This is a genomic window from Gordonia sp. UCD-TK1, from assembly GCF_001691435.1.
Lineage (GTDB): Bacteria > Actinomycetota > Actinomycetes > Mycobacteriales > Mycobacteriaceae > Gordonia > Gordonia hongkongensis.
Map to the genome: position 1 here is coordinate 1 of NZ_LZMP01000016.1, position 56779 is coordinate 56779.

General features: G+C 66.5%; 53 protein-coding genes, 1 tRNA gene and 3 pseudogenes (1 of these 57 cut by a window edge). 32 read left to right on the forward strand and 25 right to left on the reverse strand.

What is annotated here, in order from left to right:
* Nucleotides 1–152: 152 nt before the first annotated feature.
* From A9310_RS10870 to A9310_RS10890, 5 genes and pseudogenes are all read right to left on the reverse strand, one after another.
* A complete protein-coding gene (locus A9310_RS10870; protein WP_065630633.1) occupies nt 153–587 on the reverse strand; it encodes a hypothetical protein in 435 nt (144 codons plus the stop codon).
* Nucleotides 584–1765, reverse strand: coding sequence for a globin domain-containing protein (locus tag A9310_RS10875; RefSeq protein WP_058253036.1), 1182 nt, complete (start codon nt 1763–1765; stop codon nt 584–586). Before A9310_RS10875 ends, A9310_RS10870 begins: the two co-directional genes overlap by 4 nt.
* A gap of 120 nt (nt 1766–1885) precedes the next feature.
* Entirely contained in the window at nt 1886–2380 is a 495-nt protein-coding gene (locus A9310_RS10880) for an Rrf2 family transcriptional regulator (RefSeq protein WP_058253035.1), read from the reverse strand.
* 57 nt (nt 2381–2437) lie between these two features.
* Nucleotides 2438–2692: a DUF2510 domain-containing protein gene (locus tag A9310_RS10885; RefSeq protein ID WP_065630634.1), complete on the reverse strand. Its 255-nt coding sequence runs from the start codon at nt 2690–2692 to the stop codon at nt 2438–2440.
* An 80-nt stretch (nt 2693–2772) separates the two neighbouring features.
* Nucleotides 2773–3526: pseudogene (locus A9310_RS10890) on the reverse strand (DUF72 domain-containing protein).
* A 132-nt stretch (nt 3527–3658) separates the two neighbouring features.
* Between A9310_RS10890 and wrbA the strand changes: the two are divergent.
* From wrbA to A9310_RS10910, 4 genes are all read left to right on the forward strand, one after another.
* Nucleotides 3659–4258, forward strand: a complete 600-nt coding sequence (gene wrbA / locus A9310_RS10895) for an NAD(P)H:quinone oxidoreductase (RefSeq protein WP_058253059.1) — start codon at nt 3659–3661, stop codon at nt 4256–4258.
* Between the two features lie 289 nt (nt 4259–4547).
* Nucleotides 4548–5042 carry an FBP domain-containing protein gene (locus A9310_RS10900; RefSeq protein ID WP_065630688.1) on the forward strand — a complete coding sequence of 165 codons (495 nt, stop codon included), beginning with the start codon at nt 4548–4550 and terminating at the stop codon, nt 5040–5042.
* A 449-nt stretch (nt 5043–5491) separates the two neighbouring features.
* Nucleotides 5492–5920: a nitroreductase family deazaflavin-dependent oxidoreductase gene (locus A9310_RS10905; protein ID WP_065630635.1), complete on the forward strand. Its 429-nt coding sequence runs from the start codon at nt 5492–5494 to the stop codon at nt 5918–5920.
* A 79-nt stretch (nt 5921–5999) separates the two neighbouring features.
* The gene (locus tag A9310_RS10910; RefSeq protein ID WP_065630636.1) at nt 6000–6548 is read left to right on the forward strand and encodes a dihydrofolate reductase family protein; all 549 of its coding nucleotides are present in this window, start codon (nt 6000–6002) and stop codon (nt 6546–6548) included.
* Nucleotides 6549–6554: 6 nt separating this feature from the next.
* Here A9310_RS10910 and A9310_RS10915 read toward each other — a convergent pair whose 3' ends face one another.
* On the reverse strand, nt 6555–6989 hold the full coding sequence (locus tag A9310_RS10915; RefSeq protein WP_065630637.1) for a DUF309 domain-containing protein: 435 nt from the start codon (nt 6987–6989) through the stop codon (nt 6555–6557).
* Between the two features lie 935 nt (nt 6990–7924).
* On the opposite strand from A9310_RS10915, the gene A9310_RS10920 reads away from it, so the two are divergent.
* Nucleotides 7925–8356 (forward strand): DUF6325 family protein, encoded by a 432-nt coding sequence (locus tag A9310_RS10920; protein WP_083207346.1) that lies wholly within the window; start codon nt 7925–7927, stop codon nt 8354–8356.
* Here the strand turns inward: A9310_RS10920 and A9310_RS26320 are convergent.
* Nucleotides 8281–8520 carry a helix-turn-helix transcriptional regulator gene (locus A9310_RS26320; RefSeq protein WP_083207351.1) on the reverse strand — a complete coding sequence of 80 codons (240 nt, stop codon included), beginning with the start codon at nt 8518–8520 and terminating at the stop codon, nt 8281–8283. The two genes, A9310_RS10920 and A9310_RS26320, sit on opposite strands and share 76 nt — an antisense overlap.
* Before the next feature lie 38 nt (nt 8521–8558).
* Nucleotides 8559–8693 carry a hypothetical protein gene (locus A9310_RS26465; protein WP_302621814.1) on the reverse strand — a complete coding sequence of 45 codons (135 nt, stop codon included), beginning with the start codon at nt 8691–8693 and terminating at the stop codon, nt 8559–8561.
* 138 nt (nt 8694–8831) lie between these two features.
* Between A9310_RS26465 and A9310_RS10925 the strand changes: the two are divergent.
* The 3 genes and pseudogenes from A9310_RS10925 to A9310_RS10935 all read left to right on the forward strand — a co-directional run.
* Nucleotides 8832–9239: pseudogene (locus A9310_RS10925) on the forward strand (DUF1214 domain-containing protein); the annotation flags it as partial.
* A 389-nt stretch (nt 9240–9628) separates the two neighbouring features.
* Complete coding sequence (locus A9310_RS25595; protein ID WP_139104592.1) at nt 9629–10462, forward strand: hypothetical protein; 834 nt, start codon at nt 9629–9631, stop codon at nt 10460–10462.
* Between the two features lie 227 nt (nt 10463–10689).
* Nucleotides 10690–11412: a restriction endonuclease gene (locus A9310_RS10935; protein WP_175401121.1), complete on the forward strand. Its 723-nt coding sequence runs from the start codon at nt 10690–10692 to the stop codon at nt 11410–11412.
* Between the two features lie 139 nt (nt 11413–11551).
* Here A9310_RS10935 and A9310_RS10940 read toward each other — a convergent pair whose 3' ends face one another.
* From A9310_RS10940 to A9310_RS10970, 7 genes are all read right to left on the reverse strand, one after another.
* Nucleotides 11552–11815 (reverse strand): hypothetical protein, encoded by a 264-nt coding sequence (locus A9310_RS10940; RefSeq protein WP_065630642.1) that lies wholly within the window; start codon nt 11813–11815, stop codon nt 11552–11554.
* Nucleotides 11816–12229: 414 nt separating this feature from the next.
* Nucleotides 12230–12655, reverse strand: a complete 426-nt coding sequence (locus A9310_RS10945) for a hypothetical protein (RefSeq protein ID WP_139104594.1) — start codon at nt 12653–12655, stop codon at nt 12230–12232.
* A 40-nt stretch (nt 12656–12695) separates the two neighbouring features.
* Complete coding sequence (locus tag A9310_RS10950) at nt 12696–15815, reverse strand: type I restriction endonuclease subunit R (protein WP_065630644.1); 3120 nt, start codon at nt 15813–15815, stop codon at nt 12696–12698.
* A 2-nt stretch (nt 15816–15817) separates the two neighbouring features.
* Complete coding sequence (locus tag A9310_RS10955; RefSeq protein WP_065630645.1) at nt 15818–16768, reverse strand: GIY-YIG nuclease family protein; 951 nt, start codon at nt 16766–16768, stop codon at nt 15818–15820.
* A 2-nt stretch (nt 16769–16770) separates the two neighbouring features.
* A complete protein-coding gene (locus A9310_RS10960; protein ID WP_139104595.1) occupies nt 16771–18084 on the reverse strand; it encodes a restriction endonuclease subunit S in 1314 nt (437 codons plus the stop codon).
* Nucleotides 18081–20054 carry a class I SAM-dependent DNA methyltransferase gene (locus tag A9310_RS10965; RefSeq protein ID WP_065630647.1) on the reverse strand — a complete coding sequence of 658 codons (1974 nt, stop codon included), beginning with the start codon at nt 20052–20054 and terminating at the stop codon, nt 18081–18083. The genes A9310_RS10960 and A9310_RS10965 overlap by 4 nt, the downstream gene beginning before the upstream one ends.
* A gap of 155 nt (nt 20055–20209) precedes the next feature.
* Nucleotides 20210–20295 (reverse strand) — tRNA-Leu (locus A9310_RS10970).
* Between the two features lie 277 nt (nt 20296–20572).
* Here A9310_RS10970 and A9310_RS10975 point away from each other — a divergent pair.
* The 7 genes from A9310_RS10975 (at nt 20573) to pknB (ending at nt 30419) form a co-directional block, all read left to right on the forward strand.
* On the forward strand, nt 20573–21892 hold the full coding sequence (locus tag A9310_RS10975; protein WP_065630648.1) for a DUF3662 and FHA domain-containing protein: 1320 nt from the start codon (nt 20573–20575) through the stop codon (nt 21890–21892).
* Nucleotides 21893–22114: 222 nt separating this feature from the next.
* A complete protein-coding gene (locus tag A9310_RS10980) occupies nt 22115–22579 on the forward strand; it encodes an FHA domain-containing protein (RefSeq protein WP_058253019.1) in 465 nt (154 codons plus the stop codon).
* Complete coding sequence (locus A9310_RS10985) at nt 22576–24090, forward strand: PP2C family serine/threonine-protein phosphatase (protein ID WP_065630649.1); 1515 nt, start codon at nt 22576–22578, stop codon at nt 24088–24090. The genes A9310_RS10980 and A9310_RS10985 overlap by 4 nt, the downstream gene beginning before the upstream one ends.
* Complete coding sequence (locus A9310_RS10990; protein ID WP_065630650.1) at nt 24087–25520, forward strand: FtsW/RodA/SpoVE family cell cycle protein; 1434 nt, start codon at nt 24087–24089, stop codon at nt 25518–25520. The genes A9310_RS10985 and A9310_RS10990 overlap by 4 nt, the downstream gene beginning before the upstream one ends.
* Entirely contained in the window at nt 25517–27016 is a 1500-nt protein-coding gene (locus A9310_RS10995) for a penicillin-binding protein 2 (protein ID WP_065630651.1), read from the forward strand. Before A9310_RS10990 ends, A9310_RS10995 begins: the two co-directional genes overlap by 4 nt.
* Nucleotides 27013–28380 carry a protein kinase gene (locus A9310_RS11000; RefSeq protein WP_065630652.1) on the forward strand — a complete coding sequence of 456 codons (1368 nt, stop codon included), beginning with the start codon at nt 27013–27015 and terminating at the stop codon, nt 28378–28380. Before A9310_RS10995 ends, A9310_RS11000 begins: the two co-directional genes overlap by 4 nt.
* Nucleotides 28381–28472: 92 nt before the next feature.
* Nucleotides 28473–30419 carry a Stk1 family PASTA domain-containing Ser/Thr kinase gene (pknB, locus tag A9310_RS11005; RefSeq protein WP_065630653.1) on the forward strand — a complete coding sequence of 649 codons (1947 nt, stop codon included), beginning with the start codon at nt 28473–28475 and terminating at the stop codon, nt 30417–30419.
* Nucleotides 30420–30617: 198 nt separating this feature from the next.
* Here the strand turns inward: pknB and A9310_RS11010 are convergent, their stop codons facing one another.
* Nucleotides 30618–31277 (reverse strand): aminodeoxychorismate/anthranilate synthase component II, encoded by a 660-nt coding sequence (locus A9310_RS11010; RefSeq protein WP_065630654.1) that lies wholly within the window; start codon nt 31275–31277, stop codon nt 30618–30620.
* A gap of 149 nt (nt 31278–31426) precedes the next feature.
* Between A9310_RS11010 and crgA the strand changes: the two genes are divergently transcribed.
* Nucleotides 31427–31717, forward strand: coding sequence for a cell division protein CrgA (gene crgA / locus A9310_RS11015; RefSeq protein WP_010843022.1), 291 nt, complete (start codon nt 31427–31429; stop codon nt 31715–31717).
* A 115-nt stretch (nt 31718–31832) separates the two neighbouring features.
* Nucleotides 31833–32336 carry a PH domain-containing protein gene (locus tag A9310_RS11020; RefSeq protein WP_065630655.1) on the forward strand — a complete coding sequence of 168 codons (504 nt, stop codon included), beginning with the start codon at nt 31833–31835 and terminating at the stop codon, nt 32334–32336.
* Nucleotides 32337–32349: 13 nt separating this feature from the next.
* Here the strand turns inward: A9310_RS11020 and A9310_RS11025 are convergent, their stop codons facing one another.
* Both A9310_RS11025 and A9310_RS11030 read right to left on the reverse strand, forming a co-directional pair.
* On the reverse strand, nt 32350–33063 hold the full coding sequence (locus A9310_RS11025; protein ID WP_058253057.1) for a rhomboid family intramembrane serine protease: 714 nt from the start codon (nt 33061–33063) through the stop codon (nt 32350–32352).
* A 209-nt stretch (nt 33064–33272) separates the two neighbouring features.
* Complete coding sequence (locus A9310_RS11030) at nt 33273–33794, reverse strand: peptidylprolyl isomerase (protein ID WP_058253011.1); 522 nt, start codon at nt 33792–33794, stop codon at nt 33273–33275.
* A 110-nt stretch (nt 33795–33904) separates the two neighbouring features.
* On the opposite strand from A9310_RS11030, the gene A9310_RS25890 reads away from it, so the two are divergent.
* From A9310_RS25890 to A9310_RS25165, 3 genes are all read left to right on the forward strand, one after another.
* On the forward strand, nt 33905–34084 hold the full coding sequence (locus A9310_RS25890) for a hypothetical protein (RefSeq protein ID WP_171011560.1): 180 nt from the start codon (nt 33905–33907) through the stop codon (nt 34082–34084).
* A gap of 920 nt (nt 34085–35004) precedes the next feature.
* Nucleotides 35005–35250, forward strand: a complete 246-nt coding sequence (locus tag A9310_RS11040; RefSeq protein ID WP_058253056.1) for a DUF4190 domain-containing protein — start codon at nt 35005–35007, stop codon at nt 35248–35250.
* A 360-nt stretch (nt 35251–35610) separates the two neighbouring features.
* Nucleotides 35611–35814, forward strand: a complete 204-nt coding sequence (locus tag A9310_RS25165) for a transposase (RefSeq protein WP_083207349.1) — start codon at nt 35611–35613, stop codon at nt 35812–35814.
* A gap of 416 nt (nt 35815–36230) precedes the next feature.
* Here the strand turns inward: A9310_RS25165 and A9310_RS11045 are convergent.
* The 4 genes and pseudogenes from A9310_RS11045 to A9310_RS11060 form a co-directional block, all read right to left on the reverse strand.
* Nucleotides 36231–37619: pseudogene (locus A9310_RS11045) on the reverse strand (IS1380 family transposase).
* Nucleotides 37620–37780: 161 nt separating this feature from the next.
* Nucleotides 37781–38686, reverse strand: coding sequence for a glycoside hydrolase family 16 protein (locus tag A9310_RS11050; RefSeq protein ID WP_065630689.1), 906 nt, complete (start codon nt 38684–38686; stop codon nt 37781–37783).
* Nucleotides 38687–38745: 59 nt separating this feature from the next.
* Nucleotides 38746–39324: a nitroreductase family protein gene (locus A9310_RS11055; protein ID WP_065630656.1), complete on the reverse strand. Its 579-nt coding sequence runs from the start codon at nt 39322–39324 to the stop codon at nt 38746–38748.
* Nucleotides 39325–39364: 40 nt separating this feature from the next.
* The gene (locus A9310_RS11060; protein ID WP_065630690.1) at nt 39365–40981 is read right to left on the reverse strand and encodes an MFS transporter; all 1617 of its coding nucleotides are present in this window, start codon (nt 40979–40981) and stop codon (nt 39365–39367) included.
* A 121-nt stretch (nt 40982–41102) separates the two neighbouring features.
* On the opposite strand from A9310_RS11060, the gene A9310_RS11065 reads away from it, so the two are divergent.
* A complete protein-coding gene (locus A9310_RS11065) occupies nt 41103–41765 on the forward strand; it encodes a TetR/AcrR family transcriptional regulator (RefSeq protein ID WP_065630657.1) in 663 nt (220 codons plus the stop codon).
* Between the two features lie 275 nt (nt 41766–42040).
* Here A9310_RS11065 and A9310_RS11070 read toward each other — a convergent pair whose 3' ends face one another.
* Complete coding sequence (locus tag A9310_RS11070) at nt 42041–43264, reverse strand: mannosyltransferase family protein (RefSeq protein WP_254661237.1); 1224 nt, start codon at nt 43262–43264, stop codon at nt 42041–42043.
* Nucleotides 43265–43490: 226 nt separating this feature from the next.
* On the opposite strand from A9310_RS11070, the gene A9310_RS11075 reads away from it, so the two are divergent.
* Both A9310_RS11075 and A9310_RS11080 read left to right on the forward strand, forming a co-directional pair.
* Nucleotides 43491–44756 carry an aspartate kinase gene (locus A9310_RS11075; RefSeq protein ID WP_065630659.1) on the forward strand — a complete coding sequence of 422 codons (1266 nt, stop codon included), beginning with the start codon at nt 43491–43493 and terminating at the stop codon, nt 44754–44756.
* A 2-nt stretch (nt 44757–44758) separates the two neighbouring features.
* Nucleotides 44759–45784, forward strand: coding sequence for an aspartate-semialdehyde dehydrogenase (locus A9310_RS11080; protein WP_065630660.1), 1026 nt, complete (start codon nt 44759–44761; stop codon nt 45782–45784).
* On the opposite strand, the gene A9310_RS11085 is transcribed toward A9310_RS11080, so the two are convergent.
* Nucleotides 45781–46500, reverse strand: a complete 720-nt coding sequence (locus A9310_RS11085) for a FadR/GntR family transcriptional regulator (RefSeq protein WP_065630661.1) — start codon at nt 46498–46500, stop codon at nt 45781–45783. The genes A9310_RS11080 and A9310_RS11085 overlap by 4 nt on opposite strands.
* A gap of 125 nt (nt 46501–46625) precedes the next feature.
* Between A9310_RS11085 and A9310_RS11090 the strand changes: the two genes are divergently transcribed.
* The 7 genes from A9310_RS11090 to A9310_RS11120 all read left to right on the forward strand — a co-directional run bounded on the left by A9310_RS11090 (nt 46626) and on the right by A9310_RS11120 (nt 53281).
* Nucleotides 46626–47144, forward strand: a complete 519-nt coding sequence (locus A9310_RS11090) for a gluconokinase (protein ID WP_065630691.1) — start codon at nt 46626–46628, stop codon at nt 47142–47144.
* Complete coding sequence (locus tag A9310_RS11095) at nt 47144–48538, forward strand: GntP family permease (RefSeq protein ID WP_065630662.1); 1395 nt, start codon at nt 47144–47146, stop codon at nt 48536–48538. The genes A9310_RS11090 and A9310_RS11095 overlap by 1 nt, the downstream gene beginning before the upstream one ends.
* A 31-nt stretch (nt 48539–48569) precedes the next feature.
* Nucleotides 48570–49991 carry a hypothetical protein gene (locus tag A9310_RS11100; RefSeq protein ID WP_254661234.1) on the forward strand — a complete coding sequence of 474 codons (1422 nt, stop codon included), beginning with the start codon at nt 48570–48572 and terminating at the stop codon, nt 49989–49991.
* Nucleotides 49992–50118: 127 nt separating this feature from the next.
* The gene (locus tag A9310_RS11105; protein WP_065630663.1) at nt 50119–51381 is read left to right on the forward strand and encodes a lipase family protein; all 1263 of its coding nucleotides are present in this window, start codon (nt 50119–50121) and stop codon (nt 51379–51381) included.
* Between the two features lie 63 nt (nt 51382–51444).
* On the forward strand, nt 51445–52134 hold the full coding sequence (locus A9310_RS11110; RefSeq protein ID WP_065630664.1) for a hypothetical protein: 690 nt from the start codon (nt 51445–51447) through the stop codon (nt 52132–52134).
* A 129-nt stretch (nt 52135–52263) separates the two neighbouring features.
* Nucleotides 52264–52695, forward strand: coding sequence for an organic hydroperoxide resistance protein (locus A9310_RS11115; RefSeq protein ID WP_065630665.1), 432 nt, complete (start codon nt 52264–52266; stop codon nt 52693–52695).
* 112 nt (nt 52696–52807) lie between these two features.
* Nucleotides 52808–53281 (forward strand): Dps family protein, encoded by a 474-nt coding sequence (locus tag A9310_RS11120; protein WP_065630666.1) that lies wholly within the window; start codon nt 52808–52810, stop codon nt 53279–53281.
* Nucleotides 53282–53358: 77 nt separating this feature from the next.
* On the opposite strand, the gene A9310_RS11125 is transcribed toward A9310_RS11120, so the two are convergent.
* A complete protein-coding gene (locus A9310_RS11125; RefSeq protein ID WP_254661235.1) occupies nt 53359–53898 on the reverse strand; it encodes a hypothetical protein in 540 nt (179 codons plus the stop codon).
* Between the two features lie 263 nt (nt 53899–54161).
* Here A9310_RS11125 and A9310_RS11130 point away from each other — a divergent pair, with 263 nt between their 5' ends.
* Nucleotides 54162–55538, forward strand: a complete 1377-nt coding sequence (locus A9310_RS11130) for a DUF2252 domain-containing protein (protein ID WP_065630694.1) — start codon at nt 54162–54164, stop codon at nt 55536–55538.
* A 21-nt stretch (nt 55539–55559) separates the two neighbouring features.
* Nucleotides 55560–56779, forward strand: partial view of a dipeptidase gene (locus A9310_RS11135; protein ID WP_065630667.1) — the 5' portion only. The gene runs 145 nt beyond the window's last position; the window shows 1220 of its 1365 coding nt (coding positions 1–1220); the start codon lies at nt 55560–55562; its stop codon lies off the right edge, out of view.

The following is a 56779-nucleotide window of genomic DNA, read 5'->3' on the forward strand; positions in this document are numbered from 1 at the left end:
GCAGGGGGTGGGTCGCTTGCGCTCCTCGCACCTCAGGGAGCAGGGGGTGGTCGCTTGCGCTCCTCGCACCTCAGGGAGCAGGGGGTGGGTCGCTTGCGCTCCTCGCACCTCAGGGATCAATGGTCATGTCGTTCTTCCGGATTGGGGAGGGATCAGCCAGCACCGATCAGCACGGCGGTACCAAGCCAGACGAGCGCGACGACCTTCAGGACCTCGAAGCCGACGTAGACGAGGTGGGCGTGACTTCGAGGTCCGTCGTGTCCGGCGAGCACTGCGTCGGACCGCTTGGTCAGTGCCGGTCGGACGGCCACCAACTGAACGGCGAGCGCGGCAATCGCCACACCGGCGGTGATCGGCACGGCAGCGCCGGACCACGAGCCCCACACAACCGCGATCAGAATGCCGACCGCCCAGACGATCTCAGCCGCATTCAGCGCCCGGAACACCAACCGGCCGATGCCGAGACCGATGGGCAGAGTCACCCCGGGGGCACGGAACTTGAGCGGCGCCTCGATGAACGAGATGGCGAACACCATTCCGAGCCACAAGAAGGTCAGCGCGGTCACCACCGCGCCCGCGGTGCTCATCGGGCGCCGGTCCGGAGCAGTTCCGGTCCGAATGTCTCGTAGTGAATCCGGCTCTCGTCGACGTCGCGACCGACGAAGGCCTCACGCATCGACGACAGGAATCCGGTGGGACCGCAGAGCATGATGTGAGCATCCCTCTCGACGTCGAGGTTGTCGAGGGTCATCTGTCCGATGCGGATCGCGTCCGAGACGACGTGCGGCGAGGCGCTCTCGTACCACTGGATCAGCCGGCCCGACGGGAGCGAGTCGACCAGCGCAGCCAGCATGCCGCGGTGCGGCTGACGATCCCGCGAACGGTCGGCGTGGAGGACGGTCACCGGCCGGGTGTCGCGCTTCTCCGACAGGGCGGTGAGCAGCCCGATCACAGGTGTGCAGCCGATCCCGGCCGAAGCGAGCAGGAGCGGAGCGTCGTCGTCGGGCAGCACCAGGTCACCGAAGGGCGTGCTGACATCGAGGAGGTCACCTTCGAAGACGTGCTCGTGCAAATGCGCCGACACCTCGCCGGCGAGTTTGACACTGAACCGCCATCGCGACTCCGCCGGCGAGCCCGTGAGGCTGTACTGGCGGATCTGCCGGGCGCCGTCGGCCAGGGGGACCTGCAGGGATATGTATTGTCCAGGTCGGAATCTCGGCAGATCACCGTCGACTGCATCGACGGTCAGCGCGATCGTGTCGGGAGAGACCTGCACGCGGTCGGTGACCCGGACCTCACGCCAGACCTGCCCGGGACCGACGTCGGCGGCGGCATACAGTTCGGCTTCCGATGCGATGAGCAGGTCGGCCATGTCCCAGTACAGCTGATCCCAGGCATCCGCGACGTCGGGAGTGACCGCAGCGCCGAGCACTTCGACGATCGCAGCGAAAAGATGCTCGTGCACAACGGCATACTGATCGGCTGTGACCCCGAGTGAGGCATGCTTGTGTGCGATGCGGTCGAGGATGAAACGCTGGCGACGGACGTCGGGCTCGAGCTGGAGACGAGCGAACGCGGCTATCGAACCGGCAAGGGCCTGCGGCTGATCACCCGACTTCTGGTGCGTGCGGTTGAAGAGATTGTCGAGCAGATCGGGATGCGCGGCGAACAGTCCGCGATAGAAGCGCGGGGTGATCTCCGCAAGCGACCCTTCGACGGCGGGAAGCGTGGCGGCGATCGTCGCGCGTTGGGTGTCAGACAGCATGAGAACTCCTTTGTTCATCTGCTCATCGGGTTGGTGCGCAGGAAGAATGTGTGACGGGTCGAGCGCCGCCCCCGCTGGTTGAGCTTGTCGAAACCACCACCGCAGCACGCGGTTACAGCGTCAGGTCGCTGTGGGTGCGGCAGCTTCGGATACCGGTCCGTCCCGCGGCGGCCGGGACGACAGCGACAGCAACACCGCGGTCGTCGGCTCGCGGGCGAGATCGGCGACCGTCTCGGAGTCGAGACTCTCATAGAATGCGGCGACCGCTCGGGCGAGGGACCCCCGGAGCCGGCAGGCGTGGCGCAACGGGCAGGGTTGTGCGCCTTCGCATTCCACGACCTCGCCGTCACCTTCGAGCGAACGGGCGAGCCACCCGACGCGGGCATCGCGGCCGAGTTCGGTGATCGTCAGCCCGCCGGTTCGACCGCGCCGAGCGTGTACGACGCCGAGTTCCGACAGCCTTCCGACGACCTTGGCGACGTGTGTGTATGGGACGGCGAGTTCGCGGGCGAGATCCTTGGTGGTAAGAGCTGTTGCAACAGAGTCATGTTGACCCGAGACGGCCAGCCGCATCACGACCCGGAGGCCGATGTCGGTGAAGCGCGTCAGTTGCATGTCGTAAGTAGAACACAAATTGGCACCTGAGATGCCAATTAAATGAGGTGACGCCGGTCACGCGTGGTGAGCCGGCCGGCTACTAGTCTGCGCCGACGCGGGCCGCGTGTGAGCGGTCCAGGCGTGGCCGTCGTGGTACCGGTCCACGTCCGGATACTGCGGGTCCGGGTACCAGCCACCCATCCCATTCCGTCCGGCGTCGACAGCCGAGTTCTTCGACTTACGGGACACCAGTACGACGATGCCGACGATCCCGGCACCGAGAACCGCCAGCAGCACGAGCAGGACGGCGAGCATCAGGATGATCGACATGCACGTACCGTACCGAGACCGGCGGGCGGCGCCACCGGGCCGACGCTCCGATTCCGTCGAATGACGGACCGCCAATGGGGTCAGTCTCCGACGGTCTTCACCGTCGTGCCCATGCGTCGCGCGCGGCGGATCATGATGGCGGCGTTGTCGATCGCGGCGCATCCCGGGTCGTTGTTGAAGTAGACGTAGACGTCACACGAATCGTCGAAGGACTCCGACAGACGGCGTAACCAACTGTCGATCGCCCGGGTTCCCTAGCTCATCGGTCGTCGRGACGTCCCGTCGTGAAGGCGCAGGTATCCGAAATCGGCTGTGCGCCAAAGAGGGTTGAGGATTCGGTTCTTCCGGTCGGCCCAGCACAGCGCCGCGTTGTGCCGCTCGAGGACCGTCCTTGTCTCGTCGCACCACCAGGACTCGCGCCGGGGTTCGACGGCGACCTGCACCGACGTCGGAAACCTCGCGAGCGTCTCGTCGAGGGCGTCGGGGATGGCGCGGAGAGTGGGCGGCAACTCCGAGGAGCACCGGTCCCAGCCGGCCGTCGAGCCCGGCCGACCGATCGAGGAACCGCTGGACCGGTTCGGCCGGCTCGTTGAGCCGTTTGATGTGCCCCAGATAGCGACTCATCTTCGCGGCCATCCGGAAGTCGGCGGGGACCGTCTCGGCCCAGCGCTCGAACGCCTTCCGCTCGGGCAACCGGTAGAAGGTGTTGTTGACCTCGGCGGTCGGGAACCGCTGCGCGTAGTAGTCCAACCACAACCGTTGCGGGAGCTTCTCGGGATAGAAGGCACCGCGCCAGTCCCGGTACTGCCAGCCGGAGGTACCGATGAACAGCATCGCGCAACTATCCGTTCGGGACGGGGCTACGAATCCCGTCCACGACGAGTACCCGGTATGCGCGTGGGTGTCGACTCACGGCTCGTGGGTACCCGTCGGTGGCACATGCCAATCACCGAGACGGGAGTACACATGACCAAGCTGGCGATCATCTACTACTCGGCCACCGGACACGGCACTGCGATGGCACAGGTGCTGTCGGATGCCGCTGAATCCGCCGGTGCCGAGGTCCGAGTCCGCCACATTGCCGAAACCCGGGACCCGCAGACGTTCGCCGAGAACCCGGCCTGGTCGGCCAACTACGAGGCCACCAAGGACCTACCCGCCGCGACCGGCGACGACATCGTCTGGGCAGACGGCGTCATCTTCGGGAGCCCGACGCGGTTCGGCAGCACGGCTTCGCCGTTCCAGACATACATCGACTCTCTCGGGGGACTGTGGGCCGAGGGCAAGCTCGCCGACAAGGCCTACGCCGCCTACACCTCCAGCAACACCGCCCACGGCGGGCAAGAGACTACCCTCACCGCTCTCTACACATCGCTGATGCACTTCGGCGGCATCCTCGTCCCGCCCGGGTACACGGACGGACTGAAGTTCGCCGACGGCAACCCGTACGGCGTCTCCCATGTCACGGGTCCGGAGAACAAGAACGAGCTCGACGACGCGACGAAGGCCGCGCTCGAACACATGGCGCAGCGGGTGGTGCGGATCGCGGGCCTCCTCGCTGCCTGATAGTCGTCGCTCACGAGATCCGTTCCCGCTCAGCCGTTTGGTTCGGGCGGGGACGGATCTTGTGAGCGCGCGGTCGCCGTAATCGAGTTGACAGCGAAGGTTCGGCGGTTCACCATCGGTCCTCGTGTCTGTCAGTGTGTCGCCCTCCGGGCGTGAGGAGGTCGTCGGCGTCGTGCGCGCCGACGGTTGATTAACCCGCTCCGATCGGCGCGCGTCCCCGCAGTTGTGGACCGCGCCGGTCGAATCGTGCACTCTTTTTCCTCCTCCGTCACCTGAGGTGTATCCACTCATGCATTCCTTGACCGAAACCCAGATCCGTTCGTCGTTCGTCAACGCCTCGCTGCGCGAACGCAAGAGCGTGACCCTTCCACCCGACTTCGACGACTTCGACTGGGAGCGAATCGATTTCGTCGGCTGGCGCGACCCGAAACTACCGATGGTCGGATACGTGGTCATCCCGACCGACGACGACGTCGTGGGCATCATGCTCCGTCTCGGTGGCCGCCAGCCGCGAACCCGGCCCCTGTGCTCGTTCTGCGAGGACGTGCACCTGCCCAACGAGGTCGCCTTCTTCAGTGCGAAACTCGCCGGCGCCGCGGGACGCAAGGGCAACACGGTCGGGACGTTGATCTGCTCGAACTTCGAGTGTTCGGCGAACGTCCGCGCCAAGCCGTCGGCCATCTTCTCCACAGACGACCCCGAAACCGTTCGGCAACAACGCATTCAGGCATTGCGGAGCCACCTCTCCGGCTTCGCAGCGCGGGTGGCGAGCGGCGACAGCTGACGCGCGCCACTGCTCCCCGAGCTGAGAGCCGCCGAAGTTTACGGAGCCGTGTCATCCCGCCCCTGAGCAGCGAGCTTGCGAGCGTATCCCCCGCGCCCTGAGGAGCGAGCTTGCGAGCGGACCCCCGCACCCTGAGGAGCGAGCTTGCGAGCGGACCCCCGCACCCTGAGGAGCGAGCTTGCGAGCGGACCCCCGCACCCTGAGGAGCGAGCTTGCGAGCGTCACGAAGGGTCTTGGTGAGATGCGTGGCAGACCCTTCGTGACGCGCCCTCCGCAAGCTCCGGGCGCTCCTCAGGGAGCAGAGCGGGACAGTGGTTCCGCGGCTCTTTCGGATCAGGGAGCAGAACGGGCCAGCGGGCCTGCGTGTTTGTCGACTAGAGGGAGCGTGGGGGTGGGACCGGGTGTCCGCTGAGCTTTCGGCCGACGGTCAGAGCGGCGATAGTGGACCCATGACGTCGCTGTTCATCCGAGCGCTGCAGACCCACCAATGGCTCTACGAGCATTCCGGCGGACTCGTCGGCCACCGGCTGCTGATGGGCAATCCCACGCTGCTGCTGCGCACAATCGGCCGCCGCACCGGGGAGGCCAGGTGCAATGCGCTCACCTATGCGCGCGACGGCGAGGCCTACCTGGTGGTCGCGTCGAACGGCGGATCGCCGCGACCACCGGGGTGGCTCGCCAACCTCAAGGCGCACCCCAACGTCGAAGTCCAGGTGGGTCGTCGTCGGATTCAGGTCACCGCGCGGGCGACCTACCCCGATGACCCGGACTACGCCCGGCGCTTCGTTCTCGTCGATGAAGTCAACAAGGGTCGCTACGCCGGCTATCAGAAGAAGACGACGCGCCCACTCGCCATCGTCGAGCTGACGCCGCGCTAACAGCGTGCCGTTCCGATGACTATCGACCGGCCCGCCGGTCGGTATCTGGGAGACAACGTCAACGACCCCCGGGAGAAGCATGCGCACGCTGGCGATCACCCAGAACATGACGCTCGACGGTTCGATCGAGATGTTGACCAACTGGTTCGACCCGACCGTCGAGGCGCCGGACCTCATGGCCGAGTCCCACCGGCAGGACGCCGAGGCCGATGCGCTGCTCGTCGGCCGGCAGACCTTCGAGGACTTCCGCGGCTTTTGGCCGCACCAGACCGACGACGCCACCGGGATCACCGACTATCTCAACACCGTCGACAAGTACGTGGTGTCGAGCACGATGACCGACCCGGCGTGGCAGAACTCGACCGTTCTGTCCGGTGACGTCGTCGACGAGGTGACCGCGCTGAAGAAGACCGACGGCAAGGACATCGTCGTGACCGGCAGCATCAGCCTCTGCCACACGCTGATCGAAGCCGGTCTGGTCGACGAGTACCGACTGTTCGTCTACCCGACCGTCCAGGGGTCGGGACGGCGTCTGTTCCCGGACGGCCTGGAGATCCCGACACTGCGGCTCGTCGACACCAAGAGTTTCGAGCTGGGCGTCTCGCTGCTGCGCTACCGGACGGTGTGACCCGATTCAGGCGGGGTCGGAGTTGATCTCCGCGAACGCACGGTCGCGGATCGCCGCGAGATCCATCCCGTACGTCAGACCATGAGACTGCTCGTACTCCTCCAGCCGCGCAGCCGCCCGGTCGTACAGACGGCGGGCACCGACAGCGTTACCCCGACGGTGGTGCGTCAGTCCGACGCAGAGCTGCGCGAGTCCCTGCCACAGCGGCCGCTCCTCGGGCGGACATGACTTCCACCGGGTCTCGAACACCTCGTGCGCCGAGAACGGCCGCCCCTCTTCGAGCAACTGCCATGCGAGCGCGATCGTCTCGTCGGGCGGCAACGGTTCCTCGGACACCGGCTCGACGCCCGGCGCGCCATACGGCAACGGCCTGCCCAACTCGTCGCGCGGCCGGGCCTGGCGCGCGCGACCGTCGGGGTCGCGATCGCGGGCCTTGTCCATGGGTCACCTCCGGTTCGTCGCGGCCGGTATAGCTGGAGTGCGCTTAACCGCCCTGGGATCCGCTGCTGAAAGGTCGTGAATCATGCCATGAGCGGGCCGGTGGCTGTACCGCCACTAGTCAAATCTTCCGCTTTTAGGCCGAGCCCATAGTGTCCTGCCTTCATCGGTCAGGCGCGTAAAGCCGTTGACCCTGATCAATAGGTCATTGTCACCACTTATGCGCTGTCGGTACGCAAACCCGCCAAAGGTGCTTACCTTCGGCACCGGTGGCAGGCCCGGATCAAACTCCACGACGAGGTCCTCGTCTTGCATCTTCCGCCACCAGGCTCGGAGCCGATTGAGCTTGTCTGCGCTCATGCCTCGGCCTTCAGTAACTACGTACTCGCCATGGTCTCGCAGTCTTCGATAGGGAATCGCGCCGCCGTGTCCGTTTGTAGTCTCCCAGGGCCAGTGGTCATTCAAGACCTGACGTGCCGACCTCGCCCCTCCGTAAGTCTTCATGTGCCAAGACACTGCCTGACGAGTCACTCCGAACATCTGCGCAATCTGCGATTGGTTGTAACCCCGCAGTTTGAGTGCCTCGATGACTTCCTTCGACAAACCAGTGCCGTCAGTCTGCAACATGCCTAGCACGGTTCCCTCCACTCGACCTCCCTAGGCTACGACGATATTTTGTTTGATTGACCGATATGAATGAGGGGGCCGTTTTGTGCGACAAGGCGCTGCTGAGGCTCTGGGAGGACGGCTTGATATGGCCCGTGGCGAGTGGCGACACCTTTCCGGTGGGCGTTGCGCCACACATAGAACACACCTAAAGGGAGAACCTTAGTCAGCTGCACATCACCCGCGCTAACACCGCTTACCCCACCCTGTCAGCATGACGACATCGCCCGCCCTGCCGCGCACACTCCCCTCCCAAAGCGGAAGGAATGACGATGACCAGAGAGCTCGGCCCGGTCGACTACGTCGTGGTGGAACTCCCGGCGGGTGCATCGTCCGTCGACAGGGGCGTACGCGTCGAACTCGCCGGGCTGGTCGACAACCACCTCGTCCGGGTGCTTGATCTGCTCGACGTCAGCCGCCGCGCGGACGGAACCGTCGCGGTTGCGGAATTCGAAGACTCGGACCTGGACGAGGTCGACTCACTCGGCAGTTCCGTGATCGAGTTGCTCTCCCTCGAGGACGTCGAGAACCTCGCCATGGCCATCTCACCGGGCGGCTCCGGTCTCGCCATCGTCTGGGAGTACATCTGCACCGCGTCGTTCTTCTCGGCGGTGGCGTCGGCTGGCGGTCACCTCAGCGCGCACGCACGAATACCTGAACGGGCCATCGTCGCATCGCTGCGTGCCGCCAGGGAGTCGTCGTGAACGACCTCGCCATCGACTGCGCTACAACAGGTTCTGTTCTCTGGCACGGTCGCCGGCATCCCGCCGCGACGACACCCCAACTTGCGGTAGATCACCTGCTGGTGGGTCTTGACCGTGTTGACCGACACGAACAGATCCGCGGCGATCTCGGCCGCCTTGTACATCGTCGGCAGGTACCGGAAATTCGCCAACTCGCGTTCGGTCAACGCTTACCGACCGGTTCGGCGACGTCGAGATCGCCGGGTTGCGGGGCATCGTCGCCCAGGACTCCGAGCAGATCGAGAGCGAAACCGGGATCGACGTGCGGTCCGGCGGTCCGGACGTATTCGTCGACCACCTAAGATCTCATGCCCCTTCGTCCCGGCCGGTCCGGCCGTCGGGCCGTCATCGGCCATCCCGTCGTCCGGGTGCTCCCGCGCCCGGGTTCCGCGGATCTTGTCGACCGTTACGCTCGGGGTCGTGATGTCGAAGTGCCGCTGAGGTAGGGCTTGGGGCGAATCCGCCCGAAGACGCCATCTACCCCCTGTTGTTGACCGACTCCGACGGTCAACCGCTGTCCGGTGAACACGACTACCGACTTCACTTCGCCGCCGGAGAACTACCCCCGGTCGACGCGTTCTGGTCGGTGACCATGTACGACGCCGAGGGCTACCAGGTCGGGAACGAGATCGACCGGTTCGCGATCGGCGACCGCGACAACTTGCGGTTCAACGACGACGGTTCACTGGACCTGTATCTCCAGCACACCAACCCCGGCCCGGAGCTCGTCGACAACTGGTTGCCGACCCCTCGCGGGCCGCTGGGTGTGACGTTGCGCCTGTACGCGCCGCAACGGGCGGCGCTCACCGGGGCCTGGACTCCGCCTGCGGTGCGACGGGTCTGACACGGCCCGCACCGACGAAAAAGGTCAGGTCGCAAGCGACCTGACCTTTTTCATGAGCTCTGCTGGGTACGGACATCCGCGGGCACGGCCCCAGCACCGGTCCTGGACCCGAACAGTGCGGTGTGGCCGTCGGCGGTCGACCCACAGGAAACCCTCGCCCTGTTCGGCCCGCAGGGATCATCGGAGTCACCCTCGTCGGCTTCAGCGTCGTCATCGATATCATCGTTCGCATCCTCGGACCCGTCCTGCTCTCGTTGGCGGTGTTGGCGAGCCGTAACCGCGCCAACCGCTGACGCCTTGATAACGACGCGCAGTGTTTACTGTTTGCGAAGATCAACATCCGCACAGAGCGGATAATGTGACCTCATGCCGAACAGCAGGGGCGATCGATGAATGCAACGCCCGTCAGCCGGTCCGACATCCCCACGACGCCGACATCTGCGTTCAGCCCATACGTCGCCGAAAAGTTGGGCTGGTACGTGTACGCGCTGCGAAACCCGATCGATAGCCGCGTCTTCTATATCGGCAAAGGCAAAGGAAATAGAGTTTTCGCCCACGCCAATAGTGCGCACCTCGCTGCTAACGAAGATAAGGTCAGCCAAAAGATCGGTGTCATCAAAAAGATCCACAAGGCGGGCCTGCACGTCGACGCCTACATCATTCGCCACGGTCTGGCATCGGAAAAGCTGGCCTATGCAGTCGAAGCGAGCCTGATCGATCTGTGTCAGCTCCTCGACCCGACAATGACCAACGATCGATTCGCCCTGACCAACCTCGTCACCGGCCACCACACATCCACGCACGGACTCGCCGGCGTCGATGTCGTCGCCAGCCTCTACGAGGCACCGGCAGCTCCGGACATCACGGTGCCCGCCCTCCTCATCAAGGTCCCCGTCCTCTGGACCCCAACCATGAGTGCCGACGACTTGTACAACGCCACCCGCCAATGGTGGCGTCTCTCCGTGCGTCGCGAGAAAGCGGAGTACGCCTTCGCTGTGCACCGGGGCGTTATCCGCGCGGTGTACCGCATCAACCCCGGATCCTGGGAACCCGGCTGGTTCGTCGACGACGAATGGACACTGACACCCCATCCCACCGCCGAGCGTCGCTGGCGTTTCACCGGCCATATCGACACTGGTCTCAACGCGACGCACCGCAACACCAGCGTGAAGCACCTCTACAAGAAGGGTGCTCGAGTGTCGGTCATGTACCGCAACTGCTGAGCACCTGAGCGTGCGGGGCTGACAGGAAACGACGCAATGTGGTGGTAGATACCCGGACCCGGATGCTTCGCCACGGTGTTCCGCGCCGAAGACCACGCATGCGGCGGTACCACTCACTCGGAGTCAGAGAGGTCGCGGCACCCAACCCATCCCCGGGTTTAGGCGTTCACCGACTAAGCTCACGCTGGGCGCAGTGTGTGCCCCCGGTGGCGAGAGTTGTGGCGCGAGTGAGTGAGACAGACGTCGACGGATTGAGCGACACCGAAGTAGACCACCCTATAGCTGCGGTGCTTTCCGGTGTCTCACGAGCCGAGGCGGACCAGGCGGAAAAGGCCGCGGCGCAACTCATGCGCAAGATCGGATTCTCGGACGCCACCGCGACGGTGTCGAGCGGTGACCACGGAATCGACGTCCGGGCGACTGCTGGCCTTGCACAGGTGAAATGGCAGTCAAAGCCTGTCGGCCGGCCGGCCGTGCAACAGTTGGGCGGTGCGTGGCTGCGTGAGCAGAGTCTGTGGAAGCGCAACACCAAAATGTTGTTCTTCTCGAAATCCGGGTACACGAGCGCCGCGGTCGACTATGCCGATGCGGTCGGGATGGTGCTGTTCGAATTCGACCTGAAGGGAAGAGCAACGGCTGTCGGCAAGGCCGCAATGAGCTATCGCAAAAAGTACCCAGAGGTCGTCAGGAACTCGGCCACCTCACGACACTCACCTACGACCGGACGATGGCGTCGCATATCGCAGGAAACACTCGTCGCGCTTGCTGTCGTCTTGGTGGTCGCAGTTTCGCTCGCCCCGTTGGTGGTCGGCCTGTACTTCGCCTACGTCGCAGTCGCTGGGATGATCGCAGGCCCGACCACGGGAACTTGGGTCGCCCTTGCGGGCGGCACAGCTCTAATTGTGGCCTTCGCCATCATCGCCAGGTGGCTTCTGACAACCCCTGAATGATCCCTGGTGCGGGCCCCGCAGCCTGGTCGTAGCGACCTGGCTCGTTCGGTTAATAGGAACCTGCCAGAGGCTCTACGCCGTCACAGCCGGGGACGCCCACCTGGGATATGAAACGAACCCGAGAGGACCGCCGATCTGATCAGTGGTTGTTCACCCACGGCCGATTCTCATCTCGGTATACAGGATCGGAATCTACCCAGCGAGTCACCGGGTATTGCTCGCGGAGTTCAGCGATCCTGGTCTTCGTCTCACTGATCCGTAGCCTCAGGTCCTGCGAATCCTCACCTATCGCGCTGTCGCGAAGCTCCTCGAACTCAGGGGGAACGAACTGCGCGACATATTCGAGGACCCGGAGTTCACGGGTCACGTTGGCGTAGTTAATTGCAGCGTTGCGGGTGGCCATCGGACCAGCATCGCAGACGAGGTCGTCCAACTGGAGGCGGTGTTAGGACGGCGAATCGGCACCATGGCGTCAGATGACTCCTCACGCGGGCCTCCCGGACGTTTCGACCGAACGCGACACCGTGAAGATAGTGCGCAGTCGTGCGCGTCGGCCTTGCGCCCACCGATGCTCGACTTCGCGCAACGGCGTCTGAGACCAGCTAGATTCGGCGCCAGAAGTTCTTGCCGGGTTCAGCCAAACCGTGCCACAGGTTCGTGGCGGTTGATGCTGACTCCCTCTGCTCAGGTAGATCACGGTGTCGACGCGTTCGACAGCCCTGTCGAACGCCCCACGAGAACAATGCTTGTCAGACGCCCTCGCCGATGCAGTCGAAGGCCTCCACCTCGAAACCGAAGCTAGTTGGAGGATGCGGCGTCAGTCTCGCCCTTCCCGACAGCGCAGATACAGGGTTAGAGAGTCGGCCACATCCTCGGCGTAACGCTCAGCCTCCATGAAACTGTCGGACCACCAGGCGAGCCGCACACTCTCACAGACGCTCGCACCCAGTTGGATTTCTTGAAGCAGTTCATCCGCTCCATCCACGTCCTTAAACCCACTCAGGCCGTAATGGAAGTAAGTCAGATCTTCCGACGGCAAACCGAACTCCAATTCGATCCACTCTTCGAACACTATGACTGCGTTCCGGACGCGATTCGATGCGTAGTCTCCTTCGGAGAACAGGGCCTCGGCGCAGACCCCGCTCGTGAGCAGAGCTCGCTCGCGAAGGTGGCGGATCTGGCGCTCCGGCGGCCACGCGGCGCCGGCCGCTTCGTCTGGTGGGGTTGACTGCGACTCCGACATGACGATCCTCCCTGTGAGCACATTCAACACGACCCGATTCCTACGTATTGGAGTCTTGGAGTGTCCGGTAGACCGCGGGCAGCAGTTCCCCCAACAGCTTCTGCGCTAGGTCCCTGTTGTTGAGAATCTGCCTGGAGAGGTCGGCGGACGAGTCCATCGATCCGATGACCGCCGCGTTGAAGGCGATGTCGATGTCCGGGCTCGCGGAGAACTGAGCCAGACTGTTGAACTTGGCTTGCTGCTGGAGTTTCCCGTCCTCTTCGAGCCGGTCCTTGATGTGGGTGACAACGCTGCGGACACTCGAGTCAGGGTGATTGCCGGAGAACAGATCATTGATACGTGCAATCACCTCGTCGAGGGCAACCATGTCTGGGTCTTTGACGGTGCCGGTGCCGGCTTCTTTAGCCGGTTCGAGCTGCACGCCGGGGGCGAGCTGGCCGTGCTGCTGTGCCTGTTCGTGTTGGTTGAGGTAGTCGATCGTCACCGCGGATAAGTCGATCGGGGTCTGTTTCTCCCCACCGGCCAGCTGTGGTGCGAGGAGTTTCAGGTAGATTGCGAGCTTCTCGAGCCACGGGTTCTCGTAGTCGAACAGCTGGGAAAGGAACTCGTACTGGCGGACGTAGGTGCCGACGTCTTTGCGGAACATTTCCAGCTCGTCCACAGAAGTGATGTCCGAGTGATCGACGGCTTCCTTCATACGCACGGTATATCGCTCAGCGGCGGGGGCGATCCACTTCTCCAGGGCGTTGTTGCCCTTGCGGGCCAGGTAGTCGGCGACGAGTCCGTCGACCTCGGAGGCTTCGTAGATGCCGGTAACGGCCAGTTTGCGTTCGGTGTCGTGCACGATGTTCGGGTCTGTGACGTCGGCGAGGGTGGTGACCTCGTAGTACGGGGAGAACGCATCGACGATGTCGGTGATCTCGTTGGCGAAGTCGATCACGAACGTCTGATCCTTGAGCGGTGGATGTGTGCGATTGAGGCGGGACAGGGTCTGCACGGCCTGGACACCGCCGAGCTTCTTGTCGACATACATCGCGACTAGCTTCGGCTGATCGAACCCAGTCTGAAACTTGTTGGCCACCAACATCACCTGGAACTCGTCGGTGGCGAACGCATCACGCAGGTCTCGACCCTTCAGGCCGGGATTCATATTGGTCTCGGTGAACGGCTCGTCCGACCCGGATTCAGGGTCTTTGACCTCCCCGGAGAACGCAACCAGCGCGGCGACGTCGGTGTAGCCGTGGTCCGTGACGTACTTATCGAAGGCGAGTTTGTAGCGGACGGCGGCCTTGCGGGAGCTCGTGACGACCATCGCCTTGGCGTGACCGTCGAGCCGCCACGCGACGTTGTGCCGGAAGTGCTCGACGATGATCGCGACCTTCTGCCCGATGTTCGTCGGATGGAGCTTCACCCAGTTCATCACCGACTTCACGGCCGCCGACCGATCCACAAGGTCTGCATCGGTCGCGCTGCCGCTGACGGCGACGGTGCCCTCCTTGGTGTCGTCGGTGGTGAACGTTTTTCCATTGTGGGACAGGCGAAATGCCGTCTTGTAGGGGGTGTAATTGCGCAGGACGTCGAGGATGAAGCCCTCGTCGATCGCCTGCTGCATCGAGTACAGATGGAACGGGCGCGGCGTGCCGTCCGGACCTGGACGGCCGAACAATTGCAGTGTGGTGGCTTTCGGAGTGGCGGTGAACGCGAAGAAGGAGATGTTCTTCGCCTCGGCCCGAGCTTTGGTCTCGGCCGCCAGCACGTCCTCCGACGACACTGGGCCGCCGTCCTCGACGTCGGCGAACTCGGCTTGGGTCAGGATGTGCTTCAGCTTGTTCGATGCGCTCCCGGCCTGAGAGGAGTGGGCCTCGTCGGCGATGATCGCGAAGTTTCGCCCCTGCAGGGCCTTCTTGTTCGCGATCGCGTCCAGCGCGTACGGGAAGGTCTGGATGGTGACGATGATGATGTGCGTCCCCGATTCCAGTGCATCGGCGAGTTCGGACGACTTGGAGCCGGACAGGCCGTCGATGTGTGCGACGACGCCGCTGGTGCGGTTGATCTGGTGAATCGCCTCCTGCAGCTGCGTGTCGAGGACGGTGCGGTCGGTGACCACGATGACGGAAGAGAACACTTTCTCATCCGCCTCGTTGTAGAGGCTCGCCAAGCGCTGCGCGAGCCAGGAGATGGAGTTCGTTTTCCCCGAGCCCGCTGAATGCTGGATCAGGTACTTGTGGCCGCCGGGTCCTTCCGTGCGAGCGGCGTCGACGAGCTTCGTGACGGCTTCCCACTGGTGGTACCGCGGGAACAGCAGCGTTTCCTTGCGGATCTTCTTGCCGGTATCGGGATCGCGGCGATCGGTGACCTCGAGATGCATAAACCGATCGAGGATCTCCAACCAGGTGTCACGCTGCAGGATCGTCTCCCACAGGTAGGACGATGCCGACCCGCCCGGGTTAATGGGGTTGCCGGCGTGGTGGTTGTTTCCGCGGTTGAACGGCAGGAACACCGTGGACTCGCCGGCGAGCCGGGTGGTCATGTGCACTTCTTTGTTCGACACCGCGAAGTGCACTAGCGCCCGCGTCGCAAACGTCAGCAGCGGCTCGCCCTTCGGCAGACGATCCTTCTTGTACTGCTCGACCGCATGGGCCACCGACTGCTGCGAGAAGTCAGTCTTCAGCTCTGCTGTGGCAACGGGAATCCCGTTGACGAAGAACACCAAGTCGATTGCCTTCTTGATGTTCGCTTTCGAGTAGTGCACCTGACGCATCACCCGCAACCTCACCGACGAGTATTTCGCCGCTGTGGTCGCATTCAGGCCAGAGTTGGGTTTGAACTGGCACATCGCGAAGGTCGCGTTGAAGTCGCTGAACCCGCGCCGAAGTACTGCGAGGGTGCCACCGTCAGCCTTCAAATCCGCCGACAAGGCCTTCGCAAGGCGCTGCAGCAGAGCCGCTTTCGACTTCTCCTGCGCACCGGCGGAGGCATCGGGCTTGACTCGCTTCTCTACCTCGGCCGGTTGGGTATCGGCGAGCCATGCGAAGACGTCCTCGGGGAACACTGCGAGGTCGCGGTCGTAACCGGTGTCATTCGGCGAGTACAGCCAACCGTGCGCGGCGAGGTGCTGGCAGATTTCGTCCTCGAGAACCGACTCGTGATGCTGCGGCACCGTCAGTTCCCCTCCACCAATGCGCGGCCAGTCACAAGGGCCGCGGCACTCAACGCCTGGTTCTCCAGATAGTTCACGTCCTGTCCTCGAGCGTTCTTCCAGGACCTGCGCCCGTTCACGCTTCCTCCAGCGAGCACGGATCCCGCCGAGGATGGGCTGCGGAGGAGGTGATCGCGCAGGAAACGGATTTCAGCCCCTTCGACCGCGATAATGCCGTCCTTCTCGAGCGCCTCGCGAAGTCGCAGCGCGGAGCCCGGTATCGACGGCTGAGTTTGCGCGCGCCCTCGTGAGCCCTCCAGAACAAGAAATCCCTCAGAGGTCAGGTAGCCGGTGGCGTCACATCCCCCATCCCTGAAATGCAGCAGTTCCTGCTGTGTCGACTGTTCCGACGTCAAAGTCGAGCCCGTGCCATTCCCATCGTTCGTCATCACCGGCACCGACTCAGGCTTGGTTGGTGGTTCGAGCACGGGTGCGCCGAGTGTCGCCAGAAGAACTGCGATCGTGTCGAGAAACTCGTGGCAATCCGCTTCGAGAGGCGCAGGTGTGTGTGGGTTCGACGCCTGATTCCCATTGACCAACTTGTATCGTCCGGCCGAAGCCGCCCGGTTGATGGACAACCATTCGAGGTATGCGACATGCGTTGACGTCCACTCGTTCGTCAACGACACCGCGACCATTGCGGTAGTCCAGAACTCTTTTGACTTCGCGTGCTGCTGAAGTCGATCGCCCACGTTGCCGGTCTGACCGATATAGCAGCTACCCAACTCGCCCGTTTCGGACCCGAGCAAGCAATAGACCCCAACCTGAGACGCCTCGGACAACTTGAGAAAGTCCGCGAGAAGGGGCCGCGGAACTTCGAACACCCGAACGGTGCGAGTAGTGAGGCTCGCGACGCGGATGCCTGAAGGGCTTCCTGACGGCAAGTAGATCTGGATTGTCTGGGGACGGAGCATGTTCACGCCACCTTCCGAACATCGATTCTCCCCGTCACGGCATCCGTGATCAGGGCCGAGCGGTACTCACGGAGTGTCTCAATCATTTCAGTCGACTTCGTAATTAGAGCGTCAATCTCGGCGCATCGCGCCTTGAGAAACGCGGCAATCGCCACCTGTTCATCTACCCCGGGGTGAGGCCATTCCAGGGCGGCCAACTTCTCAGCAGTAAAATGCGGAATTGTCGCTCTGCCACACAGAATCGACACGTGACCTGACAGAGTCGCTGCCTCGATCAGGTATGCCAGAAACTCTGGACTGTCACCGTGCAAAGCACGAACACGGTTCAGCGATTTCTGAAAGCCCCAGCCATCGAGGTCCCGGTCCAGGACAACGCAGCGCCCGATTGCACCACCCTCGACAACGAGGATGTCGCCCTTTCTGAGGGTCAGCGAATGAATCTCTCCCGGCGAGAACCAACAGAGCAACGGATCGTCAAGGCTCAGACCGGTTGTCGTCAGGCTCCCAGCCTTCAGATGCGGCAATTGCACGTCAACGGCGGCCTGCGCCTCTCCCTGAAACATCTTCCCCAGGGTTACGGAGAACCCGTGCTTGATCTTCGCCACCGACCAATGTGCAGGGACGTCGCCGATCCAACCAGCACCCGAGTCCTTCATCTCGACGTCCGGGTCGAGGCCCTTCGTGGCGGCTTGCGTGATCGTGGCGGCGCGGTCCTCGCGCAGGGTGGCGATGAGCTGCTCCTGCTTGGCGATCAGCGCATCGCTCTTGGCGGTCTCGCGCTCGAGGAAATCGACGATCATCCGTTGCTCGTCGACTGGTGGAAACCAGACGGGTGCAGCACCGAGTGATTCGTGGTTTACCTTGGGCATTGCGACGCGCATTGAAGAGTCTACGACGTAGTCGGTGAAAGGTCTCGATAGCAGGACGCGGATCGCATAAGCACTGTCCAGTACGGAGGGATCTGGCGTAAGTCCGTACATGTCTGCGCTGCAGAGACAGTCGGCCGGAGCGATGACTGCCTTCGCGAGGTTGGGACGAATCTTGGAGTAGATGATCTGGCCCTGACGGACCAGGTATTTGCCACTGTCTGCGCCCTGTTCCTCGGCAGTTTCTAGCGCCAGTAGCTTTCCGGTCTGCGACTCCACGTGGTTCGGAGCGATCAATGGCATGGCGCAGTACGCATCGACTCGAGGGTCGACTTGACCACCGTTGATCCAAACGTGCCGCGAGAACTTGCTGACAATCCAGTGAGAGGGGACATCGCCGAGATAGGCGCTCCCGGAGGGCTTGTACTGAGGGTAACCCGGCCAGGTCACGCGCCCACCTCCACGAGCATGGCCTGAATCTCGGTGACGAGTCGGCGCAGATCGTTCTGGATCTCGTCGAGCGGCCGAGGCGGGGTGTAGCGGTGGAAGTACCGGGTGACGGGGATTTCGTAGCCGGTCTTGGTCTTATCGTGGTCGATCCACGCATCCGGGACGTGTGGCAACACTTCGCGGGCGAAGTAGTCCTCGATATCTTCGCGCAGTGGCACGTTCTCGGTGTCACGCAGCGATGTATCGGCGTCCGGCTTGCCATTGGTGGTGATGACATCGGCGTCGGGGTCGTGCTGTCCGACGGTGGTCCAGATTGCCTTCACCACGGGTGCAGCGGGTTTCGGCATTCCGGCCTTCTTGAGCGCGGCTTTGAGTTCGTCGACGAACTTGTCGCGGTTCGACCACGTCCACCCGACCATTGCAGTCACCGCTTCTCGAACGGCAGCCTGCTCGGCTTCGGGGAGCTTGACGATCGCTTTGTTCGCGAGGACCTGCCCGGCCGTCTCCTCGCGGACGGTGAAACTCAACTGCAGGGGGCGTTCGACGGTGATCGTGTGATACCCGAAGTCCTGGTTGGCGAACACCTTTGACAGTGCGGTCTCGTCGGGGTTGTTGTCGTGCCGGAAGTCCTCGTAGAGTTGGCAGATCAGCTTGATGTCCTCGTCGCGAAGCTGTTTACGCTTGGAGCCCAACGACTTTCGCATCTTGCCGAACATGTCGGCAGCGTTGATGAGCTGAACCTTGCCCTTTCGCTGGACGGTTTTCGTGTTGTCGAGAATCCAGATGTAGGTGGAGATGCCGGTGTTGTAGAACATGTCGGTCGGCAGGGCGATGATCGCGTCGAGGAGGTCGTTCTCGATGATCCACTGCCGGATGTTCGACTCACCCGACCCGGCACCACCGGTGAAGAGAGGAGAGCTGTTGAGGACGATCGCCAGGCGTGAGCCCTTGTCGTCCGGGTTGCGGACGGGACGCATCTTGCTGATCAGGTGCAGCAGGAACAGCAACGAACCATCCGATACGCGGGGCAGCCCCGGGCCGAAGCGACCGGCGTGCCCACGCTGCTCGTGCTCCGCCGTAACCGACTTCTGCTGCGTCTTCCACTCGACACCGAACGGCGGGTTGGAGAGCAGGAAGTCGAAGTGGTGGCCGGCGAAGCCGTCGTCGGAGAGCGTGTCTCCGAGGTAGATGTTGTCGACGCTCTGACCCTTGATGACCATGTCGGATTTGCACATTGCGTAAGAACGGGCATTGATCTCCTGCCCGTACAACACCGGCTGGGCGTCGGGATTCATCTCCGTCAGATGGTCATACGCCGTCGACAGCATGCCGCCGGTGCCGGCTGCGGGGTCATAGATGGTCCGCACGATGCCCGGGGCGGTGAGTTCGAGGTCCTTGTCCGCGTACAGCAGGTCCACCATGAGGGCGATGACCTCACGTGGGGTGAAGTGGTCACCCGCGGCGGCATTGTTGGATTCGGCGAACTTCCGGATCAGCTCCTCGAAGATGTAGCCCATGTCGTGCCCGGTCACCCGGTCAGGGTGCAGGTCGACGTTCGCGAACTCCTTGACGATCAGGAACAGCCGGTCCTTCCTGTCGAGGTCGCCGATCAGCTCGGTGAGCTTGTAGCCGTCGAAGACATCGCGGATGTTCGCCGAGAAGCCCTCGATGTAGGCGACCAGGTTGTCGGCGAGGCCGGCCGGGTCGGCTGCGAGCTTCCCGAAGTCCCACACGGACGTGTTGAAAAACGGAAGGGAGAATTTCGACTTGAGCACGACGAAGGGATCGATGCCGAGTCCCTGGGCCTTCTTGTAATCCGCGAGGACGTCGCCCTTGTTGGGAGCGAGGATGGCGTCGAGGCGCCGCAGGATGGTGAACGGCAAGATGACGTCGCCGTACTGGTTCGGCTGGTACGGGCCGCGAAGAAGGTTCGCGATGTTCCAGATCAACGAAGCGTTCGTCGTCGCCATGAGTCTCGTACATCCCTTTCGCCGGTGCAGGCACTAAACCTACCGACTCGGCACAGTTGGACGCGGAAATACTCGGTCGGCGAACCAGACACCCCTACGCAAACAAGAACGAGGTCACCAGCCCTTGGGCTCGTGACCTCGTCTTGTGCAGTTCGTGGTGGGCGAAGGGGGACTTGAACCCCCACGTCCCGAAGGACACTGGCACCTGAAGCCAGCGCGTCTGCCATTCCGCCACTCGCCCGTGGCCACCGGAGTTCCGGTGGGCATGTCGTCGAACTGGGTGTGTCCGGCGACTGGACGACGATAGCAGCACGCCGCCACCGAAACAAAACTCGATCTCCGACGTTGCATTTGTGCAGTACGTCGGGTTACGTCAGATGCCGGATACACACCAATGGGACAGGTGTTGCAGACGGTGCACCAGTTGCCTTGGTGGCACAGTTGGCCGTTGATGTCGCTATCATCAAACAAGGCCAGATGCACGGCGACACGCTCTATTGCCGCGAAAGGAGGTCTCGGTGGGGATCCTGCAACGACTGGAACGCAAGCTCGAAGGTGCAGTTGACGACGGTTTTGCCCGTGTCTTCGGTGGTCAGGTGGCCCCGCAGGAGATCGAGAACGGGCTACAGCGAGAAGCCGAGGAGTCGCTCGAGAACCTCGGTGACGGTACGGTCCTTGCGGCCAACAGCTACACGCTGCTGTTCAGTCCCACCGATCATCAGCACATCGCTGCGGAATACGAGCTGAACCGCAAGACTTTCTCGAAGCATTTGGAAAACTTCATCAAGGACAACGGGTGGCAGACCTACGGCAAGGTCGTCGTAGAGTTCGAGCAATCGCCGTCCTTGCACACGGGGATCTTCCGCGCACGCGGCACGGTCAACCCGGACGCGCGGCCCCGCCCGGTGGCAGCACGTTCGGAACAGCCGCACGGTGCACCGGTCCCCGGCCCGCCGGCCGGACGCCCGGCCCCTGTTCCCCCACCTACCGACGCCCCCGACCAAGGAGCCCCCAAGATGACTCAGAATCCCGGATACGACCAGCGCAGGGGCGCCGATCCCGCGTACGACCAGTACGGCCAGGGATCGGGGCAGCAGGGCGACCAGGGTTACGGCCAACAGGGCTACGACCAGTACGGTCAGCAGCCCGGCTACGACCAGGGATACGACCAGCAGGGCTACGGCCAGCAAGGTTACGACCAGGGTTACGGCCAGCAGCCCGGCTACGGACAGCAGGGTTACAGCCAGCAGGGCTACGACCAGCAGGCCTATGGCCAGCAGCCCGGGTACGGCCAGCAGGGCTATGAGCAGCAGGGTTACGGCCAGCAAGGCTACGACCAGGGTTACGGTCAACAGCCCGGCTACGGACAGCAGGGTTACGACCAGCAGGGCTACGGCCAGCAGCCCGCCTACGACCAGGGTTACGGTCAGCAGGGCTATGAGCAGCAGGGCTACGGCCAGCAGGCCTACGGTCAGCAGCCCGCCGGGTACGACTACCAGGGCGGGTACGACCAGGGTTACGGCGCGGGCCGGCCGGCAGCCGGGTACGCCCCGTCGTCGATCACGCTGCTGCTCGAGGACGGCAGCAACCGCACCTTCCAGCTGCACGAGGGATCCAATGTGATCGGCCGCGGACAGGACGCACAGTTTCGTCTGCCCGACACCGGCGTCTCGCGCCGTCACGTGGAGATCCGCTGGGACGGTGCGACCGCCATGCTCACCGACCTCAACTCGACCAACGGCACCACCGTCAACGATCTCCAGGTGAACACCTGGGAACTCGCCGACGGCGACCGCATCCGCGTCGGACACTCCGACATCACCGTCCGGTTCCAGTAGACCCGCATACGCCGAGCGCACGCCCACCGCGGGCGCGCGGCAGTCGACACCGGCCAGAAGCCTCTCCGGCCGGTTGATACTGAACTGTCATATCCGAATGACCGGGTTCGGCGGATCTGCCCATAAGATGCAGTCGGGTCCGCTCCTTTCGATCGGCGGTCCGACGACTGCTGCCGCGGGTACGACCCGACCGAGACGGAACGCGCTGGAGGTGAACACGACATGCAGGGCTTGGTGCTGCAACTGACCCGCATCGGGTTCCTGTTGTTGCTCTGGTTGTTCGTCTTCGCCGTGATCCGCACCCTGCGCGCCGACATCGCGTCGGCCGGCGGTCTGCGTATGCCCCGGTACTCGGGCGGCTCGGAGAAACGACGCCGCGGTGGTGGCGTCCGCGGCGCGGCCCGCTACCTCGTGGTGACCCACGGTGCACTGGCGAACACACGGATCAGCCTCGGCCAGCAACCGGTCCTGCTCGGACGCGCGGACGACTCGACGCTCGTGCTCACCGACGACTACGCCTCCGAACGGCACGCGCGGCTCTCGCGACGCGGCGACGACTGGTACGTCGAAGACCTCGGCTCCACGAACGGCACCTACCTCGATCGTTCCAAGGTGACAACCGCGGTCAAGGTGCCGCTGAACACGCCGATCCGCATCGGCAAGACCGTGATCGAGTTGCGCCCGTGACACTTGTGTTGCGCTACATCGCGCGCAGCGACCGCGGTCTCGTTCGGTCCAACAACGAGGACTCCTTCTACGCGGGTCCGCGCCTGCTCGCACTCGCCGACGGCATGGGCGGCCACGCGGCCGGCGAAGTCGCCAGCCAACTGGTCATCCGCGCGCTGAGCACGCTCGACGACGACGAGCCCGGCGGCGACCTGCTCACCCAGCTCGACAGCGCCACCCGCGCCGGCAACGAGGCGATCGCCGCGCAGGTGCAGGAGTCACCCGAACTCGACGGCATGGGCACCACGCTCACCGCGATCCTCTTCGCCGGTAGCCGAATCGGGTTGTGCCACATCGGCGATTCCCGCGGCTACATGTACCGCGACGGTGCCCTGACCCAGATCACACGCGACGACACGTTCGTCCAGACCCTCGTCGACGAAGGTCGGATCACCGCCGAACAGGCACACACCCACCCGCAGCGTTCGCTGATCATGCGTGCGCTGACCGGCACCGAGGTCGAACCGACCCTCACCATGCGGGAAGCGCGCGCGGGTGACCGGTACATGCTCTGCAGCGACGGCCTGTCGGACGTTGTGACCGAGGACACCATCGCCGAGACCCTCGGCTCCATCGCTGACCCCAAGGAGTGCGCGGACCGCCTCATCGAGCTCGCACTGCGCGGCGGCGGCCCCGACAACGTGACCGTCGTCCTCGCCGACGTCGTCGACACCCAGTACGGCGATTCGCGACCGATCGTCGGCGGGGCCGCCGGCGGCAACGAGGAGATCTACACCCCCGATCCCGCCACCGCCGCGGGACGCGCCGCGGCACTACGCCCGCCGCCTGCCGAACCGCAGCGTCCGACGGTGCTGACCGAGGACGAGCCCCCCGCCAAGCAGAAGAGCAAGTACCGCCGCTGGATCGTCGCCGGAGTCGCGCTGGCCGTGATCGCCGCGCTAGTCGTCGGAATCTTCCTCGTCCGCGCCATCGTGCGCAGCAACTACTACGTGGCCGCCGACGACACCGGCGATGTGCTCATCTACCAGGGTTCACCGGAGAAGGTCTTCTTCCTGTCGATGAGCAACCCGGTGCAGCGCGTCTGCGTCGAAGATCTCGACCAGGCGGAACCGAGCTACACGTTCATCTCCTACGACGCCTCCTGCGAGTTCCCACTCAACGTCGATGACCTGGTGTCGGGTCCTGCCCAGTCGGTCAAGAACGTGATGATCCGGAACAAGAGCGAGGAACAGATCCAAGGCGTCGTCACCGACGAGCTCACCTTCCGCTGCGACAACGCACCCTCGTCGCCCYCCCCCGCGCCGACTCCCCCGGCACCGGCACCGTCGGAGTCGACGCCGAGCACCGATCCGTCCGCCCCGGCACCCCGCGCCACCGCGGCGCCGGCACCGGGCATCCCGCAGCAGGGCGCCACCGAATCGGTGGCACCGTCCACCGGCAACGCCGGGCCGGCCGACACGCCCGCACCTGACCAGGACGCCGTCACGAGCTGCCGGCAGCAGGTGAGATGACTCAAGCCGCGCCCGCCCCGCACGCCCCGCCACGCCAGCCCGCCACGAGCACCGGCCGCAACGCCGAACTGCTGCTCCTGGGATTCGCCATCGGCCTGGTGACGGTGGCGCTGCTCATCGTCCAAGCCGCCCAGGGCCAGAACCTGACCTGGGACATCCTCAAGTACGTCGCCGCGTACACCGCACTGTTCGGGGTCGCCCATCTGGTGGTTCGCCGCTACGCACCCCACGCCGATCCGATCATGCTGCCCGTCGTGGCCGTCCTGAACGGTCTCGGCCTGGTCCTGATCCATCGTCTCGACCTCGGCACGGGCAACACCGGGGAGTCGGTGAACGCCACCGAGGCGACCCGCAACGCCGATCAGCAGTTGCTGTGGGCAGTGCTGGGCATCGTGGCGTTCTCCGCGGTACTCATCCTCATCCGCGACCACCGGACACTCTCGCGGTACGCCTACACGCTCGGCCTCGGCGGACTGGTCTTCTTGATCATCCCGGCGATCCTGCCCAGCGCGTTCTCGGAGATCAACGGGTCGAAGAACTGGATCATCACGCCGTTCTTCTCGATCCAGCCCAGTGAGTTCTCCAAGATCCTGATCATCATCTTCGCGGCCGCGGTGCTGGTCTCCAAGCGTGATCTGTTCATCACCGCCGGTCCGCACGTGCTCGGTGTCGACCTCCCGCGCGCCCGTGACCTCGGTCCGCTGCTGGCTGCCTGGGCCATCGCCATCGCCGTCATGGTGGTCCAGAAAGACCTGGGTACGTCGCTGCTGATCTTCGCGACCATCCTGACGATGCTCTACGTGGCCACCTCGCGCGTCGAGTGGCTGGTGCTGGGCATCGGGCTCTTCGCGATCGGCGCGGTCTTCGCGTGGTCGATCTTCTCGCACCTGCAGACCCGGGTCTCGGTGTGGCTGAACCCCTTCGAGGACTTCGACGGCTCGGGCTACCAGATCGGGCAGAGCCTGTTCGGTCTGGCCACGGGCGGACTGTTCGGCACCGGACTCGGTTCGGGCCGGCCCAACATCGTGCCGTTCGCCAACACCGACTTCATCATCTCGACCATCGGCGAGGAACTCGGCCTGGCCGGCCTCACCGCGATCCTGCTGCTGTACATGATCTTCATCCACCGCGGGCTGCGGACCGGCATCGCCGTCCGCGACAGCTTCGGCAAACTCCTGGCGACCGGTCTGGCATTCACCATCGCGATGCAGATCTTCGTCGTCGTCGGCGGCGTCACCAAGTTGATCCCGCTGACGGGTCTCACGACGCCGTTCCTGTCCTACGGCGGATCGTCGCTGCTGGCCAACTACATCCTGGTCGCGTTGCTCATCCGGATCTCGAACGCCGCGCGGGAACCCGATCCCGGGAAGAAGCGTCCCGCCGCCAAGCCCGTCGAGGCACTGCCGACGCAGGTGGTGAAGCGTCGATGAACAAGCCCATCCGCAATGTGTCGATGGCGGTGATCGTGATGATCATCGCCCTGCTCGCCAACGCCACCTACGTGCAGGTGTTCAAGGCCGATGCCCTCAAGACCGACCCCCGCAACAATCGGGTGCTGCTTGACGAGTACTCCCGGCAGCGCGGCCTGATCACGACCGCCGACGGCACGGTGATCGCGTTGTCGGTGCCGATCGAGAGCCGCCTGAAGTTCCTGCGCCAGTACCCGCGGGAGGGCGCCGAGGCGTTCGCCCCGGTCACCGGTTTCTACTCTTTCCAGTACCTGGCCAGCCAGATCGAGCACTACGAGAACAGCATCCTCAACGGCTCCGACGACCGGCTCTTCGGTCAGCGGTTCATGGACATGTTCTCCGGGCGCGACCCGCGCGGCGGCAACGTCGTCACGACGATCAACCCCAAGGTGCAGCAGGCCGCGTACCAGGCCATGCTCAACGGGCCGTGCGACGGTCCGTGCCGCGGGGCCGTCGTGGCGCTGCAGCCGAACACCGGCAAGATCCTGGCGATGGTCTCGACGCCGAGCTATGACCCCAACCGACTCGCAAGCCACGACCAGGAGGTCCGGGAGAGCAGCTGGGAGGCGTGGAACCGGCCCGGCGACACCGCGCAGCCGATGCTCAACCGCGCGATCAGCCAGCTCTACCCGCCCGGCTCGACCTTCAAGGTCGTCACCTCCGCCGCGGCCCTGCGCGACAACATCACCCCGGGCATCCGCCTCACCGCAGCTCCGACCTTCCCGTTGCCGGGCACCGACGTCTCCCTCCCGAACTACGGCGGCGAGACCTGCCCCGGGTCGTCGGGCGGAACCGTGTCGCTCGAGACGGCGTTCAAGTACTCGTGCAACACCGCCTTCGCCGAACTGGTGACCGAGAAGATGTCCGACGCGATCCCCAAGTTCACCGAGACCGCGAGCCTGTTCGGCCTCGACCAGCCCGGCCCCGACATCCCGATGCCCGTCGTCGACTCGACGGTCGGGCAGATCCCGTCCCTCGACGTCCTCGCGCAGGCGTCCATCGGCCAGCGTGACGTCCGGCTCACCCCGCTGCAGAACGCGATGATCGCCGCGACGGTGGCCAACGGAGGTGTGCGCATGCAGCCGTACCTGGTCGACAAGTTGCAGGCGGCGGACCTGCGGACCCTGCAGACCACACCGCCGACGACGGCCAACAAGCCGATCACGCCCGAGCAGGCCGCCGAGCTGACGTCGATGATGATCGAGTCGGAGCGGTCGACGGCCGGCGCGGGCGGCCCGGTGTCGATCGCGTCGAAGACCGGTACGGCGGAGAGCGGATCGAGCACGGACACCCCGTTCTCGTGGTACATCGCCTTCGGACCGTCGTCGAACGCACAGATCGCGGTGGCCGTCGTGGTGGAGAATGGACAATTCGGCGCGGACTCGGTCGGAGGGACCGTCGCGGCGCCGATCGGACGAGAAGTGATCAACTCACTGGTGGGAGGTGGCAGTCGATGAGCCTGCAGAACGGCACCACCATCGGCGACCGGTATCGACTCATCCGCCTGATCGCCACGGGCGGCATGGGCCAGGTGTGGGAGGCGCTCGACACGCGCCTGAATCGTCGCGTCGCGGTGAAGGTCCTCAAGGCCGAGTACACCAGCGATCCGGAGTTCATCGCGCGGTTCCGCGCGGAGGCCCAGACCACCGCGAAGCTGAACAACCCCGGGATCGCGAACGTCTTCGACTACGGCGAGACCCCGGATTACAACGGCGGCGACCCGCTCGCGTACCTGGTGATGGAACTCGTCGACGGTGAGCCCCTGAACTCGGTGATCTCCCGCCTCGGGCGGTTGTCGCTGACCAACACCCTCGACATGCTCGAGCAGACCGGCCGCGCCCTGCAGGCCGCGCACAGCCAGGGACTCGTCCACCGCGACGTCAAACCCGGCAACATCCTGATCACCCCCGTCGGCCAGGTGAAGATCACCGACTTCGGCATCGCCAAGGCCGTCGACTCCGCCCCGGTCACCAAGACCGGGATGGTCATGGGGACCGCGCAATACATCTCCCCGGAGCAGGCCACCGGCGACGAGGCGACCGCGGCGTCGGATGTCTACTCGCTCGGCGTCGTCGGCTACGAGGCCCTCACCGGGCGTCGTCCATTCCTCGGCGACGGTGCGATCACCGTCGCGATGAAGCACATCCGGGAGGCACCGCCACCCCTGCCGACGAACCTGCCGTCCGGGGTCCGCGAGCTCATCGAGATCACGATGGCCAAGGAGCCGCGGCAGCGTTACGCCAACGGTGGTGAGTTCGCCGACGCGGTCGCCGCCGTGCGTGCCGGGCGGCGTCCGCCGCGACCGGGCGCGATCGCCGGTGCCGCGGCAGGCGCAGCGGGAGCCGCCGCGCTCGGCGCCGCAGTCGCTCGTGGGGCCACCCCGACGGGTGCGGCCTCGCGGCCGGTGACCCCTCGGCCGACGTCGCGGACCGCGGTGGCGCCACCACCGCCGGACAACAGCTGGACCACCGGTCAGAAGGTCCTGGCCGGCATCGCGGCCGCCCTTCTCGTCGGTGCCATCGGGCTCATCGGGTTCTATCTGGTGAACAGCGGGAACGGGGACGCGGCGACACCACCGCCGCCGTCGACGACGGTCGTCGAGACCACGACCGCGGTGGAACCGACCGAGGAGCCCGACGAGCCGACCACGACTCGACGTACGACCCGTACGACCACCAGCGAAGAGACGACCAGCGAAGAGACGTCGACGGAGACGACCACGCCGCGTCAGCAGACCGACACCTCCGAGCCGCCGCCGGACCCCGGTGCCGCCACCGGGACCCCGTGTTTCCCCGGCGTACCGTTCTCACCGCTGTGCTGATGGTGCTGCGTGTACGAGCCGTGCGTTTGAGCCGATAGTTTCCGAATGACCCGTTCTGACCACAGATCCTGAGGGGCGAACCACCGAGGCCGATGTCGACACCACACCACCTCTCCGACCGCTACGAACTCGGCGAAACGCTGGGTTTCGGTGGCATGTCCGAGGTGCACTACGCGCGCGACCTGTTGCTGCACCGCGACGTCGCGGTGAAGGTGCTGCGTGCCGACCTCGCCCGTGACCCGTCGTTCTATCTCCGGTTCCGCCGCGAGGCCCAGAACGCAGCGAAGCTGAATCACCCCACGATCGTGCAGGTCTTCGACACCGGCGAGGCCGAGACCGAGGACGGCCCGCTGCCGTTCATCGTGATGGAGTACGTCGACGGCGACACCCTGCGGGATGTGTTGCGCGCCAACGGCCCGATCTCGCCGCGGCAGGCGATGACGTGGATGGCCGATGTCGCCGCGGCGATGGACTTCTCGCACCGCAACGGGATCGTCCACCGGGACATGAAGCCGGCGAACGTGATGATCGACAAGTCCGGCGCCGTCAAGGTCATGGACTTCGGCATCGCCCGCGCGATGAGCGACTCGACGTCGACGATGACCCAGACGTCCGCGGTCATGGGTACGGCGCAGTACCTGTCGCCCGAACAGGCCCGTGGCATCAAGGTCGACCCGCGCAGCGACATCTACTCGATGGGGTGCGTGCTCTTCGAGCTGCTCACCGGCGAGCCGCCGTTCACCGGGGACTCGCCGGTGGCGGTGGCACACCAGCACGTGCACGAGGATCCCCCGTGGCCGTCGCACGTCCGGCCGGAGATCCCACGCGAACTCGATTCCGTCGTCCTCAAGGCGATGAGCAAGAACAAGGACAACCGGTATCAATCAGCGGCCGACCTGCGCGCCGATCTGATCCGGGTGCTCGCCGGTGGCAAACCGTCGGCGCCGATGCTGCTCTCGGACGAGGAACGCACCGAGTTCATCGACACCGGACCGCGCCGGCCCACCCGGACGGAGACGACCGGTCCGCGTCGGCCGATCGCGGGCCGCACCTCGAACGGCAACGGCGGAAACCATCGGCGTGACGAGGACACCGAGGAGACACCCCGACGCCGCTCACGGCTCCTCATGGCCGGCGCGCTGCTCGCCGTCGTGGTGCTCGTCGGAGGTCTCTTCCTGTGGTCGCCGTGGGGTTCGGACTCGGCGGCGGAGGTGTCGGTGCCGGCGGTCTCGGGACTCAGCTCCGACGACGCGCAGGCCTCGCTGGAACGGGCCGGCTTCGAGGTCCGCGTGCTGGAGGAACCGAGCCTCGACGTCGGTGTCGGTCTCGCCACGCGGTCGACCCCGGGTGAGGGCGTGATGGCGGTCGAGGGCTCCGAGGTCGCGCTCTATGTCTCGACGGGTCCTCAGCGTGTTCGATTGCCGTCGGATCTCGTGGGAAAGACGCCGGCCGAGGCGTTGGATCAGCTCAAGGTGCTCGGGTTCACCAACGTGCGAACCGACCGCGTGGACTCGACGACCGAGATGAAGGACAAGGTGGTCTCGACGGCACCGGCCGTCGGCGCCGAGGTCCCGGTCAACGGTGCGGTCGTCGTCAACGTGGGCAACGGCCCGCGCGAGGTGACGGTCCGCGATGTCGTCGGCATGTCCGAGAGTCAGGCACGAGCCGTGCTGGAAGAGCTCGGGATGATGGTCGTCGTGGTCGCGGCCGACTCCGAGCGTCCGGCCGGAGAGGTCATCAGCACCTCACCGGGTCCCGGGTCGACCACCGAGCAGGGCAGCACCGTGCAGATCAGCGTGTCGCGGGGCAACCTCTTCACCGTCCCGAATCTCCGGGGCAAGACGCCCGCCGAGGCCCAGGCCGATCTCGAGCGGGCCGGCTGGGAGCGGTCGACGCTGACGCGGCAGACCCGCAACGTGCCGCTCGGCAGCCCCGACGACGGTCGCGTCGTCGGCCAGGAGCCGAATCCCGGGTCCCAGGCCCGCAAGAGCGGTTCGATCACGATCATCGTCGGCCAGGCGAGCCTGCTGCCGAACTGAGCTTCTCTGCTGGTTGAGCCGGCACCGAGCGGAGCCGCCGGGCCGAGCAAGCGACGAAGGAGCGCGTCGAGGTCGAGGAGCCGAGTCTCCGCTGGTTGAGCCGGCACCGAGCGGAGCCGCCGGGCGAGCAAGCGACGAAGGAGCGCGTCGAGGTCGAGGAGCCGAGTCGGAACCACTTCGGTGACCTCGCCTCTGAAGTCAGCCGACCGCGGTCGCCATCTCGGCTTCGAGGGCGGCCACGCGGGTCTCGTCGATCTCGATCCCACATGTCTTGAGCCAGTTGGCGAGCATCCGGTGACCGCCCTGGGTCAGGACGCTCTCCGGGTGGAACTGCACGCCGTGGATGGGCAGTTCACGGTGGGCCATCGCCATCACGATGCCCGACTCGGTGCGTCCGGTGACGACGAGTTCGTCGGGGATCGTCTCGGGCAGCACCGTCAGCGAGTGATAGCGCGTGGCGGTGAACGGATCCGGCAGTCCTTCGAGCACGCCGGCGTCATCGTGGAAGACCAGTGAGGTCTTGCCGTGCAGGAGTTCGGGTGCGCGGTCGACGGTGCCGCCGAACGCCGCACCGATCGCCTGATGTCCCAGGCACACACCCAGCAGCGGCAGTTCCTGTTCGGCGGCGACACGGACCATCGGCATCGTCGCCCCGGCCCGCTGGGGCGTGCCGGGACCGGGGCTGAGGAGGACGCCGTCGAATCCGGCAACGGCCTCGCGCAGATGGTCGGGATCGGCCGGGGAGAGTTGCGGGTCGTCGTTGCGCCACACGACGGCCTCGACGCCCAGCTGGCCCAAGTACTGGACCAGGTTGTAGACGAAGCTGTCGTAGTTGTCGACCACCAGAATGCGACTCACGCGAGAAAGGCTACCGCCGAAGCGGGTGGTCGGCGTCGGCGACCTGGTGAGATACCGTAGATCTCGAGTGTTTGCCAGTGGCGGGGACGAGCTCACCTTCTCCCGCCCGCGTACGACCGCCCCGGCGGTGCCGCACAACGGAGGAAGTCATGCCGAAGTCAAAAGTCCGGAAGAAGACCGATTACACCATCAACCCGGCCAGCCGGACGCCGGTCAAGGTCAAGGCCGGCCCTTCGAGCACCATCTATGTAGGCGTCATGCTCGGCCTGATGGTGCTGGGTCTCGCCTGGCTCGTCGTCTACTACCTGGCCGCCACGCCCACCGCGTACGGCGGCGAGGGCCAGGTCCTGCACTGGATGGCCGAGCTCAACTCGTGGAACTTCCTGATCGGTTTCTCGCTGATGGTGGCGGGCCTGTTGATGACGATGCGTTGGCGGTAGACGCCGACGGTCGTTCGCGTGTCGAATGCGCTGAGCTGCTGAAACACACGCGTGTAAGTTATCCACACTGTGGAAATCACATGTGTGTAAGTCATCCCCATTGTGAGTAACTCCTGTGGATAACTCTGAGGTCTCTTTCACACATGCGTGGGCAACCCCCGTCGGCGCCGGTCTGGCCGGCTGCCTCGGCGGCGTCGCGTTGGTGGTGGCGGCGGTCGTCGCCGCTGTCGATCCGGCCGGCATGGTCCTGATGGGCGTCGCCGGGATTCTTCTTCTCGTGCTCGGCGCCTACACCCTGCTGGTGCGTCCCCGACTGGCCATCACATCGGGGCTGACCCCCGCTCTGGTCCTCGGGACCTTGCGAGGCCACCGGACGTACCCCCCGGAACGCATCGAACGGATTCGGACGCTGTCAATCCGTCGGGTCGGCCGGCGGGTCGGACAGCTGGAGATCGACGTTCTCGACGACGACGCAGCCGGCACGACCGCGCACGACCGCGGCGTCGGCCCTCGCGACGACACCCGACTCGTGGTCTTCAGCCGCTGGGACCTCGGGACCGACCTGCCGACCGTGGTCGACGCGCTGCGCGACGCCGGCTTCGTCGTCGACGAGGGATAGGTCGCGCCGCAGCTCAGCGGATGTAGACGAGCCCGTCGTACGCGACGCCCGCGCCGATGCTGAGCCCCAGCGCCACGACGAACAGTGCGGCGAGCGCGATCCAGCCGACACGACTCGCGGCCTGGGGAGTCCGACGACCCGCGGGCAGCACGGCGTCGGGGAGGTACACGACGGCCGCGGTGGCGGCCGCTCCGAAGGCGAGCCCGCCGAGATGCCCGAGGACCGAGATGCCGGGCAGGGAGAACGACAGCACCACGTTGAAGCCGATGATGAGCAGAACCGGGACCGGGGACACGCGGGCCTTGAGGATGATCACGAGCATCGCGCCCATGAGTCCGTAGATGGCTCCGGAGGCTCCGGCGGTCAGGGCGCGGTCGTCCTCGAAGAGCATGACGGCAGCGCTGCCGCCGAGCAGTGCGATCGAGTAGACGGCCAGGTATCGGCCGATGCCGAGGGCGAGTTCGAGATCGCGGCCGAGGATGTAGAGCGACAGCATGTTGACGGCCACGTGCATGACGCTGAAATGCAGGAAGCCCGCGGTGAGGAGACGCCAGTACTCACCAGCTGCGACGTCGCTCTTGAGGAGATCGCCGGCGCCGAAGATCGCCGCACCGCCGGGATCGCCCACTCCGGCCTGGAGAACGCACAGCGCGAAGATCAGCAGGTTGACCGCGATGAGCGCGTACGTGGCGTAGGGCTGCGTCGGGGCCGTGCGGGTGCGCGCCATCACGGGGACACCGCGGCGTGGGCCGCCGAGCGACGGCGACCGTTGCACGCCGTCGTTGCGGAGGCACTCGAGACAGTGCTGGCCGACCGATGCCGGACGCAGGCACTCGGGACACGCCGGCCGTCCGCACCGGCTGCAGGACAGGCCGGTGGGACGGTCGGGATGCCGGTAACACACCGCCCGCTGCGGGGCGGTGTGTTCCGGAGAGGTCAGTTGACCTCGATCTTCTCGATGACGACCTCGTCGAGCGGGCGGTCGCTGCGGTCGGTCGACGTCGTGGCGATCGCGTCGACGACCTGCTGCGAAGCCGGATCGGTGACCTCACCGAAGATGGTGTGGCGACGGTTGAGGTGCGGGGTCGGGCCGACGGTGATGAAGAACTGCGAGCCGTTGGTACCCGGGCCGGCGTTGGCCATCGCGAGCAGGTACGGACGGTCGAACTGCAGCTCCGGGTGGAACTCGTCGCCGAACTGGTAGCCGGGGCCGCCCATGCCGGTTCCGGTCGGGTCGCCGCCCTGGATCATGAAGCCGGAGATGACGCGGTGGAAGACCGAGCCGTCGAAGAACGGGCCGGAGTTGCCGCCGGACGCGTTGGGCTTGCTGTACTCCTTGCTGCCGTCGGCCAGCCCGACGAAGTTCTCGACCGTCTTGGGTGCGTGGTTCGGGAACAGGTCGACCTTGATGTCGCCGCGATTCGTGTGGATGACTGCGGAGCTTTTCGGTGTAGTCATCCCTCCATCCAACCACTCACCCGGATCCGCTGGTCGGAACACGGCCCCGAGGTGCGCAGATGCACCGGGCGGGGTGGCAGCGGCGCACACCGGCTGGCACTCTTGAGCCCATGTCCAAGAACTACCTCTTGACCGCGCTGGGTGTGGTCGCCGCGTCCGTCACCGCCGCCGTCGTCGTCGGCTCGCTGCGTCGCGCCCGACGCGTGGTGGCCCCGGTGTCCCCGACCGTCCCGCGGATCGAGGAGGTCCGCGAGGCGCTCGCCGAGAGCACCGAGACGCAGGCTTCGTGACCCGCCGCGGCCGACGCGACACCGGGCCGCTCGCCACGCACGGGTAATTTGGTCTCGTGACCTCAGACGACGAGCGCTCCCCGAACCCGCCGCCGGGGTCCGGCGGCGCAGACGACCGGACCCGCGAGTCCTGGTCGGCGCCCGAGAGCTCCGCACCGACGAGCAACCCGGCGCCGTGGGAACGGTCCCCCGCACGACCTGCGGGCTCGCCGACCTCGTCGCAGGGAGCCGACGCTCCCGACCGTTCCGACGGCCGGCCGGCGCCCCGCGGTGACTTCACGCCGCCGCCGGGGGGTCGACCACCCACCAGACCCGGGCCCCCGCCGGGCCGGCGACCGGCCCCGCCGCGCGGTGACTCGTTCGGGACGTCTGGTCCCTCCGGGGGACCGCACCCGCCCGGTGCGCCGCGTCCGCGGCCGAGCGGCCCCGGGCCCGTGCCGGCCGGGCCGGTGGCGGGCGCCAACCCCACCGTGCAGCGCCCAGGCGGCAATTCGTCCGGCCCGGGTCCGCGACCGCCGATGCCATCCGGTCCGCCCGGACGCCGACCCCCACCCGGTCAACGCCCGGGCCCGGGAGGAGTGCCGTTCGCGAAAGGCGCTCCGCCACAAGGCAATAGGCCCACAGATGGCTCCCGTCCACCCTTCGCCGGGCCCCGGCCGGGTGCAGCCCCGGGCGGACGACCCGACTCCGCCGGTCGGGATTCCGACCGGGACGATCACGCGACACAGGTGGTGGGTGCGGGCGGGCTGGCAGTCGGTCTGTCCGGCGATCCGTCTCCCGACACGCGCGTCGTGGACGGTCCCGCCGCGGCCGGCACACCCGCTGTCGCCGACCGCCCGGACACCGAGACCTCGGGCCCTGCCTCCCCGGCGACCCAGGCCTACTCAGCAGTCGAACCCGCCAAAAGTTCGGAGGACAGCGTGGCTCCCCAGTCCGGTGCCGGTCCGCGCGTCAATCGGATGGCGTTGTGGGCCCTGGCGTTGTCGATCCTCGGGATCACCTTCATCGTGGGACTGGTCCTCGGATACCGTGCGCGCACCCAGATCCGGCAGCGTCGCGAGGCGGGTCTCCCCTTCGCCACCGCCGCCATCTGGGTCGGCTGGGCCTACGCCGGGGTCTTCGTCTTCGGGCTGCTCGTCTACGGGTGGATTCTGTTCATCGCCTGAGCCGGACGGACAAGCGGCAAGCCGCCCTCCGCGTCCCCCTCTGCTCCCTGAGGAGCGAGCTCGCGGGCGTCCCCCTTTGCTCCCTAAGAACGCGGTGATCAAACCCAAGCCACACATGCCGGCGGTTGCTGGTGGTTTCGTCGTCGACGATTTCACCTTCGACGCCGACGCGAACACATTGACCTGCCCCAACAACCTGACCCGGCCGGTCAGCGCGAAAGGCCACGTCACCTACGGTGCGGCCTGCCAAGACTGCCCACTTCGGGCACGGTGCACCACCGCGGTTCGTGGACGCAAAATTAGTTCGGCGAACACCACCAACTCCAGCGCGAACACCGACAACACTTCTCTGACAAGACTATTGCCGACACCTACCGCCAGCATCGACCCATGGTCGAACGGACGATTGCCTGGCTCACCCGCGGTAACCGGCGGGTGCCCTACCGTGGAATCGAACGCAACAACAACTGGCTGCACCACCGCGCCGCCGCGATCAACCTACGCCGCCTGATCACCCTCGGACTGACTATCACCAACGGCACCTGGACACTGGCCACCGCCTGAACCGCGGCACCGCCGCCCCACCTAGATCGATCACCACGACCACACCCCGGAACCGACACATCCCCGCAGCAGGAACCTCAACCCAGGCTGGACCCTAATTCAGCAGGCTCCTAATCCCAAAGAACGACATAATCATTGCTCCCTGAGGTGCGAGGAGCGTTAGCCGCCGGGCCGAGCAAGCGACGAAGGAGCGCGTCGAGGTCGACGAGCCACGAAGGGCCTGGTGAGACAGGTTGCGGAGCCCTTCGTGGCTCGCTTCGCTCGCACCTCAGCCTGGATCCGTGAAGGAGTTCAGGTGGGGTGGGGTTGGGGCGCGTGATCGTCTGATTGTGTTGTGGGCGTGTGGTATTCGCTGACCTGTGTCAGCCTTTTCACTGGGGTTCCTTGGTCGTGGGTGGGCGGGTGGCGACGTCAGGTCAGGTGGTGTTGGCCGCGGCCCACAGCGCGGTGAAGGCGTGTTGGGTGGGCCAGTGTCGGGGTAGGTGCAGCACCGGTGTTCGTGCTGGTCGCGCTAGTCGGGCGGGTATCGCGATGAGGGTGCGGCGCAGCGTAGCGCCCCGCGCGGCACGCAGTGTGGGGGTGTTGGTGAGTGCGGCGAGGGTGCGCATCAGGTTGTGGCTGATCGCGGTCAGCGCCAGCCAGGCGGCGTTAGCACCGAACCGTCCGGAGGGCAGATGCGCCAGCGGTCCGTCGATGAGGTCGGCGAACACGGTTTCGATGATGGCGTGGCGGCGGTGAGTGAGGTCGGCGGTGACGGTGTCGTCGGTGGTGTTGGTGAAAAACGAGTGGTACCGCCACGCAGGCATCAACGTGTCGGTGCCGGCGGGGTGGTGGGCTGTGACCCGCCGCACGATCAGTCGCGCGGTGRCCGGCTGGGCGGAGTCCGGTTGCACGGTGTAGGWGGTYTCGGCGACTTCGGCATCAGAGATCAGTTCGCCGGTGTCGGGGTCGGTGACCGCCCCGGGATAGTGCACCGGSGTCCAGGCGTCGTCTCCGATCGCGGTGATGGCGCGGGTGATCGCGGTGTTGGTGCGCAGGACCAGCGAGAACGTCGCTCCGAGGCGTTGACAGGTACGCATCACCGCAGCGGTGCCATAGGCGGCGTCGCCGCGCACGGTGATCTCCCCGCTCGCCCCACACCGGCGTGCGGTGGTCAGGGTTTCAGCGATCATTCTCGCTGCCCCGTTCCCGGAAGCGGTGCGCCCGGCGCGTAGCCAGGCGTTGSCGATCACCGGGGCATGCCCGGCTGCGGACAGAGTGGTGACCTGCGGGGACAACCCTTTGCGCAGGAGTTCACGCCCGGCGATTTTGGCGTGCCCGTAGGAGCCGCCTTCTTTCTGGTAGCCGTAGACCGGGCGTAGTAGTGAGTCAATGTCGACAAATACCTGGGACCCGTCGGTGGGCAGCAGACCCGCCGTGGCGCACATCGCCGGCAATGTGTGGGTCATCACCGCGTTGAGTGCTCGGGCGTGTCCGGGGGTGAACTCGCGCAGCGTTTGCCCGATCGTGGCTGGGGCGTACACGCGGTACAACAGGCGGGGGTGCCCACCACTGCGGACCCTTCCGAGGTCGTCGATACTGTCAGCGCCGCAACACAATCCGGCGATCACGGTCAACAGTTTCGCCTCGAGGTTGGCCCCGGCGGAGGCGACCTGGGTGGTACCGAGATCGACCCGGTCGCCCAGCGATGCGGCCAACCCGGTCGACTCGGCCACTCTCATGACCGGTACCAGCCCGGCGTGCGACACCAGGTTGTCGTCGTCGAAGACCGCGGACTCGGCGGAGAACGTGTGCTATACTTTCACTGAAAATGCCTTTTGACTGGTTTGTTTTGTTGTCTCAACACCACCAATCATTCCAGCTCAGAGGGCATTTTCTTGTCATCGACACCCCGCACCCATCCACGGATCCAGGCTCAGGGAGCGGAGGGGGCCACGGCTTCCGCAAGCTCCGGGCGCTCCTCAGCTCAGGGCGCGGGGGTGGACGGCGTGTAGCGCAACCAGTCGACCGTCATGGTTGCCGGGCTCGGAGTCGTCGACGACGGGGGCCCGGGCCAGATGCCGCCGACCGCGACGTTGAGCAGCGCGTACATCGGCTTGTCGAAGACCCACCGTTCGTCGCCGGTGAGCGAGGAGCGGTTGATCGTGTAGACCGCGTTCCCGTCGATGGTGAAACGGATCTGCGACGACGACTTGGTCACCGCGTAGACGTGGAAGTCGCCCGGATCGATGCCGGTGAGGTCGTGGCCCCGCTCCCAGCGGCCGGCGAGCGGTCCCGGCAGCGGCAGTCCGGGGAGGAGATCGGCGAGCGAGAGATCGAGTGATCCCATCGCGGTGCCCAGCGCCGTCGGGCCGTGCACGCCCACGTGGACCCAGTCGGAGGTGTTGATCGTCTCGGCGATGTCGACCTCGCCGGCCGCCGGGTACCCGACGGAGTCGATGTCGCTCCCCAGCAGCCAGAACGCCGGGTGCAACCCGCGACCCTGCGGCAGGGAGATGCGCGCGGAGATCGTCCCGTAGGTGAACTCGAAGCTGTCCTTGGTGGTGAGCCGGGCCGACGTCCAGCCGCCGGTCGCCGCGCGGCGCGCCTCGATGAGCAGGTTGCCGTTGCCGTCGAGTCGCGAGTTCAGCCGATCGGCGGTGTAGTTCTGCACCTCGTTGTTGCCCCAGCCGCCGGCGCCGGTCTCGTGCTGCAGCGCCGACGGGAGAGTGCCGGCGGCGCCATCGAATTCGAGGCTGAACGGCTCGTCGGCGTGGGCGGCCGCCGGCACGGACAGTGCTGCCGCGGCTGTCAGTGCGGTGACGGCGGCGACGGGCGCGAGGTGCGCTCCCAGTCGGCGGAGGAGTCCTCGAGGTTGAGGTGTGACAGTCATGGAGAACAAGTACCACACGTCACTTCTGTCTCATATGCCTCGTTCGTCACATTCGCCGGTCAGGCGCCTGCGGAGTCCGGGAACGCGGGACGTCCCCAGCGGCCCGCGAACGCGACCTCGGACAGCGGGAGCCGGGTGCGGGGTTTCTCGTCGCGGGCGCGGATCTCCTCGGGAAGGGACGCCGGGTCGGCGAGCGCGCCGACTCCGAGCAGCACCAGCGGTCGTTTGTCGGCGGGGATCCCGAAGATGTCCCGGGCTGCCTCGGCGTCGAAACCGGCCATCGGATGGGCATTGAAGCCGAGGGCCTCGGACTGCAGGATCATCTGCGCCACCGCCAGTCCACAGTCGACGGCCCCGTACGTGTGGGCCTTCGCGTCGTCGGGGTCATCGGTGGTACAGACCAGGATCAGGGCTGCCGAGCGCGGCGCCCACCCCGAGTTCCCCCGGGTCAGGACGCCGGCGAGGGCGTCGAACGTCGGGTCGCCGCGCAGTCCCGCGATGAAGCGCACCGGCTGCACCCGGCCCCAGGTGGGAGCCCAGCGCCCGGCGTCGACGATCGTGGTGACGTCGTCGAGCGAGATGGTCGAGGACGGATCGTAGCCGCGGGCGCTGCGGCGGCCCGAGATGAGTTCGTGCATCCGCCCGAGGGTAGTGGCGCGGCGATCGCCGGGCTCGCTGTCAGGAGTCGGTGCGTGCGACGCCCACGGGACCGGTCGCCGGGAGCGAAGCGAGCGGGACCGAATCAGCACCGTCGGGAAGTTGCACCGCGGCGACCTCGGCCTGCGGATCGGTGGGCTCGTCGCGCATCACGAACAGCAGGACCGTGCCGAGTGCAAGGAGCGCGAGACCGCTCGCCAGCGACGCCGCGTGCATGCCGTCGACGAAGGCCTGCTTCGCGGCGGTGGCCAACCCCTCTCCGGCCGAACCCATGTCGGTCGCCCGGTGCAGGGTCTCGCCCAGGGTGTCGCCGAACGACCAACCCCGGTCGCCGTCTCGGAACACGAGGGTGGCCAGCGATCCGAGAAGGGCCAGGCCCATCGCGGTCCCGAGCTCGAAGCTCGTCTCCGAGATGCCCGACGCGGCGCCCGACCGCTCCGGCGGCACCGAGCCGACGACCACGACCGACACCAGGCTGAACTGGATGCCGTAGCCGACGCCCGCGATCGTCGTGCACAGCACGTACACCCAGACCGGGGTCGAGGTGCCGAGGGTCAGCATGCCGAGATTGCCTGCGGCGGCCAGGCCGACAGAACCGACGAAGGCCAGCCGGGTGCCCAGGAACGCGGCGACCCGGGTCGCGCCGATGGAGAACACCGCCACCGCGACGGCCATCGGGAGGCCGGCGATGGCCGCGGCCAGGACATCGTGGCCCATGACCGACTGGAGGTAGACGCCGGTCAGGTACGACATGCCGCCGAGGGCCATCATGCCCATCAGCGCAACGGCGACCGCTCCGCTGAACTGCGCATTGCCGAACAGCTTGAGGTCCAGGAGCGGTGACGTGACCCGGCGCTGGTGCAGCAGGAATGTGACGAGCAGCGCGGCACCCACCACTCCGGCGACGACCACGCCGGTCGTGGCGCCTTCGCTCGCGACCGTCTTGACGGCATAGACGAGCGGGAGGATTCCGGCCATCGAGAGCACGACGCCGACGACGTCGAACGGGTCGTTCGTCGCGGCCCGGTACTCGGGGATCAGGCGCGGCCCGAAGACGAACAGTGCGGCGAGCACCGGGACGTTGATGAGGAAGACCACGCCCCACCAGAAGTGGTGCAGCAGAACGCCTCCGATGACCGGGCCGACCGCACTGCCGCCGGCGAACGCCGCGGTCCACACACCGATCGCGCGCCCGCGCTCGCGGGCGTCGGGGAACATGTTGGCGATGAGCGACAGGCTCGAGGGCAGCAGGGTGGCACCGCCGATGCCCATGAGGGCGCGCGCCGCGATCAGGATCTCGGGCGAGGGTGCGAAAGCAGCGATGACCGACGCGATGCCGAACAGGGCGGCGCCGGCGAGGAGGATGCGTCGACGGCCGACGCGGTCCCCGACATTGCCCATCGTGATGAGCAGCCCGGCGATGAGGAAGCCGTAGATGTCGAGAATCCACAGCTGCTGGGCTGCGGACGGCGCGAGGGCATCGGTGATCGACGGGATGGCGAGGTACAGCACCGAGACGTCCATCGAGACCAGGAACACCGGCAGGGTCAGCACGGCCAGTCCCAGCCACGTTCGCCGGTCGGCGGTACCCGAGGTGGTCGGGCGGAGCCGGTTCGACGGGTCGAGCTGGGCGGACATCATTCCTCCTTCGCGGCAGACGGCAGCTACCTGCGCGTACGGTGTACGCGGGTCAGCGTACGGGGATGAGTACGCTGTACGCAATCGGATTATTCCCGCCCTGAGCAGGAGGAACGAGAACGTGACGGCCGACACCTCGAAACTGTCGACGGCGACGATCGTCGATGCCGCCATCGCCGTGGCCGACGATGCCGGGATCGGCTCGCTGTCGATGCGGCGGGTCGCCGAGAAGCTCGGGGTCGGGGCCATGTCGCTGTATCGCCACGTCGAGGACAAGGACGCGCTGCTGCAGGCGATGTCGACCGAGGTCGGACGGCGGTTCCCGTACCCCGTCGACACCGCGCCCGAGTGGCGGGCACGGGTCGGGATCGCCGTCGACGTCGACTGGGACCTCTACACCCGGCATCCGTGGGTGGTCCTGGCCTACTCATCGCCCCGGCACAGTTACGGCGAGGATTCGCTGGCGTGCCTCGACTGGCTGGCGGCCGGATTCCTCGAGCTCGGCGTCGGCATCGAACGCGCCACCGACATGGCGCTGTCGGTCTGGAGCTTCGTCCACGGCGTCGCCCTTGTCGCGGTGAGCGATCAGTTGCTTCACGACGACGCCCTGCTGCCGTCCGCGGGACTGGCCGAGGTGATCTCGGGGGAGTCAGAGGTCGAAGTCCCGTCGCATCTCGCCCGCCTCGCCGGCCGTCGCGATGCCGGCCGGCTGCTCGATCCCCGGGCGCGCCTCGACGCCGGAATCGATTACCTCTGCCTGGGATTCGCGGCGTCGGCGGTGTGACAACCTTCGGCTCCCTGAGAGGCGAGCGAAGAGGGTTTTTCTGCTCCCTGAGGTGCGAGCGTAGCGGGTCGTCTCCTGCTCCCTGAGGTGCGAGCGTAGCGTGCCTCGAAGGGTCTCGCACGGCATCTCACCAGGCCCTTCGAGGCTCGTCGCTATCGCTCCTCGCACCTCAGGGAGCAGAGGGTCCGCTCGTCGCGCTTGGGGGCAGAGGGGGTCCGCTCGTCGCGCTTGGGGGTAGAGGGGTCGCGCTCCTCGGGGAGCAGGGCAAGCGGTTGTCACATGGCGTGGGGGAACACGGTCAGCATGTGCGCGCCGAACCACGAGCTGCCGACCACGATCGGCACGACGATCAGTCCCGCGACCACCGGCCGCATCCGCGCCAGCGCCATCGCCAGCGGGATCAGCAGGACGAAGGCGGGCAGCAGCAACCGGGGCCGGCTCATCATCAGTCCGCTCGACAGCACGATCTGCGCGACCAGCAGCGAACCGTAGAGCAGGACCGGCCACGGCACCCGTGACCAGACGGCGACGCCCAGCATCACCAGCGTGCTCAGCACGATCCACGACGTGGCCACGGGGGCGATCTCGGCCGAATGGACGAGCATTTCGTTGATGAACTCGAAAGCGGCCACGCCCCAGTCGAACTGGGTGTCCCAGCCCTCGGTCTGGATGCGGAACCACCCGGTCGGCGACCCGGTGTGCGCCCACACCACGCAGAGATAGGCGAGGTAACCGAGCGGGCTGATGACGATGGCGACGACCGCGCGAACGCGTGCCGCTCTCGGGACGTCGGTGCCGCGCGCCTGCCACAGGAACACGAGGGCGGCGAGCATCACGACCCCGATCAGGACCGCCGCCGTCGGCCGGCACAGCCCGCAGAGCCCCGCGACGACGCCGGCGAGGAGCCAGCGCTTCTCGAGGACCCCCACCAGCGCCCACACCGCGAGCGCGCAGAACAGCGCCTCGGTGTAGGCCATGTTCAGCACGATCGACATCGGCGTCGCCGCGAAGAGCACCACCAGGAACAGTCCGGTTCCGCGTTCGGGTGCCGGGCCGATCGGGGACCGTCGTGCCATGAGTCGGGCGCACACCATTCCGAGACGTGCTGCACCGATCGCCGCCACGCATCCCAGGATCAGGTTCACCGTGATCGCCGCACCGAAGGGACTCAGGCCCGGCAGCTTCGCGATCAAGCCCACCAGGTACGGGTAACCGGGAAAGAAGGCGTACGCGGTGTCGACGGTGTGCAGACCCCGGGCGTCGGTGAGCGTGTAGGGCACGCCGTCGTAGCCGTGGGTCGCGATCGCGATCATCCACTGCCCGTCCCAGACCGCCAGGGAGTCGCCCAGCGTGGTGCCGCGGAGATCGGCGAACCGCGCCAGGACGAGGATGCCGATGGCGCGGATGACGAGAAAAACGAGCAGCGCGTCGAGCCACCAGCGATGGCTGCGGACCGCGGCGGGAGACGAACCGAGCGGACCGAAATAACCGCGGGTCATCGACGCCAGTCGACGACCGTACCCGTTCGTACCGACGGGACCGGTTCCGGTGTCACCGACGTCGGTTGGGGAGGCCACGCGAGCGATCCTAGGGCGGATCACCTCGGTCCGGTCCCGTCGGGTGGGGCGGAGACCAGGTCAGAGCGGTCGCGGCGGTCCCGGTAAGGTTGTCCCGGCAAGTTGACGTCTATCGACCGGCACACTGGCCGGCGGGAGGTAACTCGACGTGGCCCTCGTGGTGCAGAAGTACGGCGGATCCTCGGTCGCAACGGCCGAACGCATCCGTCGCGTCGCCGAGCGGATCGTCGAGACCAAGAAGCAGGGCAACGACGTCGTCGTGGTCGTGTCCGCGATGGGCGACACCACCGATGAGCTGCTCGACCTCGCCCAGCAGGTCAACCCGGCGCCGCCGGCCCGTGAGATGGACATGCTGCTGACCTCGGGTGAGCGGATCTCGAACTCGCTCGTCGCGATGGCGATCAGCTCGATGGGCGCGCAGGCGCAGTCGTTCACCGGCTCGCAGGCCGGTGTCATCACGACGAGCAGCCACGGCAAGGCCAAGATCATCGACGTCACGCCCGGGCGCGTTCGCAGCGCACTCGACGAGGGCAAGATCGTGCTGGTCGCCGGTTTCCAGGGCGTCTCGCAGGACACCAAGGACGTGACCACACTGGGACGCGGCGGCTCCGACACCACCGCGGTCGCGCTGGCGGCCGCGCTCGAGGCCGACGTCTGCGAGATCTACACCGACGTCGACGGCGTCTACTCGGCCGATCCGCGGATCGTGCCCGACGCCCGCCGTCTCGACACCGTCTGCTTCGAGGAGATGCTCGAGCTGGCTGCCTGTGGCGCCAAGGTGCTGATGCTGCGGTGCGTCGAATACGCGCGCCGATACAACGTTCCCGTTCACGTGCGCTCGTCGTACTCGACCAAACCCGGCACCATTGTGACCGGATCGATGGAGGACATCCCCGTGGAAGAAGCCATTCTCACCGGCGTCGCACATGACCGCAGCGAGGCCAAGATCACCGTCGTCGGCCTCGATGACAAGCCCGGTTACGCCGCGCGGGTGTTCCGCGCCGTGGCCGACGCCGAGATCAACATCGACATGGTGTTGCAGAACGTCTCGAAGGTCGACACCGGCAAGACCGACATCACCTTCACCCTGCCGCGCGAGCTCGGGCCGCTCGGCGTCGAGAAGCTCACCAAGCTGCAGACCGAGATCGGGTTCACCGATCTGCTCTACGACGATCACATCGGCAAGGTGTCGCTCGTGGGCGCGGGCATGAAGTCGCACCCCGGTGTCACGGCCACCTTCTGTGAGGCCCTCAGCGAGGCCGGCGTGAACATCGAGCTGATCTCCACCTCGGAGATCCGGATCTCGGTGCTGTGCCGGGACACCGAACTCGACGACGCGGTGCGCGCTCTGCACGCCGCCTTCGATCTCGGCGGCGAAGAAGAAGCCGTCGTCTACGCCGGAACGGGGCGATAGCAGTGGGCGTACGTATCGGAGTCGTGGGCGCGACCGGTCAGGTCGGCGCCGTCATGCGAACCCTGTTGGCGGAGCGCAACTTCCCGGCCGACGAGGTGCGCTTCTTCGCGTCCTCGCGCTCGGCGGGCAAGAAGCTGCCGTGGGGCGACGGCGAGATCGTCGTCGAGGACACGGCCACCGCCGACCCGTCCGGACTCGACATCGCGCTGTTCTCGGCGGGTGCCACCATGTCGCGCGAACAGGCGCCGCGGTTCGCCGAGGCCGGCGTGACCGTCATCGACAACTCGTCGGCGTGGCGCAAGGATCCCGATGTGCCGCTGGTGGTCTCGGAGGTCAACGGTGAGCTGGCGAAGAACCCGCCCAAGGGCATCATCGCCAACCCGAACTGCACCACGATGGCCGCCATGCCGGTCCTCAAGCCGCTCCACGATGAGGCGGGCCTGCAGCGACTGATCATCTCGAGCTACCAGGCGGTCTCGGGTAGCGGTCTGGCCGGTGTCGACGAATTGGCCACCCAGGTGCGTGCGGTTGCCGGCGACGCGGAGAAGCTCGTGCACGACGGTTCCGCCGTGGACTTCCCCGCCCCGAACAAATACGTCGCGCCCATCGCGTTCAACGTCGTGGCGCTCGCGGGTTCGCTCGTCGACGACGGTTCGGGTGAGACCGACGAGGACCAGAAGCTGCGCAACGAGTCGCGCAAGATCCTCGGGCTGCCCGAACTCCTCGTGAGCGGAACCTGCGTACGCGTGCCGGTGTTCACCGGCCACTCGCTGTCGATCAACGCGGAGTTCGCGAACCCGCTGTCGGCGGCACGTGCACAGGAGATCCTCGGTGGCGCAGCGGGTGTGGAGCTCGCGGACGTGCCGACGCCACTGGCCGCCGCCGGCAAGGATGCCTCGCTGGTCGGCCGGATCCGGCAGGACCCGGGTGTTCCGGACGGCCGCGGTCTCGCGCTGTTCGTCTCAGGGGACAACCTCCGGAAGGGCGCTGCCCTCAACACGATTCAGATCGCCGAGCTGCTCGTCTAGAGCACCTCAGGTGGCGGGGGCGATACAGCAGCCGCCGCTTCGGTGATGATCGCGCGCATCGACGCCTCCGCGACCTCCGGGTCGTGGAGGCGTATTGCTCTGGCGACGTCGTCGTGCAGTGCGATGGCCACCGGATTCGGTGTCGCGGGCATCATTCCGTGGTGGGTGCGGCCGGCGAGGACCTCGTTCACCACCCCGGTGAGCGACCGGAACATCTCGTTGCCGCTGGCCTCCAAGAGCGTTCGATGAAAGACCTTGTCGGCCAGCAGGTACGACTCGAGGTCGCCGTTGCGCCCGTGTACCGACATGTCCGACACGGCTGCCGCCAGGATGCGGCACTGGTGCTCGTTCGCGCGCTCGGCGGCGAGGGCCGCCGCCACCGGCTCGAAGCCGCGTCGTAGCTCCGAGAGGGTGGCGAGGAACTCGGCGCGGTCGGCGCCGTCGAGGCGCCAGCGGATCAGCCGGGCGTCGAACACGCTCCATCGGGTCCGCGGCTGGATCGTGATGCCGACGCGGCGCCGGGATTCGACGAGGCCCATCGACTCGAGAACCCGGATCACCTCGCGGGATACCGTCCGCGACACCCCGTGGTCGGCGCTGATGGCGTCGAGGGTCAGCACGCTGCCGGCCGGCTGCGCTCCCGAGACGATGCGTCGGCCGATGGCCGCGAGGATCTCGTCGTGCCGCTCGCCTGTGCTCCGTGTGCCCTGACTCACCGTTTCATCTTCTCATTCATCGAGGTACGGACAAATGTGCGTACTTAATGGTCGCGAGGGCTTGCAAAAGTATGACTATTGAGGCAGCCTACGTGATCAGCAGCACAGCGTGGTGAGGAGTGAACATGCGATCGCCGATCGTCGTCATGGGGGTGTCGGGGTCCGGGAAGTCGACCGTCGGGGCGGCGTTGGCACAGCGCCTGCGGGTGCCGTTCGCCGACGCCGACGACTTCCACCCCGCCGAGAACATCGCCAAGATGTCGGCGGGAGAACCGCTCGACGACGACGACCGCCGACCCTGGCTCGAGTCGATCGGCGTCTGGCTCGCCGAACACGCCGACGGCGGTGTCATGAGCTGCTCCGCGCTCAAACGGCATTACCGCGACCTTCTTCGTGATCACGCACCGACGACGCTGTTCGCGCATCTGGCCGGGTCGGTCGAGGTCATCTCGCGACGGCAGGCATCACGCCCGGGGCATTTCATGCCACCGACCCTGCTCGCCTCGCAGTTCGAGACCCTTGAACAGCTGACCCCCGACGAACGCGGCCTGACCGTCGACGTGGACCAGAGCGTGGACGCCATCATCGACGAACTGGTCGAGGCCCTCTCGAACAGTTCCGATCTCGACGCCGAGGAGAACTGATGTCGCCGACCACCACGATTCTCGCCGCGAGCACAGATCTGCCGCAGCCGGTCGCGCCCGGCTGGCAACTCATCGTCGCGGCGCTGGCGGGTATCGCCGTCATCGTCGTGGCGATCACGATCGCCAAGGTCCATCCCTTCCTCGCGTTGGTGGGCGGCGGCGCGACCGTCGGCATCGTCGCGGGTGAGTCGATCCCGACGGTCCTCGAGTCGTTCACCGCCGGATTCGGCACCACCGCAGCGGGAGTCGGCATCCTGATCGCACTCGGCGCCATGTTCGCCAAGCTGCTGGCCGACTCCGGTGGTGCCGACGAGATCGTGGACACGATCGTTGGTCACGCCTCACCGCGGATGCTGCCGTGGGCGATGGCGCTCGTCGGCGCCATCATCGGTCTGCCGATGTTCTTCGAGATCGGTCTCGTTCTCTTGATGCCGGTGATCTACCTGGTGGCCCGACGCTCGGGTCTCGGCCTGATACCGATCGGCATTCCCGCACTGGCCGGGTTGTCGGCGATGCACGGGTTCGTCCCGCCGCATCCCGGCCCGCTCGTGGCGATCGACGCCCTCGGCGCGGATCTCGGCATGACACTCGGAATCGGTGTGCTGGTTGCCATCCCGACCATCATCGTGTCCGGGCCGCTCTTCGGCGTGCTCGCCGGGCGATGGGTGACGGTCGAGGCCCCGACGACCTTCGACGTCGATCCGTCCGACGGCCCGACCACCAAGCGACCGTCCTTCGGGATCACCATGTTCAGCGTTCTGCTGCCCGTCTTGCTGATGCTCGGCAAGGCACTCGCCGAGATCTTCATCGCCGACGAGGACCAGCCCGTGCGCAAGGTCCTCGACATCCTCGGCACGCCCCTCATCGCGCTGCTCATCGCGGTGATCGTCGCGATGTTCACCCTCGGCCGCGGTTCCGGCATGGATCGCGAGACCATCTCGAAGTGCACGGGCGCGGCACTCCCCGCGATCGCGGGCATCCTGCTGATCGTCTCCGCGGGTGGCGGATTCAAGGAGGTCCTCGTCGACACCGGGATCGGCACCCTGCTCGCCGACTGGGCGACCGGCGCGAACGTCTCGGTGCTCCTGCTGGCCTGGACGCTCGCGGCGCTGATCCGCCTGGCGACCGGATCGGCGACCGTTGCCACGATCACCGCGTCGTCGCTGATCCTGGGTCTGGTCGACGGGATGGGTTCGGGAGAACTCTCGCTGGTCGTCCTGGCGATCGGTGCCGGGTCGGTGTTCCTGTCCCACGTCAACGACGCCGGTTTCTGGCTGGTCAAAGAGTACTTCGGGATGACCGTCGGCCAGACCTTCAAGACCTGGTCGATGATGGAGACGGTCCTCTCGGTGACCGGATTGATCGTGGTACTCGCACTCGGTCTGGTCATCTGAGCCGGCCCTCTGTGCGGTAGCTTGACCACTCATGACACGGAAGATGCGGGTCCGGGCGGCGGTGGTCACCGGGGTTCTGACGTTGGCGGCGACGCTCGCGTACCCCGCAGCGGCACAACCCGATTCGCCGAGCACCGGACTCGGACCGAGCGACACCTCGCTCATGCACGGCGACCTCGCCTCCACGGACTCCACGGCGCATCGAGGCCCCGGCCGCGGGGCTCGACTGGCCGGCTCCTCGATCCCGGGCGGCGCCTGCGCGGCAACGTTCGTGGGACGCGACGGGATGCCCGTCGCGTTGTGTACGCAATTCGTCGGATCGTCGCCACCGGCATTCGCGGTGCCGTCGGTCGTCCTCTTCGATCCCCGGACCGCGCAACCACTGGCGTCGACGCAGCTGACGAAGGGCGGACTGCTCGGCGGCGTGTACGGCTATCTCGACGATCGCGACCGGGTGGTCGTCGCCGACGGGTCCGGGTCGATTCTCCGTGTCGCGCATGCGAAGACGGCCAGCGGCTGGCGGGTGTTCGTCGACGATCGGGTCGACGTCGACCACGCGATACCGGCGGGTGACGCGATCACCGGCCTGGCGCCCGACTTCGACGGCCGCGTGTGGTTCGCGACGACGCGCGGGGTGGTCGGGACAGTCGACCGGCACGGCGCTGTGCGGTCCACCCGGCTGCCCGCGGGAGAGGAACTCGGCAACGGCCTGTCGATCCGGCGGACGGGGGCGTCGATCCTGACGACGCACGCGCTCTACGAGATGCGTGCCGATCCGGGTGCGGCACCGGAGGTCGTCTGGCGTCGCGCCTATGACCGGGGGTCGGCACGCAAACCCGGACAGCTCACCTGGGGCTCGGGGACGACGCCGACGTACTTCGGTCCCGGTGGCGATGGCTGGGTCGCAATCGTCGACAACGCGGAACCGCCGGATCTCCGAGTGCTGCGCAGCGATGACGGCTCCGAGGTCTGCCGCATGCGGGCCTTTTCGACGTCCGGGCCGGGCACCGAGAACTCGCCGATGGCCTGGGGCAACTCGCTGGTCATCCCGAGCACCTACGGCTACCAGTACCCGCCGGTGGCGGTGCAGGGGCCGTCGGACCCGGCCGATGCACCGTTCGTCGGCGGCGCCACCCGCATCGATGTCGGGGAAGGCGGCTGTCGTCGCGTGTGGGAGAACGGCGACCGGATCGCGACACTCCCCAAGTTGTCCCGCGCGGACGGTCTGATCCACGCGATCGGGTATGGCCCGATCCGGCCGAACCTCCCACAGCAGTTCGGCGAAGTCGACTATGTGGCAACCGACTTCGCGACCGGCAGGCGGGTCGCGACGGTGCCGGTCGGGACGGCGCCGTTCGACGAACCACTCGAGCTGACCGGGACGATCACGGCCGACGGATCGCTGTGGCAGGCAACGCTCGGTCGCATGCTCAAGGTGACGCCGGGCCGCTAGGCCGTCGATCGGCGACACCCCTGTGGCCCTCTGCGAGGCGTCACACACTCGGAAGCGACACCAGTCACCTGACTCAAGTTACTGTGCGGTAGGTTACACAGCCATGAACTGGACGTCGGGGAGAACCATGACCCATCGCAGGACATCGAGACGGATGCTCGGGATCGCCGCGCTGGTGGCAGCGTGCGTCGCGTCGCTGGCCCCCGCAGCGGTCGGTACTGCAGCGGCGGCGGATTTCTACACCCCGCCGGCCCGGTTCGCGTCCGAGCCGGGATCGGTGATCCGCAGTCAGCCGAGTCCGCTGCTGCTCCAGATCCCCGGCATGGCGGGTCAGTGGCCGGGGACCGCCCGCAAGGTCATGTACACCTCGCGTTACCAGGACGGAAAACCCGCCGCGGTCACCGGAACCGTCATCGAACCCACCGCGCCATGGCGCGGCAAGGGACCGCGACCGACCGTCGTCGTCGGCTCCGGGACCATCGGTCAGGGCGACCAGTGTGCGCCATCGAAGCTGATGACCATTCCGTTCGCGGTGGATCTGATGAAGCCGGGCATCTCGGTGAACTACACCGCCCCGGAGATGTACTACATGCTGGTCAACGGCGTGCGGGTGTTCATCACCGATTACATCGGGATGGGCACGCCCAGTGTCCACACCTACGTCAACCGGGCCGAGTCCGGGCAGGCGATGCTCGACGGCGCCCGGGCCGCACTCGCGATCTCGGGCGCCTCGAAGGACGCTCCCGTAGGTTTCGCCGGTTACTCGCAGGGCGGTGGCGCAGCCGCGTCGGCCGCCGAACTCGCCGAGACCTACGCACCGGAACTGGACGTGCGCGCGACCTACGCCGGCGCGCCCCCGGCCGACCTCGAGAAGGTCATCCCCGCGATCGACGGCACCACCATCGCGGGGGCGATCGGCTTCGCCATCAACGGGCTGACCGAGCGGTACCCGAACGTCGCCGACGTGGTGCGACGAGAGACCAACCCCACCGGCAAGGCCGCGCTGAAGCAGATCTCGACCAGCTGCATCGGGGACATCATCCCGGCCTTCGGTTTCCGCCGGGTCGAGACCTGGACCCGAACCGGCGAGACGCTGTCGTCCCTCATCGCACGATCCCCCGGACTGCAAGAGGTTGTCCGCCAGCAGCGGATCGGTCGCCTGAAGCCGAACGCGCCCGTCTTCGTCGAAGGCGGACTGCACGACGACGTGATCCCGTATGGCCAGGTCGCGCAGCTCGCGGCGGACTGGCGCGCCAAGGGCGCCGACGTCACCTTCGTGGCCGACCCCACCCCGCCCATCTTGACGAAGTCGATCGTGAACCATGTCGTCCCCATGCTCGGCACGTTCGTCCCCGGGATGGAGTTCGTCCTCGCCGAGTTCCGGAAGTGAGCCGCTCGCGGCCGAACCTCCTCGACGCTGGAGGCCCGCCGGGGTGAGTGGCAGGATCGGGGCATGACGGATCCGAAGGACCCGGCCGGGGGCGCGTCCGGCGATTCTGCCGCGGATGACCCCGATCGCGTCCCGAGCCAGGCCGAGCTCGACGCCGAGGATCTGGCGGCCATCGAGCGGTCCTCGCGCGATCGGGACCAGTCCGCGCTCTATCCGACGCGGCCGGGCGATCCGGGACCGCCGCCGGAGGCGCTGGCGGTGCACGCACGCATCGTGTGGTGGGGCGCGGCCGTGATCGGTCTCGTGCTGACGATCTACGGCTTCTTCAACCTCGGCACCATCACCGACGATCTGCGCAACCGACTGCTCGAAGGCGTGGTCTCGGACCCGGCGAACTCCGCACCCGAGAGTGAGGTCGAGACCCTCGCCGGCTTCTTCCCGCCGTTCATGCTGGTGATGATCGTCGTCGTGCTGGCCATCGAGTACGCGTGCCTGGTGACCGCCGCGTCGCAACACAGCCGGCATCTCCGCAACTTCTTCCTGGCCGCCGTCGTCGTGCATCTGCTGTGCATCCCCGTCGGAGTCGACCTGCTGTTCCGATACCCGGACGTGTCGTCCGTCATGGTCGTCCTGAGCTACCTCCAGTTCGGTCTCCTGGTGGTCGCCGCCCTCTGCACCCTCCGGCGACCGGTCAACCAGTGGCTGCCGGAGTCGACCCGGATGAAGCCCACGCGGATGATGCGCGGACGGTGAACCGGACTCCGACGCCGGTGTCGTGACCATCACGTCGCCGTCGCCGGTGTCGTCGGAATGTTCCGCGAGCGGGGTGGGTTGAACCGACCGTTGGCCCGAACCCGCACTGAGCATCCAGGAGGATTTCGAATGGCAATCGAACCGGTGTACACCATCTCGTCGAAGGCGTCCGGCGGCGGACGCGACGGCGAAGTCGTTTCGGCGAGCGGCCAGATCGATCTGGACCTGCGGCCGCCGAAGGAGCTGGGTGGCAGCGGTGAGGGGACCAATCCCGAGGAATTGTTCTCGGCGGGCTACGCCGCCTGCTTCCTGAGCGCGCTGCGCGCCACCGCCAAGCAGGCCGATACCCCGGTGCCCGACGGGGCGACCGTGGACGTGGCCGTTGGGATCGGAAAAGACCCGGCGGACAACGGGTTCGGTCTCACCGTCGCCATCGAGGTCTCGCTGCCCGGCCTCGACGAGGCCAAGGCCAAGGAACTCGCCGACCTCGCCTACACATTCTGTCCGTACTCGAAGGCGACCAAGGGCAACATCGACTCGTCGGTCACCGTACGCGTCTGATCGTTGAGCCGTGCGGGGTGTCGGTGTCGGCGCCCTTCGTGGCTCGTCGCTATCGCTCCTCGCACCTCAGGGAGCAGAGGTAATCCATAGGACAAGAAGGGAGTTCTTGATCATGACCAACCCGATCACCAGCACGCTCACCGACGAGCAGCAGTCCGTCGCCGGAAAGGCGTTGCAGGACACCCTCGTCGACCTCATCGACCTGACGCTCATCGCGAAGCAGGCGCACTGGAACGTCGTCGGCAAGCAGTTCCGGTCGGTGCATCTCGACCTCGATGAACTGGTCACGGTGTCCAGGGAGTTCACCGACGCGGCCGCCGAGCGGGCCACCGCGATCGGCGTGAGCCCGGACGGCCGTGCCGAGACCGTCGCAAAGACCGCCCACACCAAGGGGTTCGGTGAGGGCTGGACCAAGGACAGCGACGTCGTCGAGTCGATCGTCGACAATCTCAAGGCAGTGGTCGCGGGTCTCCGCGAGCGAATCGGGGTCACCGAGGAGGCCGATCCGGTCACTCAGGACCTGCTGATCTCGTTCGCGTCGAAACTCGAGCAGCTGCACTGGATGTGGCAGGCGCAGATCGCGTGAGCGAGTACGCCTGACCCTCTCACAGCAACGAACCCCCGTCGACTCGCGACGGGGGTTCGTTGTGTCCGGGGGCCTGATCAGTCGACGGACCGAGCAGATCCGGGGATGCCGGGATCGGAGGTGCCGGGATCGACGGCGTCGACGGCGGGATCGGCGTCATCGTCGGCATAGGAGTCGCTGAAGGAGACCCGAGGCGTGGTCGCCGAGTGGTAGAGCGCGATGCCGACGTACACGAGGGCGGCCACCGCGAACACCGCGGACACGAGGATCGCCGCGATGTGTGCGACGGTCGCGAACACCCCGTCGAGCGGTCCGGTCGCGAGCGCTCCCGCACCGGCCAGCGCCGCGCCGAGCAGAGCCCACGCGGCACTCCGTATCCACGGGGCCACCACCGAGACGTAGAACAGCCGTTGGTAGATGGTCAGCGAGAACTCGTCGACCGCGGCCAGCCGGACCTCGTCGCCGCCGGCGAGGTCACGCAGTTCGCGCGCCAGCTGGGTCTGACGCTGCAGACTCGTCGATTCCCGTTCGCGGTACCGCACGAACCCGATGACGCCGAGCGCCGTCGCCACGAGCCCCAACCCGACCATCACACCCCAGTAATCCACGACGTTCACGCTACAACTAGAACCTGTTGCAGTCGTGAAGCGGGTCACACGCCCTGGGCGGCGGTCGGCAGATCCCGGTGGACGCGACCCGGACGACCGAGGGAACGTGGCGCAGATTGATCACCGATCCATCGGCGGAACCGCCGACGGGCTGGAAGAATTCTCCCTCGGAGGACTTCGTTTTCGGCGGCGTTCACCCGCGGGTTCCGACCGGGCCCGGACACACGGACCTCTGCCTGTGGCGGGGCCGCATCGACGTGAAGGAGCACTCCGTGTCGACACTTCTGTCCACTCCGCCCACCGCTGTCGAACTCGCCGCGTGCCCGACGCCGACGGAGCGGGCCGACCCGCTGCGCATCCTGGAAGCGCAGGCGCAGACCCGGGTCGCCGATCTCGTCCCGGTCCGGCACGCGCGGATGTCGGCGACGCCGTTCACCTTCTATCGTGGTGCGGCCGCGGTGATGTCCGACGACCTGTCGAGAACGCCGGACACCGGGATCATCACCCAGCTGTGCGGCGACGCGCACCTGAGCAATCTGGGCCTCTTCTTCAGCCCGGAGCGTCGAATGGTGTTCGACCTGAACGACTTCGACGAGACGCACATCGGACCGTTCGAGTGGGACGTCAAGCGTCTCGCCGCGAGCTTCGCGATCGCGGGGCGTAACAACGGATTCGACGACGCGACCAACCGCAAGGTCGCCAAGACCGTTGCCAAGGCGTACCGGCGGGCGGTCGTGCGCAGTGCGTCGAAGACGACTCTGGAGAACTGGTACGCCGGGATCGACGTCGACCATTTCCTGGCGGAGTTCGGACCCAAGCTGGACACCTCGATGAGCGAGCGGACGCAGAAGGCGCTGAAGAAGGCGCGGCACCGCGACAGTGCGCAGGCTCTCGCGAAGCTCTGTGTGATCGGCGCCGACGGCTCCGCGCACATCCGCAGCGACCCGCCGCTGCTGGTACCCCTGCACGAGCGGTTCCCGGCCGAGACCGCCGAGATCGTGGCCGAACGGGTCCGCGAGCGGGTCAGCGCCTACCGCGACACCGTGCCCTTGCACGTGCAGGCGCTCCTCGACCAGTTCGCGATCGTCGACATCGCGTTCAAGGTGGTCGGCGTCGGCAGCGTCGGCACGCGGGCGTGGATCATCCTGCTCACCGGCAAGGAGCTGGGTGATCCGTTGTTCTTGCAGGTCAAAGAAGCGCAGCGGTCGGTGCTCGCCGACCATGTGCCGGCATCGGGCTTCGACAACCAAGGGCAGCGGGTGGTCGAGGGACAACGCCTGCTCCAGGCGACGAGCGACCTCTTCCTCGGCTGGTCGACCGGGATTGACGAGAACGGTGAGCGACGCGACTTCTACGTGCGGCAGCTCCGCGACGGAAAGGGCTCGGTCGTCGTCGAGGCCCTGGGCGCGGAGGGGATGAAGTTGTACGCACAGCTGTGCGGGCTGGTTCTCGGTCAGGCACATGCCCGGACCGCGAGCCGGTTCCGGATCGCCGAGTACCTCGGGACCACCAAGGGTTTCAGTGACGCCATCGCCGAGTTCTCGCTCGCGTACGCGGATCTCAACGACTCCGACCACACCCGGATGATGGAGGCCATCGGTCGAGGCGAGCTCGAGGTGTACGACCTGGCGGCCGAGGGTAAGAGTTGAGTCCGGCAGGGAAGGTTGCCGGTGGAACCGACTGCGCGCGAGGATGAGACGTCGTTGCGGGAGCAGGTCGCCGCGCTGATGCCGCAGGCGAGATCGGATCTCGCGGAAATGGTCCGGTTCCGGTCGGTGCACGCCCCACAGCAGTTCCCCGTCGAGGAGTGTGACGGGATGGTCGACTGGCTGCTGGCGGCCTTCGGTGCCGTCGGCGTCGACGACGCCGCCGCACATGTCACCAGCGACGGCAGCAAGGCGATCACCGGGTCCATTCCCGGCCCGGAGGGTGCTCCGACCGTCCTGCTCTACTTCCACCACGACGTGCAACCGCCGCTCGGTGACGACGAATGGGACTCTCCCGTCTGGGAACTGACCGAGCGGGGCGGGCGGTGGTACGGCCGCGGAGCTGCCGACTGCAAGGGCAACATCGCCGTGCACCTCACCGCGTTGCGCGCACTCGCCGGCCGGGCCGGGGTGACGGTGAAGATCATCGGCGAGGGGTCCGAGGAGCAGGGGACGGGAGGCCTCGAGGACTTCGCGGTCCGCAATTCGGACTTGCTTGCCGCCGATGCGATCCTGATCGCGGACTCCGGCAACTTCGCGGTCGGGAAACCGAGTCTGACGACGACGCTGCGCGGCATCGCGAACGTCGTCGTGTCCGTGGAGACGCTGGGGTCGGCGATGCACTCCGGAATGTTCGGCGGGGCCGCCCCGGATGCACTCGCGGCGCTCATCTCGATGCTCGCGACCCTGCGTGACGAGCACGGCAACACCACCGTCGCCGGACTCGATGCCGACGCCCGGTGGCCGGGTGTGTCCTACCCGCCCGACCGATTCCGCAGCGATGCAACGGTTCTCGACGGGGTCGACCTGGTCGGATCGGGATCGGTGTCCGACATGGTGTGGGCGCGCCCGGCCGCGACGGTGCTCGGCATCGACTGCCCGCCGGTGGTCGGATCGTCGGCGGCGGTGCAGCCGCGGGCGCGGGCGCGCATCAACCTCCGCGTGCCACCGGGGATGGACCCGATGGTTGCGCAGGACGCGCTCGTCGAGCACCTCCGTCGCGTCGCGCCCTGGAACTCACGGGTGTCCTTCGAGCGCGAGGCGGTGGGCGCGCCCTTCGTCGGATCCACCAGCGGTCCGGCGTACGACACGCTCACCGGCGCCCTGTCGACCGCCTACGACAGCGAGGTGCTGATCCAGGGGCAGGGTGGATCGATCCCGTTGTGCAACGTTCTCCAATCGCT

What these genes read in the sequence shown, in the direction of transcription:
- A9310_RS10870 (WP_065630633.1), bottom strand. Translation starts at nt 587, where the DNA reads ATGAGCACCGCGGGCGCGGTGGTGACCGCGCTGACCTTCTTGTGGCTC.
- A9310_RS10875 (WP_058253036.1), bottom strand. Translation starts at nt 1,765, where the DNA reads ATGCTGTCTGACACCCAACGCGCGACGATCGCCGCCACGCTTCCCGCC.
- A9310_RS10880 (WP_058253035.1), bottom strand. Translation starts at nt 2,380, where the DNA reads ATGCAACTGACGCGCTTCACCGACATCGGCCTCCGGGTCGTGATGCGG.
- A9310_RS10885 (WP_065630634.1), bottom strand. Translation starts at nt 2,692, where the DNA reads ATGTCGATCATCCTGATGCTCGCCGTCCTGCTCGTGCTGCTGGCGGTT.
- wrbA (WP_058253059.1), top strand. Translation starts at nt 3,659, where the DNA reads ATGACCAAGCTGGCGATCATCTACTACTCGGCCACCGGACACGGCACT.
- A9310_RS10900 (WP_065630688.1), top strand. Translation starts at nt 4,548, where the DNA reads ATGCATTCCTTGACCGAAACCCAGATCCGTTCGTCGTTCGTCAACGCC.
- A9310_RS10905 (WP_065630635.1), top strand. Translation starts at nt 5,492, where the DNA reads ATGACGTCGCTGTTCATCCGAGCGCTGCAGACCCACCAATGGCTCTAC.
- A9310_RS10910 (WP_065630636.1), top strand. Translation starts at nt 6,000, where the DNA reads ATGCGCACGCTGGCGATCACCCAGAACATGACGCTCGACGGTTCGATC.
- A9310_RS10915 (WP_065630637.1), bottom strand. Translation starts at nt 6,989, where the DNA reads ATGGACAAGGCCCGCGATCGCGACCCCGACGGTCGCGCGCGCCAGGCC.
- A9310_RS10920 (WP_083207346.1), top strand. Translation starts at nt 7,925, where the DNA reads ATGACCAGAGAGCTCGGCCCGGTCGACTACGTCGTGGTGGAACTCCCG.
- A9310_RS26320 (WP_083207351.1), bottom strand. Translation starts at nt 8,520, where the DNA reads ATGTACAAGGCGGCCGAGATCGCCGCGGATCTGTTCGTGTCGGTCAAC.
- A9310_RS25595 (WP_139104592.1), top strand. Translation starts at nt 9,629, where the DNA reads ATGAATGCAACGCCCGTCAGCCGGTCCGACATCCCCACGACGCCGACA.
- A9310_RS10940 (WP_065630642.1), bottom strand. Translation starts at nt 11,815, where the DNA reads ATGGCCACCCGCAACGCTGCAATTAACTACGCCAACGTGACCCGTGAA.
- A9310_RS10945 (WP_139104594.1), bottom strand. Translation starts at nt 12,655, where the DNA reads ATGTCGGAGTCGCAGTCAACCCCACCAGACGAAGCGGCCGGCGCCGCG.
- A9310_RS10955 (WP_065630645.1), bottom strand. Translation starts at nt 16,768, where the DNA reads ATGCTCCGTCCCCAGACAATCCAGATCTACTTGCCGTCAGGAAGCCCT.
- A9310_RS10965 (WP_065630647.1), bottom strand. Translation starts at nt 20,054, where the DNA reads ATGGCGACGACGAACGCTTCGTTGATCTGGAACATCGCGAACCTTCTT.
- A9310_RS10980 (WP_058253019.1), top strand. Translation starts at nt 22,115, where the DNA reads ATGCAGGGCTTGGTGCTGCAACTGACCCGCATCGGGTTCCTGTTGTTG.
- A9310_RS10990 (WP_065630650.1), top strand. Translation starts at nt 24,087, where the DNA reads ATGACTCAAGCCGCGCCCGCCCCGCACGCCCCGCCACGCCAGCCCGCC.
- A9310_RS10995 (WP_065630651.1), top strand. Translation starts at nt 25,517, where the DNA reads ATGAACAAGCCCATCCGCAATGTGTCGATGGCGGTGATCGTGATGATC.
- A9310_RS11000 (WP_065630652.1), top strand. Translation starts at nt 27,013, where the DNA reads ATGAGCCTGCAGAACGGCACCACCATCGGCGACCGGTATCGACTCATC.
- pknB (WP_065630653.1), top strand. Translation starts at nt 28,473, where the DNA reads ATGTCGACACCACACCACCTCTCCGACCGCTACGAACTCGGCGAAACG.
- crgA (WP_010843022.1), top strand. Translation starts at nt 31,427, where the DNA reads ATGCCGAAGTCAAAAGTCCGGAAGAAGACCGATTACACCATCAACCCG.
- A9310_RS11025 (WP_058253057.1), bottom strand. Translation starts at nt 33,063, where the DNA reads ATGGCGCGCACCCGCACGGCCCCGACGCAGCCCTACGCCACGTACGCG.
- A9310_RS11030 (WP_058253011.1), bottom strand. Translation starts at nt 33,794, where the DNA reads ATGACTACACCGAAAAGCTCCGCAGTCATCCACACGAATCGCGGCGAC.
- A9310_RS25890 (WP_171011560.1), top strand. Translation starts at nt 33,905, where the DNA reads ATGTCCAAGAACTACCTCTTGACCGCGCTGGGTGTGGTCGCCGCGTCC.
- A9310_RS11050 (WP_065630689.1), bottom strand. Translation starts at nt 38,686, where the DNA reads ATGACTGTCACACCTCAACCTCGAGGACTCCTCCGCCGACTGGGAGCG.
- A9310_RS11055 (WP_065630656.1), bottom strand. Translation starts at nt 39,324, where the DNA reads ATGCACGAACTCATCTCGGGCCGCCGCAGCGCCCGCGGCTACGATCCG.
- A9310_RS11060 (WP_065630690.1), bottom strand. Translation starts at nt 40,981, where the DNA reads ATGTCCGCCCAGCTCGACCCGTCGAACCGGCTCCGCCCGACCACCTCG.
- A9310_RS11070 (WP_254661237.1), bottom strand. Translation starts at nt 43,264, where the DNA reads ATGACCCGCGGTTATTTCGGTCCGCTCGGTTCGTCTCCCGCCGCGGTC.
- A9310_RS11090 (WP_065630691.1), top strand. Translation starts at nt 46,626, where the DNA reads ATGCGATCGCCGATCGTCGTCATGGGGGTGTCGGGGTCCGGGAAGTCG.
- A9310_RS11095 (WP_065630662.1), top strand. Translation starts at nt 47,144, where the DNA reads ATGTCGCCGACCACCACGATTCTCGCCGCGAGCACAGATCTGCCGCAG.
- A9310_RS11100 (WP_254661234.1), top strand. Translation starts at nt 48,570, where the DNA reads ATGACACGGAAGATGCGGGTCCGGGCGGCGGTGGTCACCGGGGTTCTG.
- A9310_RS11105 (WP_065630663.1), top strand. Translation starts at nt 50,119, where the DNA reads ATGACCCATCGCAGGACATCGAGACGGATGCTCGGGATCGCCGCGCTG.
- A9310_RS11110 (WP_065630664.1), top strand. Translation starts at nt 51,445, where the DNA reads ATGACGGATCCGAAGGACCCGGCCGGGGGCGCGTCCGGCGATTCTGCC.
- A9310_RS11115 (WP_065630665.1), top strand. Translation starts at nt 52,264, where the DNA reads ATGGCAATCGAACCGGTGTACACCATCTCGTCGAAGGCGTCCGGCGGC.
- A9310_RS11120 (WP_065630666.1), top strand. Translation starts at nt 52,808, where the DNA reads ATGACCAACCCGATCACCAGCACGCTCACCGACGAGCAGCAGTCCGTC.